The following is a 57,671-nucleotide window of genomic DNA, read 5'->3' as shown; positions in this document are numbered from 1 at the left end:
TACCTGTGTTACAGATTATTCAAAACTATTTTGGTAATACGCTTGCTTTGAGTAGCTTGGTGGTGGCAATCACTGTACCGATTTCAGTTTTACTTGGGGTTTGGTTATCGCTACGTCGTGATAGCAAACTAGACCGAATCATTGTATCTAGCTCGATTGTTTTTAAGGCAGTGCCCGGATTTGTCATTGCTATTTGGCTAATGATGTTGTTTTCAACTTCGATCTTGCATGTATTACCCGCTGCATCATTGCTGATTCCTGGGCAGTCTCCGTTTAGCCAGTTAGAGTTTTTAATTTTACCCATTTTAACGTTAGCTTTATCGCTTATTCCTTATCTCATGCGTCTTGTGCGAGGCTCAATGATCGATGCCTTAGAGTCTGATTATGTCACTTCAGCACGATTACGCGGTATTCCAGAGCGTCGCATTATCTGGAAGCATGTTTTGCCTAATGCTTTAGTGCCCGTGGTACAAGGCACGGCATTGACCATACGGGTTTTACTCAGTGGGGCTTTAATTATCGAGGTTGTATTTAGTTATCCCGGAATTGGCAATGCATTGAATGCAGCAATTGAAATGCGGGATATTCCTACCATTCAAGCGATTGTTTTATTGCTGACCATCTGTGTGGTGGTGGTCAATTTAATTGCAGACTTAATGACCACTTTACTCACACCGAAAATACGCACTGCAAAAAAACATAAAGCCCGTTCACCTGGTTTACGTCAGGCATTGCGTTTATGGAAGTCTGGCCGACCGATTACGGTAAAGCCTGTCGATCGCCGTAATGCCTTGAAGAATATCAATTCAGGAGAGGGGAAATGAGTACACTTCATTGGTATCAACGTAAGTTTTTTAAAGCCTTGATTTCTGAGCGACAAGTCCGTTTTGGTTTTGTGGTGACAAGCTTAGTTTTGATATTTGCGCTTATTGGCCCAGTGCTGGTTCCTTTTGAACCAACTGCATTAGTGGGTATGACCTATGGTGCGCCTGAAGCACAGGCTTTTCTTGGCTATGACTATATTGGGCATGATGTTTGGTCCCGTGTATTAGCGGGTGGTGCTTCAATTATTTGGATGACCCTCGCTGCCAGTCTGGTGGCTTTAATTATTGGTTCCAGTTTAGGCATATTGGCTGCTTTTGCACGAGATAAAGTTGACCAGTTTGTGACTTGGCTTACCGATGTTTTTATGGCATTTCCTGATCTGATTTTAGTGCTATTAATCGTTTCGATGTTAGGGCGTGAGCCATGGCTGATTGTGCTCACTGTTTCGATTGCTTTTATTCCTGGGGTAGTACGTCTTGCACGAAGTGTTGCGCTAAATTTGGTTGAGCAAGAGTATGTAGAGGCCGCCAAAATTTTAGGTTATTCGAAAAGCTATATTTTATTCCGTGAAATCCTACCCAATATGCTGACACCCTTATTAATTCATCTTGGGGTGATGTTGACGTGGGCTGTTGGCATGTTATCTGGTCTGGCTTTTCTTGGTTATGGTATCGCACCTCCTGCAGCCGATTGGGGGCTGATGATTAATGAAAATCGTGCTGGGTTATTGGTTCAACCGTGGGCAGTATTTGCACCGGTGATTTTAATTGCTTTGTTTGCGCTGGGAACCAATGTGTTGGCTGAAGGTGTAGGGCGTGCCGCAGCGCGGATTGAGGAAAAGTAACCATGACAGAGATTTTAAAGAATACGGTACTACAGGTAAAAGACTTAACGGTGGCGTTGGTCAACACAGGCAATCATGTGGTTTCGAATATTTCTTTTCATTTAAACGAGGGCGAAGTCCTTGGATTGGTGGGAGAAAGTGGTTCAGGTAAAACCACATTGTCGAGTGCGTTATTGGGCTATGCACGACATGGTGCCAAAATTATTCAAGGCACAATTGCGCTGGATGGACAAGATATCCTCAGTCTTGACGACCACGCCTTGCGTCAAATTCGAGGTTATAAAATCAGTCACGTTGCCCAAGATCCGGGAACGGCACTAAATCCAGCATTAACAATTGGACAGCATCTACTTGAGTTATTAGAAGTCCATCAATCACGCTTATCCAGTAGTGAAAGAAATCATAGAGTTGCTAAAATTTTAGATGAAGTGGGATTGCCTCAGGATGATGTGTTTTTAAAACGCTATCCTCATCAGCTTTCCGGCGGGCAACAACAACGGATTTTATTAGCATTGGCATTTTTGTTACAGCCTCGCTTAATTGTCTTGGATGAACCGACAACAGCATTGGATGTTACAACCCAAACTTTAGTGCTAAATATTATTCGTAAATTATGTCGCGAATATAATGTTGCAGCAATTTATGTATCACATGATTTGACTGTGGTGAAAGATATTGCAGATCGCGTAATCGTCCTGTATTCAGGCCAGATTGCAGAAGATGCTGCATTAAGCCAGTTATTTGAAACGCCAAAACATCCTTATACTCAAGGTTTACTCAATGCCATTCCCGATGTGTCGATTCGTAAATATTTATCCCCCATCGAAGGACATGCACCCTCACCGAATGACCGTCCAACAGGATGTGCCTTTGCCGCCAGATGTACTTTCGCTAGCGAATTATGTCATCAACAGCAACCGAAATTAACCCTGTTATCTCAAGGAGTTGATCCACATTTTGTTGCTTGTCATCATTGGGATGAAGTGGGTGTGATCAATTTTCAAGAGCTTGATCCGCATCTGATTGAATTAAAAACAGATCAACAGGCACTGCTTAAAGTAGAACATATCAATGCTTGGTATGGCCAGCAACAAGCACTTTTCGATGTTTCTTTTCAAATACAGCGTGGAGAATGTTTGGCCTTAGTCGGGGAGTCTGGTTCAGGTAAAACCACACTATCTAGAGTGATTGCAGGACTGAATGAAAATGCAGAAGGTCAGGTGATTTTAGCAGATGAAGTATTGTCCTTGCAGGGACAAAAACGTCAGTTAACACAACGACATAAACTGCAGTATATCTTTCAAAATCCATATAAAGCCTTGAATCCAGCACATACCATAGGACAGACACTTACTAAAGTGGTTCAGCACTTTTTTGCTACATCTCAGCAAGAAACTCAACAAAAGGTCGTTCAGGTACTTCAACAAGTATCGCTTCCTCCACAGGTTCAAGAACTCTACCCAAGAGATTTATCTGGCGGAGAACGGCAACGTGTAGCGATTGCACGAGCGCTGTTATGTCAGCCTGATGTTTTGATTTGCGACGAAATTACTTCTGCTTTAGATGTGTCAGTACAAGCATCTATTTTAAAACTGTTGCAACAACTGCAAAAGCAAGGCGTAACTTTACTTTTTGTGACCCATAACCTTGGGGTAGTTCGAGCAATTGCTGATCGAGTTGCCGTTTTAAAAAATGGCCATCTGGTGGAATACGGTGAAACCGATCAAGTACTGAGTCATCCGCAACATGCGTATACCAAAACTTTGCTCACACATGCACCCAGCTTATTTAAGACTACAGCACAGCGTATCTGTGCATAAAAAACAAGAGATTTTCCGGAGTTAAAATGAACGATATTCAGCAACACAATTTTTTAGAATTGGGCAGTATAAGACATATTCAAAGTGAACAAGAAGCATTGGATATTGCCGAGGCAGTAGCAAAACAACTGACTGAATTTGCTCAAGATCCTCAATATAACAAAAGTGTTCCTTATGAACAGGCCCGCTTAATTTCAGAAGCAGGTCTGACAGCGATTATTGTTCCTCAACAATTTGGTGGTTTAGGTGCGAGTATTACCACATTGGTCAATGTGGTAAAGATCATTTCATCTGCAGATGGTGGTGTGGGGCAACTTCTACAAATTCATTTCACCATGTTTCGAGGAATTTTAACGGGTTATGAGGATGATATTCGCGATCAATTATTGCGTGATGTATTGAGTGGTAAACGTTTAGGCAATGCACTCGCAGAAGTGGGCGGAAAAGATAAATTTCAGCATAAGACTCGTGTAGAAAGAAATTCACAAGGGCAGTTAATCTTAAATGGCAGTAAATTTTATTCCACAGGCTCTTTATTGGCCGAGTGGATCTCTTTATTTGCAGGCAGTGATGATGGACCTGTTTCGATCTTGATTCATCGTGATACGCATGGGGTAGAACTGCTCGATGATTGGGATGCAATGGGGCAAAACAATAGTGTCAGTGGCACAGTCAATTTTAAAGATGTTGTTGTCGATGAACGCTATGTTGCCAAGCGCAATACTGGTGGTTTAGGGACAGTGCTACGCACAGGTTTAACTTGGCCTCAGATTTTGCATGCAGCTATGGATACAGGTATTGCCAAAGGTGCACTTGAAGGGGGAATTGATTATTTGCAACAGAATGCTCGTCCTTGGGTGGAAAGTGGCGTCGACTCCCCGACACAGGAACCGCATATCATTAAGCAAATTGGTGAGTTTGCAGTTTTGGTCCGTTCAGCAGAAGCACTTTTAGATCGCTCAGCAGCGATTTTTGAGCAACATTTAACCAATCTGGAAGATGAAGCCTTACAAACTGAATTGATTTTATCTGTGGCTGCCACACGGAGTCAGTCAGACCATGCATCTTTGAAAATTTCCAGTGAAATTTTTGGCTTACTTGGAGCAAGCTCTACTTTGTCAAAATGGAATTTAGATCGTTTCTGGCGTAATGCTCGTACACATACCACACATGATCCGATTCGTTGGCGTTTATATCATGTTGGAAATTATTATTTAAATAATATTCCACCTGGTGAATATAACTCTGTGCTTTTAAAGAAACAGGCTGAAAATGTGACCAAATTTAAGTCATAATTTGAGTTCGACAAAAATATGCTATTCGGAAACCTCATCCACAACTGTTTGAGGCAGTACTTAATCGCATATTTTTTTCGGTGAGAAGCAGCGTTTTGTGCGTTGAGAATAGTCAGAAGCTTTTGTATAGGCGATGCCTTAAATTTGGAAGCTGAAAAATAAAAGGTTGTCATCACGACAACCTTTTATTTTTTCGTATTGTTAAGCCACTTGTGCATGAATAGCAATGTCTTGTGCTAGCCATTCACGAACATTGATTTGAGCTGGAATAAACTTCCAGCGATAGAGAAAGTCACTAAGGTCTTGTAAGGCAATAATCGATGTTTCATCAAAATTGGTATTCAGCTTGAGATGTGCATCTGCGCCATAAGCTGCATGGACCCATTGTTCACTGCTATTACATTCTTTAGCCAGATAGCGGTGAGTTTCATCTGCATGCACATGCGCCCATTGTTCAGCTTGTAAAACCGCATCGACGATGGATTGAGCTTGTTGTGGATATTGCGATAGAAAATCTTCATCCACAGTTAGTGTTCGAGGGGTACCATTATTTGAACGTAGGATAGGGTCGGGATGTGAACCAATATCAATAATGGTATGCAGGGCAAAATCATGGGCAATTTGTGCTGCATGTGCGCCTTTTAAAAAGATGGCATCGACATCCCCTTTGATTAAAGCCACAATCTCTGCACTTGCGCTCAGTTTATTACGATTGCTAAAGAAACTCGCATCATTTTCTTCGGTATGATTTTGCTGTTGCGCCACTAATATATCAGCACGCAGACAATCCACCAGTTCCAGATCACTGACCTTAAGATTTACTGTTTTTAATGCATTTTCTAAACCGCGAATGGCTTGAGCACGAGAGAAATCGATGATGGCATCTTGATTCAGTGGGAGTCCAAAGCGTTTACCTTTTAGATCCTCAACCGTCTTAATTTGGGAATCATATCGAGTCAGCAGTAATTGAACTTCATCTGCCCAAGATAAACCGATGACTTTAGTTTTTTGTCCAGAAGCATATGCCCAAATTGCAGGAATACTGCCACCATGCCGAACTGAATTGGCAAGGGTATGGTTAAAATGTGAGTTACGAACCTCTTTTGAGTTCGATTCACGAATTGATTTAATTTCAATTTGTTGCTCAATAAATTTTTCTTTTAGCCAGCCTTTTTGAATCGAGATTCCAAGCCCTGTAGGAACTGGACAGCGTGTATACCAAAGTGTATTCAATGGTTGCGTTTGAAGTGTTGTCATTGTGACATCCTGTTGTGATTTGAATGCTTTAAAGCAATATTGATGCCATTGTTTAACTTGTTGATATTTAAAATATATTTTTAATATCTATTTTTATGATGTTGATATATCAAATATTGTTGCAATAACAACAGATAACAAGTGCGGATGTTTTAAATCAAACATCTCATCAAACATGTTTTTTAAAAAAATAATATAAAACAGTGGATTAAAATATTTATGCCTTTGAAAAATTTGGCATAGATCTCGCAGTGAGCTATAGATCTTTAGTTGTTGTTTTATTTTTATGTTTAAAAATTATCCACTGTTGCGAAGTTTGGCCTTATATCGTTTTATGCCATTTCGCTTTGTATTGACGGCAACATTATTTGTCCTTGCCAATTTTGGCTTAGCACTACAGCAATATTCAATCGGACATGCGATTGATACGCTAAAACACAGCCAAACTGAAAGTTTATTTCAGCATGCTTTTACAGATCCGTTAAATCCGTGGTTTTGGTTTATTCTACTGACGAGTATCGCTTTACTTCGTGCCATTATTCAATATTTAGCGGGTTTAAGTGCCTTGACGATTGGACAGCAATTGTTAAGTATTTTAAGAGAAAGAATCTTTAGTCAGGTCCAGCATTTAGATGTTTCATGGCACTGGAAACACGGATTAGGTGAAGTTTTATCAAGAACCACCCGAGATTCAGATAAATTAAAAGAAGCTTTAATTAATTTTTGGCGACAAGTGTTTGAATCCAGTCTAGTGGTCGCCGCAACAGTCGGATTGTTGTGTTGGTATCATCCTTGGTTGGGGATCGTCCCGCTTATTTTTATTTTTCTAGGCCTAGCAGTGCTGTTTAAACTGACCAATCAGTTGGTGGTGCTGGATCATCAAGTTGCCTATGCCTATGAAAAAGTCAGTGATACTTTGGCTGAAAGCGTCAATGGCATTCGAGTGGTCAAAGCCTTTCAACTTGAGGAAAAGCTCTTACAACGTTTTGATGCTGCAGTTGATAGCTTTATTCGTCATTCCATTCAAACCATTCGCACCAGTGCACAACGCTTACCGATTCCTCAAATGATTATTGCCTGTTCTTACTTATGGGTGATTGGGTTTGGTGGTTACTTAATTGGACAAAATCAATTACAGATTGGGCAATTTGTGGCTGCTGTACTTATGGCAAATTTATTGGTGTTTCGTATTGAAAGTATTGGACAGGTCTTACATATTTTTGCAGATGCACGTTCATCGGCAACTCGAATATGGCAAATGCTAGATGAGAAATCGGCAATTGTAGATGCTGCACATGCTTTGCCACTACAAGTGGATGCTGATGGGGATGAAGGTTTAAATATTCGACTGGAAAATGTCAGTTTTCAGGATCGAAACACAGAAAAGTATATTTTAAAACAGTGTAATGTTGAATTCCGAGCAGGTGAAATCGTCACCATTGTAGGGAAAACTGGAGCGGGTAAAACCACACTGATGAACTTGCTCAATCGTTTTATCGATCCAACCGCAGGGCAGGTCTGGATTGGTTCAGATCAACGCGGTTGGCTCAATCTTAAAGATCTTAGTTTGGTTAACTTACGTCATATGGTTCAGATTATTCCGCAAGATAATTTCTTTTTCTCAGGAACCTTGGCGGATAACTTAAAAATAGCCAAACAGGATGCGACTGAACAGGAGATGCGAGATGCGTTGCATTTGGCTTCAGCATCTGAACTATTACAGCGACTCGATGCTGGTCTGGAGACACGAATAGGGGACAAGGGAGTCACCTTATCTGGAGGGCAAAAACAACGGATTGCACTGGCACGGTCAATTTTAAAAAACTCGCCAATCTTGGCGCTTGATGATTCAACCAGTGCTTTAGATTCCACTACAGAAAAACAGGTGTTACAGCGTTTATCAGGCTTGGCTGACAATAAAAATCAGCTCAAAAGAACCATCCTGATCAATTCAAATAAACAGACCACGATTTCTTTATCAGATCGCATTATCGTATTAGATCAGGGACAAATTCTTGCTCAAGGGAGCCACACAGAATTGCTCCAGCATTGCGGATTTTATCGGGAGTTGATGGGATTTCAGAAAGCGCAACAGGAGATTCAAGCATGAATACCACGGTTAAAAATTTCCGACCGCTGACGAAAATCTCTGATCTGCAGATCGAAGAAAACTTAGCAAAAACCGCGCTACATCGCGGAATGTTAAAAAAACTCATTCCTTTGCTTTATCCGATTCGTTATTTAATTCTAGCCATGATCTCAGTAGAGATCTTACAAGTGCTGAGCATCTTTGTACGTCCATGGGCAGTCAAGTACATTTTAGATTCTGGATTTCAGCAAGTGGCAGGGAAACTGGTGTTGTATCAGCCAGTACTTTTTATAGCAATTGCTATTCTGGCATTCAGCTGGGTGTGTCGTTTTGGATTAGCGGGTATATCAAAATACTTGTCTGGAAAAGCGGCTTTAAGCGTCATTAATGATCTAAGACGTTCATTATTTCAACATATTCAAGCTTTAAATATTGGTTATTTTGATCGAACTAAAGCCGGCCGAATTATTTCACGAGCGGATCGTGATGTCGATACTTTAGAACCAGTATTGATACAAGGACCACCTGAACTACTTTCTGCGATTTTACGTTGCGGATTAGCATCTTTGCTTTTGTGGCATATCTATCCCCCATTTTTCTGGTGTTCATTTGCAACTTTGCCGATTTTATTGACAATGACTGCAATATTTAAAAAGTCATCACAACGGCATTGGGGACGGGTTGCCGAAGAACGCAGTCGATTTACTGCACATTTGGTTGAAACGGTAAATGGCGCCAAAATTATTCAGCAATTGAATTATAGTGAAACCAATCAACAGCGCTATCAGCAGCTCTTAAAAGATTTTAATGATTCTATTATTTATGGAAGTAAGCGGACCAGCTGGTTTGCCCCATTTACTGGATTGCTTTCGACAGTGGCAACCGCGGTTTTTATTGTGATTGGAAGTTATGCTTATAGTGAAGGTGTCATCAGTATTGGACAGTTTGCCGAAAGTATTTTTTATGTGTTTTTATTCTTGGCACCTTTACAGGAATTGACCGACTTATTTGAGCGTTATGCCAATGGTGCAGCGTGTGCACAACGGATATTTCTACTTTTAGATACCCAATCTAGCATTCAAGATGCACCACATGCTTTGAAATTAGGGCAACTTAACGGGCATATTCGTTTTCAGTCTGTAGATTTTGCTTATACCACCAAAGCTGTTTTACAAAATTTTGATTTAGAGATCGACGCTGGAACGGTGGTTGCGATCGTAGGGCCTACAGGTCATGGTAAAAGTACGATCGTTCAGTTACTGACACGGTTTTATGAGCCTCAGCAGGGGGGGATTTTCTTAGACCGTTATCCGATACAGGATATCCATCTGGACAGTTTAAGACAAAATGTCAGTATTGTTTTACAGGACAATGTCTTGTTTAGCGGCACAATTTTAGACAATTTACGTTTAATTCAACCCGAAGCTACAGATCAACAACTGATTCAGGCGATTGAAGAACTTGGTGCAGATGATATTCTAGGACAGCTTCCTCATGGTTATTTTACTGAAGTTGGAACACTCGGAAAAAATTTAAGTCATGGGCAACGCCAACTTGTTTGTCTCGCACGTGCATATTTGGCTGATCCTAAAATTTTAATTTTAGATGAAGCGACCTCTGCGATTGATATTTATACGGAACAGAAAATCCAATATGCCCTTCGACGCTTATGTAAAAATAGAACCTGTATTGTGATCGCACATCGCTTAAGTACCATTCAAGAAGCAGACAAAATTGTGGTGATTGAGAATGGGGCTGTAGTGGAACAAGGTTCTCATGAACAACTGATTCAACAGCAACAATCTTACTATCAGTTGTATCAATCTTATTTACACAATCAACTTGTATAAGCTTATGCGCCATTAGAAAATCTGTGGTTTTATAAACATTTTTTCGAATCATTGTTTAAATATAAACAATGATTTTTTTATTTTTAATGACAAGTTTTTGATATTCAATAATAAAAATTTTGGCATTGGCTTTGCTATATCGGTGCAGATCGTTAAGGAAGCTTATATGCGTACATATTTTTCTCAATTCATTCTTCATTCTTCTGTTTTTGCGTTCAGTACACTTACCGCCTCAATCACTTTGGCAAATGAACAAAGGCCTGTATCAGAAAAAGAGGATGTCGTGACATTGCAATCAGTTGTTGTAACGGGTTCTCGGCGAGCTATCAATAGTGCTTTAGAGGCTCCTGCTCCAGTAGACATTGTGACAGCCAAAGAACTACAAGAAACAGGGGCAGGTGATCTTGCAGCTGCATTAACACGCTTATCGCCGTCAGTGAGTTTACCAACATCACCTGCGGGTGGTTTCGGTGCATCGGTGCCGCCGAGTATTGCATTGCGAGGTTTATCTGCAGATCAAACCTTAATTTTGATCAATGGTAAACGTCGCCATACAGCGGCTTACTTCACTCGACAAGCGTATGCTGGGGGGAGAGGTGCTGCGGTAACAGATTTAAGCCTAATCCCGATTAGTGCCATTGAACGTATAGAGATTTTACGAGATGGTGCCGCAGCTCAATATGGTTCTGACGCGATCGCGGGCGTGGTTAACATTATATTGAAATCACGTGATCATGGTGGTGGCGTGAGTTATCAAACTGGAGGCTATACACAAGGGGATGGTGAACAGCATAAAATCAATCTTTGGAAAGGCTTTGAATTACCCAATGATGGTGCTTTAACTGTTGCCGTAGATTTAGGAAAGCGTGAAGCTGCAAGTAATACTGCACCAGATACGCGAACATTTTATGATGGTTCAACCCAAGCCCAATATACCGAGCAGAACACACCATTTAGAACTTGGAAATTTGGTTCTCCTGAACAAAAAGACCAAATCAATATCACTGCGAATTTAGATTTACCTTTAACTGATGAAATTGCCTTGTATGGTTTTAGTAGTTATGGGCATCGTAAGACCATCGGGGAAAATTTTTATGAACCTCCAACCACCAAAACAGTACTGAATCAATCCATTTATTTTAAGCAACGTTATCCTGATGGACGCTCACCTTTGAGTTTAGTCAGTGTGGATGATTTTGCGACCACGTTTGGGGTTAAACAAGGCAACCAGACTTCAGGAAAATATGACCTGTATGCCACTTATGGACAAAACAAAGTCAGCACTGAACAAGGCAATGGCATTAACCCAAGTTATGGTGCAGATTCACCCTCTCATTATGATTTAGGGGAAAACATTTTTGCCCAACTCAATACAGGACTGGACTATAGTCGTGATTTTGCAATTGATGGTTTAGCCAGTCCATTGACTGTTTCGACGGGAGCGCTATACCGTTGGGAACAATATAAACAAAATGCAGGCGACCCCATTGCTTATACCCGTGGACCCTATTTTAATCCAAGTACGGCTTTAGGTACGGGTATCCCAGGTATATACGCGGGTATTACAGATCAAGACCAACGCAAAATTAGTCGAGATGTGTACGGCATTTATTTGGATCTCGAAGCCGATATTGTAAAAGATTTAAATGTTGGTGCTGCTATTCGAACAGAAAAATATTCAGACTTTGGTTCGACAACCAACGGCAAACTCTTTGCCAAATATGATATCTCTCCGCAGTTGACTCTTCGTGGATCTGTCAATACAGGTTATCGCGCACCGTCATTAGCCCAGCAAGGATACTCCGCTTATAGTGTACAAACGGTGCAAACTCCGACAGGTTGGCAAGATGTACAGCAAAGGACTTTAGTTGCGGGAAGTGAAGCGGCTTTACTGATTGGTGGAACTTCACTTAAGCCTGAGAAATCGACCAATTATTCTTTAGGTTTGGTACTCAAACCATTTATCAATACCTCTGCAACTTTAGATCTTTATCAAATCGATATTCGAAATCGTATTTTACTTTCTGACAATATTACTGGCAGCGTGATCAATAATGCTTTTGCAAATACGCCGTATGCAAATATTGCCAATGTGGCGTTTTTTAATAATTTATTAGATACGCAAACACGTGGTTTGGAGTTCGCATTAAAACATGATCTTGATCTTGAACAATATGGCAAGTTAAAGCTGAATTTAGGTTTGGCTTATCATAAAAATAAAATCACTGACAGCCGAGACTCAATCACTGCAAAAGGTGAGCGAATTCCAGTCTCCAGTATTGCTGGTCGAAATACCCAAAGCCTAATTGAATCTACAGCGCCAAAAACCAAATTAGCATTGGGGGCACTTTGGTCAAATCAAGCGTGGAGTATCAATGCCGCAGTCCGTCGTTATGATAAATGGACTACTTTAAATAATACCAATACTTCATTGGATCAGACCTTTGATCCGCAATGGATTGCTGATTTGGACTTTGGCTACAAAGCAGATGCGTGGGTAAAAGGGCTAAAATTCAATCTGGGCGCAAATAATTTATTTAACAGTTACCCAGACAAAGCCAAAGACTCATCTGTAGGGAACATCGTCAAATACAGTTTTAATGCGCCAGAAGGTGCCTTTGGAACGTATTTATATGGCCGTGTAAGTTACGACTTTTAAATTAAAAAATAAATTTTTTAAAACAGTTTTTAAATAGGTTTCAAGGTCATGAAAATGCAAAATACTTTTATATCTAATGTGGTTAAATCCGTTTTTGTCGCAAGCATACTAACGTCTGCTGGAATGGCAAATGCCCAGCAAGCCCCTCAGCCTGAAGATCGTTATGGGGATGGACGTGTTTCAGCATTTTATACATGGAAAGCTGCGATTCCAGAACAAGCTGGAAAACTCTTAAAGACAGAGGACATCAGCAACCCTTATATCCGTTTGGACAATGATAGTACGGCTATTCGTATTTTATATAGTTCAACAAGTGGACGGGATAGTAAGACCCCCATTGTGGTTTCTGGGACAGTACATCTTCCTAAAGGTACGCCACCGAAAGAAGGTTGGCCTGTTGTGTTATGGGCACATGGTACGGTTGGTCTAGCAGATGCCTGCGCACCTTCTTGGAATGGACGATCTTATCGAGATGTACAATATTTAAACCGATGGTTAAAAGAAGGATTCGCTGTAGTAGCAACTGACTATGAAGGACTTGGTGTGGCTGGCCCGCACTTGCTGATCAATAATCCAATGCTTGCTTATAGTATTTTAGACAGCGGTCGAGCTGCGCTTAAAACGAAATTACCTCTAGCAAATCGTTTTGTTATTGTGGGGCAATCTCAAGGTGGGGCGGGGGCTGTTTCAGCTTCAGCTTATTCAGCAACCTATGCACCAGAGTTAAATATTAAAGGATCTATTGGCACAGGAGTGATTTATCAGGACCCAGAGGCAACAGCTGAAAAGAATCAGTTAAAGTTAAATCCTTATGAAGTCAGTCCATCCTTAGCATATGGTATTTATAGTTTTTTAGTGACGCAAAGCTTATTTCCTGAAATCAAAACTGAAGATATTTTTACCGCTGAAGCAGTGCCTTTGGTGGAACAAGCAAGAAATGCCTGTTTGACCAGTTTTATGGGAGATATTCAAACAGCAGGACTTTCACCTGCGCAAGCCTATAAGGCGAATCCACCATCGATCTATAAAAAATTACAGGAAAAACAATCCAATGATTATGGCTATTACCCGACCTTAAAAATCAATCATCCATTATTTATTGGCACTGGGGCAAATGATCGTACACCAGATGCACGTAATCAAATGAAGTTGGTGGCGGATGCATGTAAGGCAGATACAGTCGTTGAAGGGCATTTGTATCATGGATTGGGACATAGTGAGACAGTGAATGCTTCCCTACAAGATTCTATTCCATTTGCCAAACAGGTGATTGCAGGGGAGAAGATTCAGTCCATTTGCAAACCAGATTTACAATAGAAAATCAGAAGAAAATAACCATCCCTCATAATGATGCTCATGGTTATGACAAGACCTTAAATTAGCAAGCAATAAAAACCGCTCATTCAATCCGATTAAATGAGCGGTTTTTATTTAGCTTGAGGACTTAGGCAATCTGTTTGTTTCGCTTGGCCGCCTCAGCTCGTACCGCAGGAATAATATAACGACCATAGTCCACAGTATCGTAAATTGGATCATAACCACGATTTAAAAAGGTGGTGACGCCCAGATCTACATAATCAAGTAATGCGGCAATAATCGTATCAGGCGTTCCGACAAGGGCGGTGGTATCACCATAGGCCCCAACTGCGCTTGCAGTTGGCATCCATAAGGCTCGGTCATGGCGATCACCTTGTTGTGCTGCTGCCAGTAACCGTTGTGAACCTACGCCTTTAATTTTATGTCCCGAAAGTGAGCCATTATTTTGGAACGTTGGATTTTGCTGAATATCAGCTAAAATTTGTTGTGCTCGTTGCCATGCGAGTTGTTCTGTTGGCCCAATAATAAGACGTACTGATAAACTGACCTGCGGCTGGGGTTTATTGGCTGCTTCTGCTGCCTTTTTAAGTTTATTTATCTGCTCTTTCACGCCCGCTAAGGGCTCACCCCAAAGCGAATAAAGATCTGCATGACGCACTGCGATATCGTAGGCAATATCCGAAGAACCACCGAATGAAATCGGAATAGAAGTTCCATTGACCGGTTTTAAAGGGCAGAAAGCATTTTCCAGTTTAAAGTATTTGCCTTCATAGTGAATCGGTTGCTCACTTTTCCAAAGCTTTTGGATGATATCTAGATATTCACCCGTGCGTTCATAACGTTGAATTTTATCAACAATATAATCACCTTCTTGCGGTTCAGCGGTAATTCCCGTAATGGCATGTAAACGAATGCGTCCTCCGCCAGTGGTATGGTCCAGTGTGGCAAAGGAACGTGCAGCCAGATTAGGCGTCATCAGCGCAGGGCGATGTGCAATCATAAATCCAAGTCGTTCAGTCTGTTGTGCCAGATAAGCTGCGATTTGGGTACTATCAGGGCTACTTGGTCCATTGGCGATTAAAACTTTATCAAAACCTGCATATTCATGTGCACGAGCATGATAACGTAAATATTCGAGATCAATTTTATGACCAATTCGGGTTCCTTTGGTTTCAGACCATTGATTTGGAAAAACCATACCCACAAACTCTATGCTCATCATTTAACCTATGCTGTAAATTTTAAATAAAAGAGCAAAATAGGTGCCAAATAGTGAGGGGAGATAAAATATATAATTTTTTCAAAAATATTATTGTAAGCTGTTTATATATGATCAATTGACAGACATATTGTTTAAAAAGCAACATTGCATAAAAATAGAAATACATTGATTATAAATGCATAAGCAAAAACGCCTATTAAATCATTCAATATATAAATTTAGGATTAAATATCTGTAATTATTATTTATCAGCTTTGTAATAGAATTGTACTATTCTATTTTAATATCCTCCTCAGCTATTTAAAGGGTTAATTATGAAATCCTATTTGGATAATGATTATAAAGTAATTACCTTGCCTGATAATGGTGTGCCAATTAAGCCAATAAGAGCAAAAGCGATTATATTTTCTGATCAAAACTCTCGTAAGCTATTAAGCCAAGTTGAAACCATTGCACCAAGTTCTGCCAGTGTGATCATCCAAGGTGAATCAGGTACAGGTAAAGAATTAATCGCACGTGAAATTCATTTGAAAAGTGATCGCCAAAATAAGCCGTTTCTTGCTGTCAATTGTGGTGCTTTAGTTGAAACACTTGCAGAATCTGAATTGTTTGGTTATGAAGCAGGCGCATTTACGGGTGCGCATAAGACACGCCCAGGTATTTTTGAAACAGCCGACGGCGGAACTTTGTTCTTGGATGAAGTGGGTGAGTTGCCGTTGTCTTTGCAAGTAAAACTGTTACGTGTATTGCAAGAAAAGGAAGTTGTTCGGGTCGGTGGACGTAAACCGATCCCGATTAATGTACGCATCTTGTCTGGTACACATGTTGATTTGCGTAAAGCTGTCGCGGAAAATAAATTCCGTTTAGATTTATACTATCGCCTAAATGTGGTTGTGCTAAATATTTTACCATTGCGAGAGCGTAAGGGTGACATTTTGCCTTTGGTGGATTTTTTCTTAAACTCCTATTCGCAAAAGATGATTACGCCGAAACCCAACATCAGTGATCGCGCCAGAAATGCACTACTCAACTATAGTTGGCCGGGAAATATCCGTGAGCTTGAAAATAATATCCATTATGCACTGCTCATCAGTGGTGGCAAAACCATTGATATTGAACATTTAAGGTTTTCAGAGGAGGGTGGTTCAAGCGTTTTACCAGATAATGATTTGATTCAAGAGTTTGAGGATGTACTCAAGCGTTTATTTCAAGAATATGATGGTGAAGCATGGCACATCATTGAAGATAAAATCGTCAATACCGCTTTTTCAAGTTGCTGGAATAATCAGGTTAAGACTGCAAAAATGTTAGGACTGTCGCGCAATGTTTTACGTAATTTGTTATCAAGATATAATTTATTACCAAATAAAAATGAAATTGTTTAATTGGGCTGTGCAATAGAAACATCCATTTTACCCATGGATGTTTTATTTTGGGCTGGTCATTTTTGTGATCCATAAACCAAGTTCAAACAAAAGCCACATTGGTACTGCTAGTGCAAGCATGCTAAAAATATCAGGGGGTGTAATAAACATTGCGATAAAGAAAAACAAAACAATGATGTGTTTACGGTAATGTTCCAATTGTTGAATAGAAAGAATACCAATAAAAATAAGAATATAGGTGAGTACAGGGATTTGAAAGGCGATACCAAAAGCCAGAAAAAGCTTGAGACAGAAATCAAGATAACTGTTGATATCAGTCATCGGTAAAACATTATCTGGTGAAGCTAAGACAAAGAAGTTTAACGCCAAAGGCAGAATCAAATAATAGGCAAATAATAGGCCAAGATAAAATAAACCGATGCTGGAGAGTACAAGCGCCACGCCAAATTTTCTTTCACTTTGATATAGAGCAGGTGCAATAAAGCGCCAGAATTGATAAAGAATAAAGGGAATCGCCAATAAAATTGCAAAATAAATATTGAGTTTAAAGGGCGCTAAAAATGTACTCATCACATCTGTAGCTATCATGGTTGAATTTTTAGGCAATCGGGATATTAAGGGTTGAGCCAAAAAATGATAATTGTGTTGTGCAAGGGGCAATAATAGTAAAAAAATAGTTAAGACTGTAGCAATGCTATAGATCAAACGCTTTCTAAGCTCTTTTAAATGTTCGCTATATTTCATTTCAGTGAGTGTTTCACTGAGTATTTGTTCGGTCATGCAGCTTGATCCTCACGCAAGATATTGGATGATGTTGTGTAAATTAAAAAGGGTACTTTTAATTCACGCGCAGAGATTTGATAAACATAATCATGTGTGGGATAAGGAGGCGCTTGATGTGCTATAGCAACAGCACTATGTACACTTTGGATTTCGTGTTGCATTTGTGCAAGCTGCTGTTTGAGCAGCTCTTCGTTTTGTTTTATTTTGAGCAGCTCTTCTTGCATGATCCTTTTTAGTTCAAGCAATTCCAGTTCATTTTCTAACTCTAGCTGGATTTTGTTAAGATTATTTTTAAGGGCTCTATATTTAAGTAATCCCACCCTGAATGTTTGAGGAAGCTTTTCAGGTCCCAATATAATCAGTGCAATAACAGCAAAAGCCAAGAGTTCACCAAAACTGATATTGAACATAATGATTTAGTACTCACCCGTTAGTGTTTTTTTCTTTATTTAAATCGAGATGATGAATTTCTTTAGGCTGATTTGTTTCAGACAGTTTTTGATCATCAGAATGAACCGAGTCTTTAAAATCTTTAATTGCACCACCTAAATCCTTACCTAAGTTTTTAAGTTTTGATGTACCAAATAATAAAATAACGATCACGGCAAATAATAATATATGCCAAATTGATAAACCCATTTCATATTTCCTTAATAATTTAAAACTAGTTGGTATAAATATCATGCTTGAATATATTTTCTAAATAATATTTATATCGATGAATATTCGATTTCATTATGCGCTATGGTCCAGCATATTGAGTGCTTGATTACGATAGTTAAATAATAATTCGCTGTCTTTATGTCTTGGATGGGTCAAAGGAACTTGAATGATTTCTTTAATTTTTCCTGGTCGAGCAGACATTACGATCACGCGATCACCCAGATAAACCGCTTCTTCTATATCATGTGTAACTAGAATCATGGTGATCTTTTGATCTTGCCAAATACGTTGTAATTCAGTTTGCAGATGGCTACGTGTAATTGCATCTAAAGCACCAAAGGGTTCATCTAAAAGTAAAATATCAGGCTGATTAACCAAGCCTCGTGCAATCGCTACCCGCTGCGCCATACCACCCGATAGCTCATGTGGATAAGCATTTTCAAAACCTTTTAAACCCACCATTGTAAGATGTTCTGCCACACGGGCATTTTTTTCGGCACGGCTTAAGTCGGTTTCTTCGAGCGCTAAATGAATATTTTCGGAAACACTGAGCCAAGGCAATAGACGGTGCTCCTGAAAAATTAAACCTCGTTTTAAATCTGTCCCTTGTATTGGTGTTTGATTCAGTAAAATCTCACCTTGATAGTCTTTATCTAATCCTGCAATTAAGCGCAACAAGGTCGATTTACCACAGCCACTGCTTCCGACAATAGAAATAAATTCTCCTTGCTGAATATCGAGATGAATACCATCTAATACGGTGAAAGTTTGTTGATCTCGATAAAATGATTTATTGAGTTTTTTAATCGAGAGTAAGGAAAAGCTCATATCAATATCCTGATGAGATGGGTGATTCAGTTAAACACGCCATTGCAGTAGTCGTTTAGAAATCAAGTGAATGCAAAGCGTCATGCCAATACCGCTGAGGGTGACCGTAATTGCACACACCAACAAAATATCCATTTCGGCATTGATTTCAGCTTTCATCATTAAATTGCCTAAGCCTGCACCAGCATTGAATAACAGCTCACTGGCAGTTGTGGTAATCCATGTAAAAGGCACCGCTAAATTCAACCCCGTTAAAATATATGGGAGAGCTTGAGGGAAACGGATTTTTTTAAATTCCTGCCAAAAAGATAATTTGTAAATACGAGCGACTTCACTGTATTTCTGGTCATAATGACTTAGCCCTTGAAAGCTGTTAATCACCATCGGGAAAAAAGAAGCAAGCGCAATAATAAAGATTTTTGCCTGCTCACCATTGCCAAACCACAGTGCAATCAATGGGGTTAAACCAAGTAAGGGTACTTGGCGAATGCTATTAAATAATGGTGAAACCAAGGCATTTAAAATTTTTGAATAGGCAAGTAAGGCACCGAGTAGTAGCCCTGTTGTCGAGCCAAGTAAAAACCCCAGTCCAGCTTTTTTAAGACTTCCCCATGTGTTTAACCATAATTCACCTGTTTCAAGCAGCTGAATAAAAGCAAAATACACCTTCTGTAAAGGCACAAATGCATAGGCATGACTGGCGCCTAAACTTGAATTGTATTGCCATAAAGCCAGTAAAAGGAGCGGTAGCAGCAGACCTTTGATCAAGATCAGTGGTTGCGCAAAAGCACTTTTTAAGTTCAGTGGATGCTGTGACATTATTTCCCCCTTGAACTCAATGCAGGTGATACAAGATATTGTTCGAGCTGACGTAAAGTTTTATCTAAAGCAAAACCAATGATTCCTGTAATAAAAACTCCGACCATGACAACGTCTAAACGTAACATTTGTCGTCCGAGCTCCATCATTTGACCAATGCCAGTGCCTGCAGCAAGTAATTCAACGGCCACCAAAATCAACCAAGCACGACCTAGAGCAATCCGCAGTCCACCGATTAATGGTGGGAGGATGCAAGGGATGATGATGTATCTCAACCATGCTGGAGTTTTTAATTTGTAGATCTGGCCCAATTCAATATATTTTTTAGGAATATTTCTAACAGCATCAGCTGTTGTGAGTGCGATTGGAAAAAAACAGGCTTTAATAATCAGTAAAATTTTAAATAGTTCACCAATGCCAAAAACCAAAATAAAAATAGGAATAAGCACAAAGATTGGAATTTGATAAAGGATATTGAACAAAATATAGGTGTAATTTCGGAAAGAGGTGAGAGATGCATAGGCAATGCCAAACAAAATCGCACAGGTGGCCGCAATTGAAAAACCCATCAGCAGTCGAGAAAGGCTATCTTTTAAATGCAGTTGTAGTTCACCACTTTGCAACAAGGCAAGAAATGTCTGCCATACCGTTATAGGTGGTACTAAAATTTGGGTTGGAAAAATCTGTAAATAGCTAATCAATTGCCAAACCAGTAACGCCAAAATGGGTGAAAGGAATGAGAGCAAGCGATAGACCTGCTCAGAAGACAGTCGCCTCCATAATGGTGCTTTGATCGCCACGATTTTTTTTTCGATAAGCGGATTTACGAGGATTTTCATGACCTAGTTTCCTTGCTTATGTTGAATATCAAGTGGTTGTAAATTTTGAATGGCTTGACTGGTAAACTGAGCATTGAGCAACTCTTCAGCTTTGATTGGCGTTTGAATCAATTGGTTTTTTACAGCATGGTCGATGACTTTTGCATAATGCTGTTTAAGAAAATCCACTTGGTACTCAGGTGACCAATCTTGTTGCCAGTTACTGCTGGTATTTTGACTTTCGCGTTGAATCACACTTAGAGGCTGACCAAATTTGGTTTGACTTTGTTGGAATTCATCTTGATGCTGTGAAATCCACTGCATTGCCCGTACTGTCGCATCAGCAAGTAGTTGGGTTGTGTCTGGATGTTGATCCAGATAAGTCTTGCGTCCCCATAGTTCAGCACGCATTTTCCAGTCAGCGGGTAGACTTTGCGATGACCAAATAATTTTGCCAAGATGGCGATCTTGTAAAGTGAGCGCATCACTTAAGGTAAAAAATGCATCGACGCTTTTAGCGGATAAAGCAGCAGCTCCCGCCTGTGGATTGAGATTGATGATTTGAAAATCTTTAAGCTTTAAACCTTTGCTCTGTATCAATTGAGCAAAATTAATTTCCCAAGGACGACCACGATGTAAGGCAATCTTTTTACCTTTGAGGTCCTCAATGGTTTTGATGGGTGAATCCGCTGGAACCACCAAATAAACATTATTACCGACTCCGCCAGGGACGACAATTTGTGTTCTAACACCAGTGGCATTGAGTACTACAGCAGGAAGATTGCCATAAAAAGCAAAATCAATTTTATTGTTGATAAAGCTTTCATTGACTAAGGTGGCCACAGCCGCAGTGGTTACAGGTTCCCACTTTAATTCAATATTTTTCTGCTTTATTGCTTTTAGAAAAATGGGGTCCTGTGCGATAAGTTGTGGTACACCAATAAAGTCCAGACCGCCAGAAGTTCCATTGGCCACAACCGCAATACGAAGCTGTTGTTGACTGGTTTTACTTTGGTTTGGATCTTCGGTTTTTTGTACGCCACAAGCAACCAATCCTAAAAGACTAAAACTTAAAAAAAGACCAGAAAAAATACGCATATCATCATAAAAATCTAGAAATATAAGGGGATAGAGCAAGAACCAAGCCAAAATAATTATTTTATATAAATCAGTTTGTTATGTTTTTATGATTGGTGTTATTTGAATGGATCAAACAGGTTATGTTGTGAAACCGACAGTATTGGATGGATAAGTGTTGAAATTTCAACACCTTGTTTAGCTGGGTTTTTATAATATTTAGATAAAACAACAATATAGATGAATTCAATATTGAATAAAAAACGGCATAGTTTCTGCTCATGAGTTGTATCACTCACGATAGCGTGTAAAACCTTTAAATTATTGAGAAGTATTATGTCTGTTGAATTTTTATGGAGAATCCCTGTGCATGGGGATGGTCGTCGAGCACATCAGTTACATACACGAGGTGAATGGAACCAGTTGGGCCCAGCAGTACAATCCCCTCAACGTGTGGCACCTCAACATCAAGATGAATTGTTTGCCTACTATGATTATGTACAACAGGTAGCAAAAGCCGCAGATATCGTGGGTTTTCACGGCGCATTGATTCCTGCTTTTCCACATACTGAAGAACCGTGGGTGCTGGCATCGGCATTGGCAAGAGAAACCAAAAGACTCCGATTATTGATTGCGATTCAACCTTGGTTTATCCATCCTGCATACGCAAGCCAAATGGCAGCAAGTTTGCAGCGTCTCAGTCAGGGACGGGTTGAATGGAACGTGATTTCAGGTGGCGGTGGGGCACAGCAACGTGCCTATGGTGATTTTATTGAACATGATCAGCGCTATGCGCGAACCAATGAATTTTTAGAGTTTGTAAAAGGGTATTCGCATCAGGCACCTTTTGACTATGATGGAAAGTTTTTCCACGTTGAACAAGGTGGTTTGAAATACCCAATGAATCAATATGACGTTCCTCGTTTGTGGTTAGCGGGAGCAAGTCCAGCGGCACTGCAAGTTGCAGGTCGGCATGCCGATATCCACTTAACCTGGGGGGAACCTGTTGAACAGCAGAAAAAAGTGATTGAACAGGCGCGATCCTTCCTTGCACATAATACCCCAGACCATAAGGTAAAGTTTGGTATGCGTATTGATATTTTGGCACGCCCTACACAGGAACAAGCGTTTCAAGAGCTTAAACAGATGTATGAAACCATCGCTATTGATGGCAATGCATTTGAACGTAAAGATACTGAGTCAGTTGGTGCAAAACGTCAGCAGGCCTTAGCACAAGGCAATCGTTTTGAAGACTTATTTGTCAGTCCAAATGTTTGGGCTGGTATGTCAAATGTAAGGGGTGGTCCAAACTGTATTTTAGTGGGGAGCTATGAACAAGTGGCACAGCGCTTACAAGAATATATCGACATTGGTGTTGGGCATTTTATTCTCGCCAGTAACCCACATTTGGAAGAAGCATATCGGGTTGCTGAAGAAGTCTTACCCTTGGTTGGATATAAATTAAAATAATAAGTTTAGATCCCTTTGAGATATCAGAGGGATCTTGTTGTTTCAACAGCATAGAACTGTCTTAAAACCAACAGCTTTGCTGACAAATCGAAGAGTGTTTTTAATTAAATTTATAAAAATTAGTAGCTTATATTGTTGGCATGACTTGTGCAATTTTCAATACAGTATTTTATTTTTTAGTTTAAATTGCCATGAGTGAACGAATATTTAATCCCCATCAGCGGGCGTTGCTATTTGGGCAATATGCATCTGCTTCAACTGCAACTGGCATATCAGACCCATTTACACGACATCATTTGGATGTGAGTCAATCACCTCCAGCAAAATTGAATAAATTGTGGATCGCGATCATTGCGGTTGCTGCAGCACATTTGGGTATTTGGTATATCGCAAAACAATTACCGACACCAGCTTTGGACATTGCAAAGCCAGAACCCGTGGTGATTGAAATTGTCAAACCAGTGGAACCACCTAAAGTCATTGAACCTAAAATTCCACCAGTGACGCAAAAACCCAAAATTCCGCCTGTGGTCGAAAAATCAAAACCGATTGCGAAACCTATCGAACAGCCGAAACCTGTTCAAAAAACTGTGGAGCAAGCCAAACCGATTGTAAAACCCATTGCGCAAGACACAGTTCAAAAAACTGAGGAACCTGTTGTAAGCAAAAAACTGAGCGCTGAACCTGCTCCAAAAACAGCAGAACCAGTGAAGCCTACTGATGACAATTTACCTGTGACAGAAGCCAAGGGTTATGCAGGTTATCTAAGCAACCCCGCAGCAGAGTACCCAGAACAGGCCTTAGAACGTGGTTGGGAAGGCTCGGTAATTTTAAGGGTCAAAGTATTGCCAAACGGTAGCCCAGATAGCGTAACGGTTAAACAAAGTAGCGGCAAAAAACTTTTAGACAGCGCGGCTGTAAGAACAGTAAAGCAATGGAAATTTTCACCGGCCTTAAAAGGTAAAACACCTGTCGAAGGTTGGGTTGATGTTCCAATTCATTATCAATTACCGAAATAACCTATTTTAAATTAAGAGGATATCTACATGACAGACATAAATTCATTGATCCATGACGGCACAATCTGGTTATTGGTTGCTTTCTCCATCGTCACATGGGTGTTGATCGTGGTTAAAGTGGTACAGACACAGAAAGCCAGCAAGCAAAGTAAGGTCTTTGTCGAAGCCTTTTGGAAAGCCAAAAATTTGCCTGAGGCAGTGACTCAATCACAACAAGGTGAAGGCCCTACAGCCCGTGTTGCAAATGCCGGTTTTCAAACCTTGATTGAGGCAGATGAAAAGACTCATCAAGATTTGCAAAACAGTTGGAGTCGTCAGGATCTATTAGAGCGTCATTTACGCAAGCAAATTTTAACTGAACGTCGTCAATTGGAAAAAGGTTCTGCATTATTGGCTTCGATTGGCAATAACGCACCGTTCATTGGACTATTTGGAACAGTGTTTGGGATTATTCATGCTTTACAGGCCATTGCACATTCAGGTAATGCAAGTATGGATGTGGTTGCAGGGCCAATTGGTGAGGCCTTGATTGCTACAGGTATTGGTATTGCTGTGGCGGTACCCGCTGTGTTGGCTTATAACTATTTCATACGTAAAGTTAAAACCATCGGTGCAGACCTCGATGATTTTGCTACTGATTTTGTCAGTTTAAATCAAAAAGCGGGCTTTCGGTTACCTGTCACTAAGCCAAAAAATACCACTGGAAATACTGTAGTCAATCATGATGCATCTAGTAAAGAAGTCAAAGAAAAAGGAGTGTTTGCATAATGGCCGTTTCAACCTCCCAAGAAGATGATGTGGTGAGTGAAATTAACATTACGCCATTGGTTGATGTGATGCTGGTTTTACTCATCGTGTTTATCGTTACAGCGCCCCTATTAACCAATACCGTGAAAGTAAATTTACCCAAGGCTGCACCGACGCAGTCAACGGATCAGAATAAAGCGGTTGTCATTAGTGTTAATCCGCAAGGAGAAATCTTCCTTGACAAGGATAAAGTAACTTTGGCAAGTTTTGAAAAAGAGATCCAGTCACGTAAAAACAGTAACCCTAAATTGGCTTTGAATTTAAATGCCGATGAGACCATTCCTTATGGAACAGTTGCAAAATTACTTGCCAGTATTGAGCGAGTAGGGGTAGAAAAATTATCTGTGATTACTGTACCCAAGTAGTCTTTGGATGCTGAATGAAATAGCTGCTACGGCAGCTTTTTTAGTGCCTAAAAATATGATAGTTAAAATAAAAACAGCGTTCAAATTTTATTGCTTTGTATAAGCATGATTTATATACACTGAATGTGTACAAAATGAATGTGTTATTTACGATTTTGATCAGCAACATTAAGGTCGTTGTGTTGGGCAGTAATAGTCGGGATGCATCATCAGAGCCCCATACTGGATTGACTTTTCGTCCTTGAAAAGTCAGAGGATCGCTGACTACAGCAGATGCTTGCTGGTGTTAAGGCTCTGCAAATTTTATTTTAGGCTTGATTGGTCCATAATTTCTCAAAACGCCACGTTGGGAAAATAGTGTGTTCTGCCGCTAATCCTCCGATCTGTTTCGATGCAGCATCTATGCTATGGCTAAAACCCCAAATCAGCATTCCACCGCGTTCATGTTGAATTTTTTGTGCCTGAGCCAAATACACTTTACGCTTGGCTAAATCGGGTTCAGCCAGTGCTTTATAAAACAGCTCACTATATTCTGGGTCTTTAAAGTTGACACGATTGGTTGTTGAAATTGGCGCATCATTCACTACAGCAGTGGATAAATACGGTGTACCCACGTTGGTTGCATTACTGGAGAATTGCCATTTACTCCGATCAGGTCCATTAAAGGTAGCTAAATCAACTTGTTTGACTCGAATACTGACATTGGCTTTCTTTGCTTGTTCTGCAAATATCAGGGCAGGTTGGGCGTTGCCAACGGGGGTAATCAGTTCAACGCTTAAGCCATTTTTAAAGCCCGCTTGAGCCAATAAATTCTTGGCTTCCGTAATGTTTTGTTGACGTTGTGGCAAATTTAGAAATGCTGGATCCTGTGGCGAATATAAATCATTGGCGATGCGTCCCTGACCGTTTAAACCCTGTTGTATCAGCTCTTGACGATCGGCGATTAAACGAAATGCTTGGCGGACTTTGGGATCATTAAATGGTGCCTGTTGAGTATTAAAGTCAAAACTATTGTGGGTATTGGTTTGAGAACGAACCGTTTGAATATGTTTTGCTTGCTCTAAAATTTTAATGTATTCAGGTGAAATCGCATTTGCAAGATCAATTTGTCCTGCCAATAATGCATTTAGTCGAGAAACTTGATCTTTAAAGTCAATGACTTCAAAACGATCTGCATAAGGCCGATCTGCTTTAAAATAATTTTCAAACCGAGTAAAGACAGAACGTTGACCGGGGATAAATTCTTTGACTTTATAAGGACCTGCACCCACAGGGTTATGAATGGGATCAAAATCAGTGGGGACAATACCGCCAAAATTGACCCAAGTTTCAGGCAGCGCCACAAAGCCAGCAATTGAACTAATAAAAGGGATGCGTACTGTATATTGATCTAATTTTTGGATACGATCACGATCAATCCATTGCACAAGATTCCGAAAAGGTGAGGCAAGCTTTGGATCTGTTAAGCGTTGCAATGAAAAAATGACATCATCTGCGCTGACGGTTTTACCATGATGAAATTCTAAACCTTTACGCAGTCGTATGGTCCATTCGCTGGCATTATGATTAGGTTCTGCAAATTCAGCCAAAGCAAGACGAGGAAGCATGTTTTCGTCCCATTCCCAGAGCTTATTATAAATCGCAAATCCACGGGTAATCCCACTTCCTGATGCTGAAAGGTGAGGGTCAAGGCTACCTGATTGTTGTCCACCAATCAGCCCTAATCGAATTGTTCCACCATGCTTAGGGGTACTGGAAAGTGAACTTTGGGAGTCAGCGCTAGGTTGTGGAGATTGTCCACAAGCAGATAAACCACTGATTAAAGAAACGCCACCGAGCGCAGTAAGACTCTGGGTTAAAAATTTTCGACGTGAGAGTAACAAGGTTTCATGTGTCATTAAAAATACTCAGTTAGAACATATCCAAAGGAGATTGCACAATGAATGCCAATTCTTTTTTATATTTTTCTGATATTTATCAATTAATTATAAGCATTGTGTTTTTTGTCACTGTTGCTTTTTCAGCATTTCTGTTGAAAAAATAAACATGCATAAAAGTTGTATATCAATGAAGGTTATTTAAAAGTAATAAAAATCAATGTTTTATATTTGAGTTTTGCCTATTTAAAGATTGGCATAGGCTTTGCGTAACGCAGTGTAAATTTATTTTACTGAGTGTGATATGAAACAGAACTTTCAATTAAAGCCACTGGTGATTGCGCTAGGGCTATTTGGGGCAATCTTTCCATGCGCTATTTTTGCTGAAGAAACCTCAGAGCAAGCCAAGGATTCTAATGGTGATGTAATTACCTTAGCCGATGTTGTGGTGACAGGAGCACATAAAAAAGCCACCATTCTCCCCAAGCGTAAAGTCACTTCGATTTATGGGACGGATAGTTCTGTATTAGATACCCCACGTGTCGTTTCACAAATATCAGAACAACAGTTTCGTGAAGATGTTATTCGTAGTGCAGATGATTTGGTTAAGTATGCTCCAAGTATCACCAGAGGAGGTGGGCAAAATGCCAATTTCGCGCCACAGATACGTGGGCAAAATTCCGAAGTTTTTCAAGATAGCCAACGAATATACAGTACCCGACATCCGACCAATTTAAATGCCTATGAAGCTGCTGATATTGTTGCAGGACCAACGGGGGTAATTTTTGCACCGACCTCAGGTTCAGGGGGATATATTAATTATCTCACCAAAAAACCGAATTTTAATAAAGCACAAACCACGATTTCGGGATCAGTGGGTTCAATTTATGCAGGGCAAGGTGCTGAGCCTAATTTCTCAGTCAGTATTGATCATACTGCACCTATTTCTAAAGAATTGGCATTTCGTGTCAGTGCAACAGCACAACGAACAGATGACTATTATGACAATGTAAAAAATAATTTTAATGCATTTTATGGTGCTTTGGCTTGGCGTCCAGATGACAGTCTACGGGTTGACTGGAATATCAGTTATGACGATTATTCAGATTTTAATGTGACGCATGGTTGGAACAGAGCGACACAACAATCCGTTGATCAAGGGCTATACTATAAAGGCAGAGCGACCCCGATTATTCAAAACGGTTCAAACTTTTGGTCTCCAGTCTTTGAGTCAGGTGCAGCTCACTCTAAAGTGATTGGTTGGCAAACTCGGCAGAAGAATGATAAAAATCAATATATTGCTGTAGGTCCAGTACAGACTTCTCCTTTGCCAAGTTCCACTGCTGATCAAGCGGGTACAATTCGAGGTTGGGTTTATGATCCATCAATCGCAGGCAATGGCTTAGTCAAATTAGATGATGATGTTTCTGGTCGGAGCGAAGATAAAAACAGTGCAAAGCGCTTTAGTACACAATTTAAACTGGTCAAAGATATCAATGAAAATTGGTCTGTGGCCAATAGTACGCTATATCAAAAGAGTCGTGATTTGGGTGATTCTGTTGGGAGTTTCTTTACCGATTTGGACCATGAATTATTGGATAACCGCTTAGAGTTTTTAGGCGATCATGACTTTGAGCTATTGGGTGTCAAAATCAACAATAAAAGCAGTACAGGTGGCGCTTATCGGCATGAGAAATTTACCTCTCTCGCAGCAAACAATAGTTTTAATATCAATCCTTATGATTTAACCAATGATCCATCACAGAAAAACCCGGGGGATTTATTGGGGTTGGTCAATCATGGCGGTTCGACTGGAAGCTGGATTGGGCAGGCTGGTGTTCCACAGTATTCGCAGTATTTTGGCTATTTAAATCTACCTCGAATGTACCCTGTGGGTCATGGCTTATATGCTGAAAAAGGCGGTTTTCCTCCCAATGGAGGTGGTGCAGTTTATACAGGAACAGGCTTTTGGGACACTTACAGCGTATTTACACAGCAAAATTTTACCTTTAATGATGTTTTTGGGATTAATCTGGGAATTAACCACAGTTCTATAAAAGCAAAATTAGAGAATCCACTGGTTTTAGTCCCTACAGATGTCCGCTCAGATTCCAATAAATATAGTTTGCTCAGCTATCAAGCCAGTACCTTTATTAAACCTACTGAAAAAAGTACCCTATATTTTACTTATGATAAAAGTACAGCTTTGAATACGGGTGTATTTGGTCCATTTTTAATTTGGGGCGCTGGAAATCAGCTAAATCCTTTGGCTTTTGACAGCCAAAGTGAATTAAAAGAAGTGGGAGTGAAATACGAGCCGATCACTGATCAACTTCTGTTAACGCTCAGTGGTTTTGAACAGAAGCGCGATTTATCACCTGATACCAATGGCAATATGGCGCGTTTTGAAATCAAAGGCCTTGAATCATCATTGCGTTGGCAGCTACAAAAAAATATCGCGATCGGGGCAAACTTAACCTATCTCAATGCTGAATATTCTTCCATTATTCCAGCTGGTTTTTCACCTTTTGGTTTCCATGCAGACAATGCGACGGTATGGGGCGATAGCAATGCTTTAAACCAACGCAAAGCAGGACGTTATGATGCAGCAGGCATTCCTAAATATTCTGCAAGTGCTTATGTGGACTATCAACACCAGTCAGGTTTTGGGCTAAACCTATCGGGTTGGTGGACAAGTAACTGGTATACCAATCTAAGTCAGACCGTAAAGGTACCCAATAATTATAATTTAGATTTGGGACTTTATTATCGTCAACCGCAGTGGACAGTGGGCTTAAATATTCTTAATTTGACCAATGAACGTAATTTCGTAAATGGTTTAGCTGGTGCAAATAGCGAGTTTTTACAGCCAATGCGTCCATTGACGGTACAAGGACAATTTAGCTATAAATTCTAAATTAAACAGATTTTTATTTTTTGATTGCATTAGCCATACTTTTGTATGGCTTTTTATAAATTTATTCTTAGTAGATATCATTAAAAATAAAAAACAGCAAAATGTTGAAATAACAACAATACAACAATTAAAAATGTCTATCTATCAGCAAAAATAAATAATTTTTTTATGATTTTTTATATAACACTTTGAAAATATTTAAATAAATGAAATGGCACAAAAGTTGCCAATAACAAGAATAGATTTATTTAAATGGAGTCAGCATGTTTAAGGTTACAAAAATTAGGCAGAGTATTTTAACTGCTATGTGGGGCGTAACGGCGAGTGTTTCAACACTGGCTATTGCAAATGAAGAGATCGAGACTACACCAGCACAACAAGCACAGGTTGAAAAAGCCAAAGATGTCAAAAAATTAAGTGATGTGATCGTCACTGCACAATATCGGGCGCAAAATATTCAAAAAGTTCCAACTGCAATTACTGCTGTTTCGGGTAAGGACTTGGCTGCGAAAGGCTCTACTTTTATTGGGGATGTTTTAACCTATACACCAAATGCTGCAGCTGAAAACCCAGATGGGGATAGTCGTCCACGTTGGTATATTCGTGGTCTAGGTACGGGAGATGTGGCTGCATCGACAGTATTTCCTGTTGGCGTGTATGCAGATGGGGTTTATTTAAATGCGCCAGTTGCAGGTGCAGGTGACTTGTTTGATTTAGAGCGTATAGAAGTTTTACGTGGTCCACAAGGTACGCTCTATGGGAAAAACACCACTGCGGGTGCAGTCAATTATATTTCTAAAAAGCCTAATTTTTCAGATAAACCCAATGGATATGCAACCATTGGTTTAGGGGATCATAACCTACGAACATTTGAAGGCGCAGCAAACGGTAAAATTTCAGAAAATGTTGCGGTTCGTGGGGCTTTTTACTCTGAAGATCGTGACGGATATGCAAAGAATATTGCCAATGGTGAAGATTATGGCAACGTGGATAAAAAATCTTTTCGCTTCCAAGTGCTAGGCAAAATCAATGATGAATGGGATGCCTTGGTCAATCTACACAGCCAAACTTATAATGGTTTAGGCAGTAATGGTTCCTTAAGCGTGGGTAAATACTGGGGTATTTATGAAAGACCTAAAGGACGAGACACCAATTTAGATTTAGATGAAAACAATAAGATTCAGCATGATGGCGCGTCATTAACCTTAACTGGAGATTTGGGGGGCGGATATAGCTTTACTTCGATTACTGCTTTTGATAAGACCACACAAAAGTCGATTTCAGATGGTGATTACACCCCTTATGATGTCGCACGAAGCTATAGTGATAATGAATGGCGTCAATATAGCCAAGAGTTCCGCATCGCTTCTGATGCTGAAAAACGCTTAAGCTGGATTGCAGGATTTCATTATTTCAATGAGGATTTAGATTCCACTGGAGTTAGTGCACGTGTCAATAAAACATTGCCAAATGGCGCTGCTTCTCAAACTACGTCTACGCCAGCATTTAGAGATATAACCTATAACCAAGCCACTCAAAGCTTTGCACTTTTTGGTAACAGTACCTATAAATTTACAGATAAATTTAAAGTGACAGGTGGTTTACGTTGGACCAGTGAAGAAAAAGATATTGATCTCAATCTGACTCAGATCACAACGGGAGACTATACAAAAGGCAGTTGGTGGAAAAAAGATGGCTATAGCAATGCTGTTTATAACCCAACCCCAAATGCAAATGGGTCAACAAGTCGCAATAAAACTTGGAATGAGTTGACCTATGACATCACCCCAGAATATGAAATTAATCCTAATTTAAATACTTACTTTAGATTCGCACGCGGTTTCCGTTCAGGTGGATTTAACACCGGTTTATCCAGCAGCTTAACCCAACTTGCCGACGTGAATCCTGAATACTTAAATAGTTATGAACTTGGTTTAAAGTCTACGTTATTGGACGGAGATTTAATCGCAAATGCCAATATTTTTTATTATGACTATAAAGATATTCAAACCAATTTACTGGTTGCAACAGAGGGACAAGGTGGCGGTGTGACCTCGGTTCTCGCCAATGGACCAAAAGCTGAAGTTAAAGGTGCTGAATTAGAATTAGATTATTCAGTGACTGAAAATCTACGTTTACGTTTTGCTGGTGCTTATCTTGACAGCGAATATACCGATTTCGTCGATAAAAACCCGGTAACCAATGTAGTTAATGCAGATAATACAGGCAACAGTCTAGTCCGTTCGCCAAAATACACCGTCGGTCTGGGTGGAGAATATACCTTTAATCTCAATGATGGTGCTCGTGTTGTTGTAGGTACAGATGCCAGCTACCGTGACCGTGAGTTTTTCCTCGTAAACCGTCAAGACTATTCGTTAGATCCAATCTTAAGCCAAAAAGCATATACCTTATGGAATGCCAATGTTGGCTACCATAGCGCAAATAACAAATACCAAGTCAATGCTTACGTTAAAAATCTATTGAATGAAGAATATCAAGTACATGGCCGTCCAAATGGTCCCGCTGGACAATATGTTTTAACTTATGGAAACCCACGTCAAGTTGGTGTTTCTTTGACTGCTAAATTCTAAGTTATACGGAGAACATCATGGGAATTGAATTTTTTACCCGTCTACCACTGCATGGTGAAGCAGAGTACTTAGCAGGTGATCCACGCAATCGTGGTGATTGGTCACGTGTCGCAGGTGTAGAAAATACTGGTGCAACATCGAATTACCAAGTTGGTGATGACTTTACCTATATCGACTATCTTAGCCAAGTGGCTCGTGCGGCTGAAATCAATGGTTTTGCAGGTGCGCTGATGGTGAATGCACCTACAGGTGAAGAACCGTGGACAGTGTGTTCCTTATTGGCAAGAGAAACCAAGCGTTTAAACTTTGTGACTGCATTCCAGCCTTATCATTTTAGTCCTTATAATGCAGTACAAAGTGCAGCAACGTATCAGCGTGCCACAGGGAATCGGTTGGTTTGGAATATTATCAACGGCGGCTCTGAGGTTATTCAGCGCCAAGTTGGGGATGTTACTCCGCACGATGACCGTTATATCCGTGCGACTGAATTTTTAGATGTGGTGAAAGGGTATTGGTATAATGAATCATTCCATTACCAGGGCAAATATTATTCTGCTGAAGGTGGTGGTTTAAAATATCCTCTGAATAAAGCTGAACTACCGATCATTTGTACGGCAGGATCGTCTGAGGCTGCCCGTGAGTTTGGTGCGAAGCATGCTGATTATTATTTAATGCGTGCTGAAAAACCTAGTGAAATTGCTGAATTGATTGCAGATGTGCGCAAACGTGCTGCGAGATATGGGCGGGATAATATTAAATTCGGCTTATCCATTGATACGATTGCACGCCGTAGTGAACAAGAAGCGTTGGCAGAGGCACAATGTTATTTGGATGAAGCTGCTGAAAAACAACGCTTACATGCGTCTGCTGCACATGCAGGTTTGAGATCGGCACGTGTATTGAGTTTTGAAAAAGAATATAGTGAAAAAGCAGGCAGTAAAAACGTCGATGATTTCTTTATTCATCCCAATGTTTGGTCAGGCTTTGGCTATATTGGTATTCCACCAGGTGTTGCTTTAGTGGGAAGTTATTCGCAGATTATCGAGCGGATTCAAGAATATAACAGTATTGGGATTGATCTGTTTTTCTTGGCGGGCTATCCACATTTAGAAGAAGCTTATCGCCTTGGCGAACATGTTTTACCTTATTTCAAAAAACAGCGTCAGGCATTACAGCGTATTTCTGAAGAGGCAAAATATCGTATCGCCTAACTTCCATTGCAACAGGTTAAAGCCAAGATTTTTAAACCAGTCTTGGCTTTTTTATATCAATAAAAAATACAAAGCGTGGCAGTGTAAACTTGATTTTCATACTCTTCTTTCTATGCAATGATCAAAGTTTGATGCTTGATAAAGCTTAACCACATTTAAAAATCATTCCGAAGCTTAATTTCGTAAGAGCTATACTGATTATAAGTAAATAAGTGAATAATAATGCTTACTTGCATTTTTTACACAGTTTCGTATATTTGATAGTTGTGCTTCATTTTATCAACAACAATAACCTGACAAACAAACATGACCATTGAGCAGGAAAAATGAAAGTAATTAATATCCATAAAAGAGAAATTCAGCAATCAAAGGCTGAAATTGCTAAGTTATTCAGGACTTTGTCAACAGATAATGATTTGATGTTAGCAACAGACAAATGGCCACCCATGAAGTTGGACAATGGATTAAGTGTGGGTTCAAAAGGTGGGCATGGACCAATCAGATATTCTGTGGCAGATTATCAGCCCGAAAAATCAATCACTTTTCAGTTTGACTTAACAGGTTTTAATGGTTTTCACAGATTTAGCATTAATGAATTAGAACCCAACAAAACAGAAATTTCACATATTATTGATATGAAAACAACAGGTTTAGCGACTTTAAAATGGGCTTTAGCAATTCGTTGGTTGCACGATGCCTATATTGAAGACGCATTTGATAAAGTTGAGAATCATTTTACAGCTGACAAGAAAAATAGTGAGTGGAGTTTATGGGTAAAATTATTGCGAAAAATATTGAAACCTAAAAAGAAATAAAAACCAACACCCAACTTCATATTGTCTAAGCCCATTGCAACAGGTTAAAGCCAAGATTTTTAAACCAGTCTTGGCTTTTTATATCCATTTTTATCTTAATAAAAAATAGTGTGGATTGTAATTGAAGCTTTGAACAGAAAACCTGTAATGGTTTAAATCATGTAACGACATAAAGCGTCAACAATCCTATATAAAAAAAAAGCTGTTTTCTTTCAATAATAAATCCTGATATTTGTGTATTTTTATTTTTTATAGATTTACATTTCTGCTATCAGAAAATCACCAAAAGCATTGACCTTAAAGTTAACTTTAACCTTAGTATAGAATGACGGTCCATACGAATCGTATCAAACATTGTAATTTACTGACATAAATGAGAACAGCAATAAGTTATTCAAAGTGTAAATCATACACAGGAGAAATTAACATGGCATATGTTACGACAAAAGATGGTGTTGATATTTTTTATAAAGATTGGGGACCGAAAGATGCCCCAGTATTGTTTTTTCATCATGGATGGCCATTAAGCTCGGATGACTGGGATTCTCAGTTATTGTTCTTTTTAAATGAAGGTTTTCGTGTGGTTGCACATGATCGTCGCGGACATGGACGTTCAAGTCAGGTCTGGGATGGTCATGATATGGACCACTATGCCGATGATGTTGCAGAAGTGGTCAAACACTTGGGCATTAAAAACGCAGTACATATTGGTCACTCCACTGGTGGTGGTGAGGTTGTTCACTACATTGCACGTCATGGCGAGGAAAATGTATCCAAGGCCGTATTGGTCAGTGCTGTACCTCCAATTATGCTGAAAACGGAAAAAAATCCGCAAGGTTTAGCCAAAGAAGTCTTTGATGACTTACAGAATCAGCTTTTTAAAAATCGTGCTCAGTTTTATCATGATCTACCAGCGGGGCCATTCTATGGCTTTAACCGACCAGATGCTCAACCTTCAGAACCCGTCGTATTGAATTGGTGGCGACAGGGGATGATGGGTGGAGCAAAAGCGCATTATGATGGAATTGTTGCATTTTCACAGACTGACTTTACCGAAGATTTGAAAAAAATCTCAGTGCCTGTTTTAGTCATGCATGGGGATGATGATCAAATTGTACCTTATGAAAACTCAGGGGTACTTTCTGCCAAACTGGTTCAAAATGGCCGATTAAAAACCTATAAAGGTTATTCACACGGTATGTTAACCGTCAATGCCGATGTGATTAATCCAGATTTATTGGCGTTTATTCGCGAGTGAATAGTTGTCGTTTGATTTAAAAACAGAATATCAATAGAGGCCTTGCGGCCTCTTTATTTATTAAAGTATCAGATCGTTATTATCTTATTATGATGTAAGTCTTTGAATAAAATTAGTTCTTAAAATAATAAAAATTAAATGCGAAAAAAGGATTGACATTAAAGTGAACTTTAATCTTAAAGTAAGTCCATACTCCATGAGGCTATAAAAATGAACGTCTTTGAAAAATTAGTTTTACCCAATGGTACTCAGATTCCAAATCGTATTGCAAAAGCTGCGATGGAAGAGAATATGGCAGATCTCAATCATGCACCATCAGAAGAGCTCATGCGTTTGTATCAGGCATGGGCAGATGGTGGTGTTGGTTTAATCATTACAGGTAACGTGATGGTGGATCGTCGTGCGATGACAGGACCGGGTGGTGTGGTCTTGGAAGATGAACAGCATTTAGCGCACTTCAAACGTTGGGCGAAAATCGCACGTTCTCAAGGCGCGCAAGCATGGTTGCAGATCAACCATCCGGGCCGCCAAATGCAGTCAAATTTAGGTCAGCCAACGTGGGCACCCTCTGCTGTGGCTTTAGATTTAGGTAAAATGTCAGATCGTTTTAATACTCCAATTGAAATGACTCAAGCCATGATTGACGAAGTGATTCAACGTTTTGCCAATACCGCACATTTAGGTGAAAAGGCGGGATTTACTGGTGTAGAAATTCATGCAGCTCATGGCTATCTACTCAGTCAGTTCCTTTCGCCTTTAAGCAACCAACGTCAAGATCAATGGGGCGGCTCATTGGAAAACCGTGCGCGTATTTTGATTGAGATTGTCAAAGCAGTACGTGCAGTGGTGTCATCAACATTTACAGTTGCTGTTAAACTGAATTCTGCCGATTTCCAACGTGGTGGTTTTAGTGCTGAGGATGCGCAGCAAGTAGTTAAAATGTTAAATGATTTGTCGGTTGATTTGGTTGAGTTGTCAGGGGGGAGTTATGAAGCACCTGCTATGCAAGGCCAAGCCAGAGATGGACGGACTTTGGCGCGTGAAGCTTATTTCTTAGAATTTGCTCAAGAAATTGGCAAGGTTGCCCATATGCCGATTATGGTGACTGGTGGTATTCGTCGCAAACCCATTGCAGAACAAGTCATTGACAGTGGGATCGATATGGTGGGGATTGCAACAGCCTTAGCAATCGACCCTAACTTACCCAATGCATGGAAACAAGGTCAGAATATCGCACCTGAATTGAAACCGATTCACTGGGAAAATAAAACCTTAGCTTCACTTGCCAATATGGCAACAGTCAAATTCCAGTTACAGAAACTTAGTCATGGGAAAAAATCGAATCCTAAGGTTTCACCTTTATGGGCCTTGATATTACAGCAGACAGAAACGACATGCCGCACACGTCAGTATAAAAAACGTATGCGTCAGTATTCACATTCAGCTTAAGTACAGTGCTTTGTTCAGATGTCGGATTAGATCTGACAGACTGTACTGCGGCTGTGGCTCAAAGAGGATTTCCCTAATGCTTAGGTATGATCACTGATTAAAGTAATGATGAGAATACTGATCAAGCAGTTTTGACGACTCCAATGTTTGAGCATCATAGATAATTTATCAATGACTTATGCACAATTCTGAGCTTAAAGTGAGATTTAAGCTCAATCGCTTTTATGATTTTCCGATAACATGGAAATTTTTAACATTTATCATTGGCATAATAAAGATTCAGTAAACGGTTGGCGTTTTCTTCACAGGTGATTTCGTCAGGCTTACTATTGATTGCAGTGATCATGCTGCGTAGGTTTTGCTTACTGATCAACAACTTTTGTTCTAGATCTTCAATGTCTTTGATTTTACTTTCGAGTAGTCCAATCAGAATATCATGATCCCACTTGCCTACATTTGACGGTAGAAAGGCTTTGATTTCAGCCAATGAAAATCCAACTTGTTGCGCTTGCTGAATTAAAAATAATTGTTTGAGGTCATTGTCACTATATTCACGATAACCATTAGATTTACGTTTTGCCTTAGGAAGCAGTTTAATTTGTTCATAATAACGAATCGTTGGGGTACTTAAACCACTTTGTTTGGATAACTCGCTAATGTTCATTTTACTGACTTCCGCTTGACATTAAAGTTAACTTTAGACTTATACTCAAGCAAAAGCAAGATGAAAAATAACGTTAAAGCTGAGGTCAATCAGGTTTAAACGAATATTGGGAGTCCTTTCGATGTAAATTCTCTCATTGAATTAAAATCATGAGAACATTTCACGATAAATGATATTTAAACTTAAAAATGATCCATTTAAATATCAAAGGTTTGGAATAAATTCATGCCATTTATTCGTTACTTGCTATTTTAACGATTAATTTCAAGTTGTTGTCCCTGACAATTCAAAAACAGCTGTTGTTGATGCCAAGCAAGTTGCCCCGAAACAATTGTGGTGCTGACCTCATAAGCAAATGTTTTATGCATAAATGGTGTCCAATTGCATTTCATATAGTTTTTTTGATCTTTCACTGCAATGTGCTGTTGATTTTCTCGAAGGATCACTAAATCAGCCCAGTAACCTTCTCGAATATAACCACGGTCTTTGATCCTAAATAAGTCTGCCACTTGATGTGCAGTTTTTTGAACCAGTGTTTCAATACTCAGTTTACCTGCTGCAACCAGCTCCATCAGTGCAGGTAACGCATGTTGTACTAAAGGCAGGCCAGAAGGGGCATAAAAATATGACTGGTGTTTTTCATCCCAAGTATGTGGGGCGTGGTCAGTACCAATAATATCCAAGCGATTACTATTCGAAAGGGCATTAATCAAAGCATCTTTATCTTGCTGGGTTTTAATGGCGGGATTACATTTAATTAAGTGGCCCAAAGTAGCATAATCAGCATCATCAAAACTGAGATGATGGATACACACTTCTGCTGTGATATGTTTTCGATTTAAAGGCAGATTTTTAAACAAACACAGTTCTTTCGCGGTGGTGATATGTAAAACATGCAACTGTGTGGCATATTTCTCGGCCAAAGATACAGCCAATTTTGAGCTTTCAAAGCAGACATGTTTATTTCTAATCTGCGCATGAATTTCTGCTGGAATATTTTCCCCATATTTTTGAAAATAGAAATTTTCTTCCGCTTTAATGGCAGGGGTAAACTCGCAATGAGTCAATAAAACCGTTGGAACATTTGCAAATAAGCGTTCCAAAACTTTAGGGTCATCGACGAGCATATCACCCGTAGAAGCGCCCATGAAAACTTTAACACCGCTGATTGATTTGGGATCAAGCTGTTCAATAATATCTAAATTATGCGCACTGACTCCAAAATGGAAAGCATAATTGGCCCGACTATGTTGTTTTGCAATCTGCTTTTTCTGGGTCAAAGCGTCTAGAGTTAAGGTGGCTGGATTGGTGTTTGGCATATCCATATAGCTGGTGATTCCACCAATCGTTGCTGCCATTGATTCCGAAGCAATATTGCCTTTATGCGCTGCGCCGGGATCTCGAAAATGAACTTGGTCGTCAATCATGCCAGGAATTAACCACGAACCTTCAGCATCTATATTTTTCGCATGATAAGCCCCTGTAATATTGGGATGAATCTTTTCAATCCGACCATGTCGAATCAGTACATCGGAATAATACTGCTTGCCTTCATTGACAATATTGGCATTACGAATAATAAGATGGGGCGAATTTTTAAAACTCATTGTGCAATGCCTTATAGCCTTGAACCAGTTTAATATTGGTGCTGACAACGCTTTCTGAAAACTCACTGATTGAAATATCAATGGGTGGAAATTGCTTTAAATCGGTTTTGGGATTGATATAACTCATTGCAGGTACATAAAAATGATCGGGTAAATCACGCCCATCAACCACTGCATTGTGACGAATCGCGCTGTGATGACCCACTGTGCAATTAAATAACACACTGTTAAAGCCAACAAAAACATGATGTCCAATTTCACAGGGACCATGAATAATAGAGCGATGCGCGATTGAAGAATTTTCACCAATGATCACTGCTGCCCCTGCTTTGGAATGAATCACCACTCCATCTTGAATATTGGAATTTGCACCAATGATGATGGGTTCCATATCACCCGCGTCATTGGTTTCATCTGCTCTGATCACTGCATAAGGTCCAATAAATACATTGGCATGGATAATGACTTTTCCGCAAATAATCGCTGTTTGGTCAACATAGGCTGATTGATCGATAACAGGGAGATCACCAGATGGGTTTTTTCTAAGCATGACTAGACCATTTTAAATAAGTTAAACAATGAGGGTGGTTAGGATAAGGCATTACCATTGCCAAGCGCCCTGAGCAACTGCGTCATGAGCATGTAAACTTTCCGCATGAATCACTTTAAAGTTAAAGCCTAGAATGCTGGGATGATGGATAAATGTGGCATACAAGCGTCTTAATGCATCTTCACAAAACATCAGGTTTTGACCATTCGCAACAGCAAAGGCTTGTTCATCAATACGTTTTACCGCCGTTTGTACGGGTGTCATCAAGGCTTGTTCAGCCTGATTAATAAATAAAATCAGTGGGATATACTGAATGTTTTGATCTAATTTGAAATTTAACTGAGCAAAACTTCTTTGACTGTGAGGCGTTGCTGCAATTGCATCTGTGCTATTTAGCCAACTGAGGATTTCTTGTGGGTCTAAGTGAATTTCGTGATTTTCCAATGCGGTTGCAAATCTTTGTTGAATAATGTTTCTGGCAAGTGCTGCGGAACAAGGACAAGTAGATGAATAGGGAATTTCGATTTTTAATTCAGCATAAAAATCATCTTTTAAAAGCTGACAGGACAACACAAAAGGATAGCTTTTCCAGCCAGACAATTGGCTGACTAAGGCAGGGCGCTCGATATAAAGTTCACTAGGAATTTCGATTTTGGCATGTGCTGATAAATCTTTATGGCTGGCTAAGAAATCCAATAAAGCGTCTTTAATATCAAGTAGGGCTAAATTTTTGATCGTGCTCAATTTCAAAAGTCGGGTATACAAGCGCGACATATGAATCCCTTTGGCAAACACATCATCCAAACTGACATAAGCATTCACTTGGCTTTGACAAAGACTATTTTCGAGATAAAGCGGAAGCGCGATTTTTTCCATACCGACCCAATCGAGTGGGTAGTAATAGTTTCTTGTGAGTGAGGATTCAGCCGAAACATCTGGAAGAACAAGATTCATAGGGGAATAGCTTAAGTTGAAATACATATTGTTATGTTATAACATAACAATATTAATCAACACTACTCATCTGAGTTAAATTTACGCTATGAGATCATTGCAAATTGAGATGAACAAAAAATATTTGATCGGATTCATACTCTGCCTTTCTGCATGTAGTCAAAACAACTCAAATACAATTCATGCTATGCGTACAGTTCAGCAAGCGTCACCACAAGTGCCATTAAAGGCAGACTTTCCTCAGCAGCAAGGTATTTTAAAACAAGAAAAAAATCTGCCGCCTGCTTATTTAAAATGGCTTAGTGAACCGGAAAATGCTGAAAAAGTTCAGGCTTATCAGCGCTTTTTAAAGCAACAAGGTATTTCTGCTTATATTCCTACTTTTGAATTTTTACAGACAGCCAGAGATTGGCAACAATGTGATGCATCTGAATTTGAAGTTCCGCCACAAGAGCTGTGGGGCAATATTGTGCCAACATTAAAAATTTTAAATCGTCTTGTGGATGAAAAAATTTTAACCCAGTTTAGCGTGACTTCTGTCTATCGAAATTTCAAGCTTAATCAGTGTGCAAAAGGCGCTGCTTCATCCAAACATATTTTTAATGCCGCATTAGATTTTCGTATTGGTGATGAAAATCCGGACTTAAACCAACAGCTGATGATTCAAGAGCGCAAAGCAAAATTATGTCAATTTTGGCTGGATTCTGGTGAGGAACTTCACATGGGCTTAGGCGTCTATGCATCAGGACAGATTCATATTGATAGTGCAGGTTTTCGTACTTGGGGGGCAGACCATCGCTATAGCTCATCACCATGTATCAATAACGCTTTAATTGGCAACAATAAAAAAGTGAGTGAATCGCCATGAAGTCAAATTTCATCCGTGACATCAGACAACTTTTAATACGAGAAATTCAAGCGACACATATGTATCCGCTATTAAACAATCTAAATCCTGATGTTTTTCAATCCTCAGCTTAGATTTATAGCAACTTGATAAACGCTGTAATCATCACCGAATGATTAAAACCGAATCATCAAATTGCAGTGTTGAAAATGTATGTGCAAGCACAGCTAAAATTTAACTCTAAAGCGATCTGTTTGGAGTTATTCAGTCAGTATTTTCATGTCGATCTCGATATGAAAACACAAAAATATAAAGTGAGAATGCCAATGAATACTCTTTTAGCCACTCCGCAAAAACTTCCCGTCACCGTGCTTTCTGGATTCCTAGGGGCTGGAAAAACCACCTTACTCAATCATATCTTAAACAATCGTGAAGGCCGAAAAATTGCAGTGATTGTGAATGATATGTCGGAGGTCAATATTGATGCTGCTTTAGTTCGAGAGGGCGGTGCTGAGCTTTCAAGAACAGATGAAAAGTTAGTTGAAATGAGTAATGGTTGTATCTGCTGTACCTTAAGAGAAGACTTACTGGTTGAAGTGCGTCGTTTAGCACAGGATCAGCGTTTTGATCAATTGGTGATTGAATCTACAGGGATCTCTGAACCACTCCCTGTTGCAGAAACGTTTACCTTTGAAGATGAAAATGGGATTTCTCTCAATGAGTTTGCACGCTTAGATACAATGGTGACTGTGGTCGATGCTTATAATTTTTTAAAAGATTATAGTTCGCTGGATAGCTTACAAGCGCGTGGTGAATCATTAGGTGAACAAGATGAGCGAAATGTTGTTGATCTACTGATTGATCAAATTGAGTTTTGTGACGTGATTGTATTGAATAAAACAGATTTGATTGATCAAGACGAGCAGGAAAAATTATTTGGAATTTTGCAGTCTTTAAACCCAAGAGCAAAAATTGAAGTTTCTGCGTTTGGCAAGGTGAATCTTGATCGGGTGTTAAATACCCAGCTATTTGATTTTAACGAAGCGGCACAAGCTCCGGGTTGGTTAAAGGAATTAAGAGGTGAGCATACGTCTGAAACAGAGCAATATGGAATCAATAATTTTGTTTATCGAGCGCGCAGACCTTTTCACCCACAACGGTTTTTTGATTTTATCAACTCCGAATGGAAAGGCGTAATCCGTTCCAAAGGCTTTTTTTGGTTAGCCTCAAATCCCGAGTTTGCTGGATCTTGGTCTCAAGCAGGGGCGATGGCACGCCATGGTGTTGCTGGATATTGGTGGGCAGCAGTGCCAGATGAACATTGGCCTACAGATCAACAAAGTCGAGATGCAATTCAACAAAGCTGGGATGCTCAAACTGGTGATGCACGACAAGAAATCGTATTGATTGGGATGCAGATGGATCAATCTGAACTTATTCGTCAATTTGATGCTTGTTTATTAAACGATGATGAAATGGCGCTAGGCGCAGAAAAATGGCAAGAGTTTGAAAATCCTTTTAGTGGGTGGACTGATTCTATCATTAGCCATTAATTCATTATGATCCATTCAATTCAGCCAAAGCATTGCTGAGAATACTTGCAAGTATGAGCGCTTTTAATTATACGCTCATGCTTGGCTTTATATTTTATTAAAATTTAGCTCTTAAGGTGAAAGTCACATTACGTGGTTCCCCCCAATAAACACCATTATAGAAACCTACATTTAAATAGTATTTTTCATCAAATAAGTTATTGATATTCACACTTGCAGTCAACTCATCACTTAACTTATAACTGGCAAAAGCATTGGCCAATACATAGGCCTTTTGTGTGACTACACCACCGTTATAGGCATTTGCAGGAGCTCCCCCCCATTTTTGTGAAATTTCACTTTGCCAATTCAATCCACCACCTAATGTTAGCTTTTCTGAACCTGTCCAAAGATTTTCTGGAAGAGTAATACTACTAAATAATTTTACTTGGTTTTGAGGAATATTGCTTAAAGCATTGGCGTTTGCAGAACTTACGCTATTTACATAGGTATAGCCGAAGCTAAGATTCCAATTTTCCTGTAGCTTTCCAATGGCTTCTAACTCAAAGCCATTGACTTTGAGTCCTTTGCCCGATGACATATATGCAGTATCCATCTCATCTACTTTTGGAATAGTGCCATTTTTTACACCATCACGATATTCAACATCTTCTACCGCAAGGTCTTTGACACTTGACCAAAATAGAGCAGCACTGGTCAATAGCTTATCATCCAATAGATCCGCTTTAATCCCTAGCTCAGTGGTGCTTCCCATTTCAGGATCTAGATAATCGCCAAAACGATCTCGTCTAGTGGACGGATTAAATACATTGGTATAGCTGGTGTAGGCTGTATAAGTATCATTAATATCGTACAAAATCCCCGCATAAGGCACCAATTGATCAAAGTTACGTGGCTTTGTAGGAGAAACAGGGGCATTAGGATCCCACTTGTCAACTTTATAGTCATACGAGCTATAACGTGCGCCCAAAATTAACTTAAGCGGGTCAGCTAAATTTAAACGTAAAGTTGAATATACCCCGTAAAGCTCTGTGGTATTGGTATTTCCAGCTCCAGTTTTCTCATAGGTTGGTTTTGGAATATTACCTGTCCAATTACGATAATCAGGTATAGCTGCTGGATACTCGAGATTGCTTTTTACACTCAATGAGGTATTTTCACTTTTAAAACCACTATAGCCAATAATTAAATCATGTTGGCGATTTAACAACTGAAATGGTCCTGTGGCATACAAATCAATATTGAGTTTTTTGCTTTCAGCATAAGGGCTAACACTGGTCCATAGACTCAGCCCTTTTCCTGTGCTTGGGTTTGGAAAGCCACTACCACCATAAGCCACCATCCAACTATTATCCGAGGTACTGTGGGCAATCGCTGCTTTAACCAGCCAGTCATTGGCAAAAGTATGTTCAATATCAGCAAAAACGGTTTTATCAGTATTGGCAATTGAACTCCAGTCCGCAGATAAACTAAAGTTTCGCGGAAAATTTGCTTTGCTTCCATCAGCATTAAAATAAGGCACTGTACCCCACGTTGAGCCTTTAGGATCGTTGTCTTGATATTGAAACCCGACTGAGGCTGTTGTTGTTGGGGTTAAATCTGCACTGATAATCCCCATTGCAGCTGTTGACTTGAGCTTATAACGATCCATATAGGATTCTTTATCGGTATACGCTGCCATGAATCGACTTCGAACACTGCCATCTTGAGTCAGTGGAATGGATACATCGGCTTCTACACGGGTATTGTCCCATGAGCCATAAGTTGAGCTGACATTGCCCTTAAACTCTTTTTCAGGACGCTTACGTACCATATTGATGGTTGCAGAAGGGCTACCTGTTGAACCAGTTAAACCAGAAGCGCCTTTGATCACTTCAACTCGGTCAAAGAAAAAACTATCAAAGCGGGGAGCATTGTCTCCTACAGGCATACCATCAATTTGCCTATTGGTAATTTGAAAACCACGGGAATAGTAGTTAGAACGTTCACTGTCATTTTTAGTCGCGGTAACGCCTGGTGTTGCGGCAAGAACATCATCCAGAATGGTCAGCCCGCGTTGTTCAATTTGTTCACGGGTGACGACGCTTACAGATTGTGGTGTTTCTTTTAAAGATAATTTTAATTTTGATGAGCTTCTTGAAGATTTTGCTTTAAAACTTCCGCTTCCCTCAGTTTTTTCATCCTGAGCATCTGCTTTAACTGTAATGGTTGGGAGTACCGAAGTATTCGCTTCATTACTTTTTTGCTCTTGCGCAAAAGCACTATGGGAAATAGCACTGCAAATAAGAATTGATTTTATTGCAATGTTTAATGCCGTTTGTTTACGTAGATTGTCCATAAGAATAGAAATTGGTAAATAAGAATCGTTATTATTATCAATAAGAATACAAAAAGATACAAATAGAAAATAATTTTTAAACTTTTTATTGGTGATATAAATACAAGATATAGTCGGATTTTTTAATTTAAATATATGATTTTTAAGTGTAAGTTATGAAGTGGTGGGTGTCATTTTTGAGTGTAAATTTACACTAATAAATTGTGAAATAACAAGCTTATATCTTTTTCCATTGTCGGTTTTCTGCTGAGAAATTAACCAGAAACGAAACACCTGATTCATCACTAACAAGATATGAGGATGGGTTTACCATCAGTACCTTTAATAAAGTCCCAGTTTCAATAGTAATTGGTTCTAAATCATCTTTATTTAAGGTAACGGGTTGGAGTAATTCAATGATTTCCACTTTGATACTAACCTATTGTTTGAACATAAAATTCTATAAATAATTATTGCACAGCGCAAAACGCTTTGCTGAGATACAGCGTTAAAAAACGCAACATTGATAGGTCTTTATGTAGCCTAAACATTTTTAAAGTTTCACTGTTGTATAAGGCTAAGTTTTCTCTCAGCGGAAAACTTAGCTTAGACAGTTTTAAATTTTATAAAGTAATCGTTGCACCAAGCGCTTTAACAAATTGGGCTAACCAAGCAGGATGTGCTGGCCATGCTGGCGCTGTTACCAGGTGTCCATCTGTGACTGCTTCAGTGACTGCAATATCTGCATATTGCCCGCCTGCAAGTTTAACTTCTGCGGCACATGCAGGATAAGCGGAACATAAGCGTCCTTTTAATACATCGGCTGCGGCAAGCAGTTGTGCGCCATGGCAAACAGCGGCAATTGGTTTTTTAATCGCATCAAATTCACGAACAATTTCAATTACTCGGTCATTCATACGTAAATATTCAGGTGCACGGCCACCCGGAATCACTAAACCGACATAGTTTTCGCTGTTGACTTGGTTAAAGTCATAGTTAATTGCAAAGTTGTGACCACGCTTTTCACTATAGGTTTGCTCACCTTCAAAATCATGAATCGCCGTTGCGATTGTATCGCCAGCTTTTTTATCAGGGCAGACTGCATGAACACTATAGCCCAATCCAGTGAGGAACTGAAAAGGAACCATGGTTTCATAATCTTCAACATAATCACCCACTAACATTAGAATTTGTTTAGACATTTTTACACCTTTTGTTTAAATTTTATGATTTATTTCATGTAAAATAACATGCTCTAGTTGCAGTTTTAAGTTGAATTTATACGGCTTTAGTCTTAATTTAACAGACTTAACTGTAATAAAAATTGTATTCAGTGATGAATGAGAAAAATATGAAAAAGTATCTATTGGGTTTAGTGATTACGGCGGCTGCCATGAGCAGCCATGCTGCGGTAGAAGAAACAGTGTATAGAGGAATGGGCGAGGCATCTGTACAGTTTCCAAGCTTTAAAAAGATGCAAAAGCAGGGGCTAATCAATAAAAAACCGGATATTTCAAGAAATGACTATAATGATGTATATAAATTAAAAAAACCGCTTCAATTTATGGGGCAAACGGTTGCACTGCTATCAGACGAATATATGACACAGTATGCTGGATGTTGTGTCAGTGAGGGTTGGGGAGCTGTTTTAGCTAAAAAGAGTGATATGAAACTCTTGACTCAATTTGCCAAAACCAATCAGTGTTCATTAAGCAAAGTAGAAGCAGATGCCAGTAATTATTATGGTTTTAAACTGAAAGCATTACCAACAGCAGAATATTATGAGCTTTCTTGCCGAGAACGTGATTTAGAAAACCAGTAGTAAAATAGATAAATTAAGCTCTATAGAACGATCGCGATTTAAATCTCTTATTGCATAGGGTCTGTTGACAATTCGTCTATGTTTGCGACTAAGTGTGTTTTTTAGGCGATACTAGGCGTGAAGTACGAAATTTAGTCATTCTAAATGAGTAGTTCGTAACGACGTAGCGGCAAAAAACACGCTAGTCCCCCGCTGCGCCTTGCGCTGCAAACAAAGCAGTGCTTTGTTCTTGCTCAGGGTTGTGGCTAAAATTATCTCAGCCTTCGTTATGAAACTCGAAAATAGTCTCGCTATTCTCTTCGTTTCATGTCTTGCCTGCTCAATTTTAACCTACAACGCAAGCCATTTATGAAATGTCAACAGACCCAAAGTTTTCTCCCTCTTTGCTTTGTGTGATACATGGCTTAGAGGGAGGGAGATGTCTTGACAGACTCTTTATGAATGAATCTGTTTAGGTGGTCTTGATCAATATCTACAGAATTAAAGCACCTGTACCAGCACCAATCACCATTAACCAAACTGGATGAACATTCTTAAAAAGACTTAGACAAATAGTGATGGCGACGATTACGATCAGTAAAATATTTTGAGCAGAGGCTTGGGCAATAATCCAAGCACTGACTAAAACCAAACCGACTGTAATAGGTTTTAACGCCTTTTCAAATTTCGCCCGAAGTGGATGACTTTTAAAATTATTCCAAAATTTAAGTGCATAAATGGTGATGATTGAAGAAGGACCAAACTTTGCAAAAGACGTCACGATCAATCCCATAGGCCCTGCGACATGCCATCCCACCAAGGGAACAATCATCATGTTTGGACCTGGTGCAGCTTGCGCCATTGCAAACATAGAGCTGAATTGCTCAGCAGTCATCCATTGGTGGATCACAACCACCTGATGTTGCATTTCAGGTAAGATCGCATTCCCGCCACCAAAGGCCAATAAAGACAGTTGAGTAAACACTAAAGTCAGTGCAATGAGAACATACATCTTATTTTACTCCTGAGTCACTTTAGTTTGATTAAATGCTAAAACTGCCATATTCACGGTGATTAAAATCAACAGCGTCAGTGCCAAGGGCAATTTAATCAACAGCATAAAAATAATGGTCAAGATAATGGTGAAATAGGTCAGCTTACTTTTCATAATTGGTTTTAACATCTTAAAACCTGTAGCAAACAGTAGACCCGCAGCAGCGGCAGCTAAACCTTGAATCATGTGTTGCACCATTGGGATATCTTGAAAACTGCTATATAACTGGTACAACGAGATAACAATAATGGTCGGGGCCAGCATAAGACCAAATACCGCACTAATCGCACCTTTTACTCCAGCAAAGTCATAACCAATCGCCACTGCCATATTTACAATATTTCCACCGGGTAAGATTTGGCAGACACCCAACAAGTCGGTAAATTTTTCAGATGTTAACCATTTCTGATCTTCTACAATTAAACGATGTGCGAGAGGAAGTACCCCACCAAATCCCATGAGACCAAGTTTCATAAAGCCTAAAAATAATGCTTTGCAATTCGGTGTGGTCATGGATTGTTCCATTGGGATTGCTTCAGTATTCATTTAGACCTCTTCAATTTGCTGTGATGTACTTGGCTTGAATGTGATTATCTGCTTGTTGAGTCATAAAGAAAAATGCTATTTTTGCTGTTATTCATACCTAAAAAGTATGCTTTAAACGTGAATTAGCACGATAAAAATGAAAAGATCGATATTGAGGCGAAAAGATGATTGATATTCATAAGCTTAATGCGTTTGTGGCTGTGGTTGAGGAAAGTAATATTTCTCGGGCAGCGGTACGTCTGAATATGCAGCAACCGCCTTTAACACGAATTATCAAAAACTTAGAAGATGAGTTAGACACAGATTTATTGAAGCGTTTACCGCGTGGCGTAGAAGCAACTGAAGCGGGTAAGGCCTTATACCAAGAGGCACTTACCATACTTGCGCATGCACAAGCTATTCCCAAACGTGTGCAAAATATTTCTAAAGGTTTGGAAGGGCAAATCAATATTGGTTTTACCAACTCAGTCGGCTTACATTCCTTTTTGCCTGCTTTACTGCGTAATTTTCGTGAAGTATTTTCAGCGGTGTCTATTCATTTGGAAGAAGATGGCAGTAGCTCATTGATTGATTCGATTATCAATGAAAAGAATGACATCGTTTTTTTGCGTAAGCCTGCGCCGATTGGTTTGGGACTCACCAGTTTGCATGTACTTGATGAGCCTTTAATTGTGGCATTGCCCAATAATCACCCCTTAGCTGAACATCCAGATGCCATCCAATTACTTGATTTAGAGCCTTATGATTTTGTACTGTATCGCCGTTTAGCAGGACAAGACTTGTTTGATAATATTTTGGCCAGCTGTTATCAGGCTGGATTTAGTCCAAAGATTGTTCAAGAAGCCCCACGTTTAACGTCGAGTTTAAATTTGATTGCAGCAGGGATTGGTTTGTCGATTGTTCCAGAGGCCATTCGAGATTTTTGGAACAAGCAAATTATTTACAAAGCGCTTAAAGCGGATACGCCGTGTATTGCACCAATTTATGCAGTCTATAAGCAGGATGCTGAAAATATCCGTTTAAAACATATTTTAAATTTGCTCGTTTAATTTATAGGTTGATTTGCTAAAGCTCTAACGAAATAAGTGGATTTATATATTTTGAATGTTTGAGCTGTTTTGGAATAATTTATGCTTTGAAACTCTATCTTTAAAACAAAATCAATGAATCATTGCATTTTTGCTACACATAAAGCCTGAGCTCAAGATTACTATTATTGTTTTAAAATCAAACCTTAGAAATAGAATTGAGGATATCGCTTTGAAACTTGGATTTGTAAAAAGTGTTTTAGCATCTGCAATCATGTTGTCATCTGCACCAGTATGGGCTGAAACAACAGGGCAAATCACTCAAACCACTTCAGCTATTGTGAAAGATCAAAAAAAATCGGGGATTGATCATCAATATTTTGATCAAAATGTAAAAGGAAATGATGATTTTTATCAACATGTAAATGGAGGATGGTTGAAAAATACCGAAATTCCTGCGGATAAATCACGTTGGGGAACTTTTGATATTTTGCATGAAGAATCATTAAAACAATTGCATGATATTGTCGATGAGCTTTCAAAACAGCAATTGGTGGAAGGAAGTTCAGAGCAAAAAGTGGCAAGTCTATATGCCAATTTTATGGATGAAAAAAGTATTGAAGCATTGGGTATTCAGCCGATTCAAGCGGAAATTACCAATGTTGATGCATTGAAAAGCAAAAAAGATATTGCGCAATTGGCCGCACATTTTTCACGTATTGGTGTAACCAGCCCTTTTGATGTGGGTATTGACCAAGACATGAAAAACTCAACTGAAATGGTGGCAATGCTTGGGCAAAGTGGTTTAGGGTTACCTGATCGTGATTATTATTTAAAAAATGATGCCAAATTTAAGAAAATCCGTTCTCAATATTTAAAGTATATTGAAAAAACTTTAAGCCTAGCTGGAGACAAGCAAGCAGTACAGCATGCACAAGGGATTTTAAAATTAGAAACGCAAATCGCCAAGATACAATGGAGTAATGTTCAAAACCGTGATGTAACAAAGCTCTATAATATTTATAAAACACAAGACTTAGCCAAACTTAGTCCAAAAATTGATTGGCAAACTTATCTAGAAAAACAAGAATTGTCCGATAAGATTAAAACCATACAAGTCATTCAACCAAGTTACTTCAAAGGGTTAAGCCCAATTGTTGACAATACCTCACTAGAGGTTTGGAAAGCTTATTTTAAATTTCATTTAGTCAGTGATTTTTCATCATTGCTTAGTCAAGCTTTTGTCGATAACAGCTTTGATTTTTATAGCAAACAGCTCAGAGAAATCAAGGAACAGAAACCACGTTGGAAGCGCGGTGTGCAATTGGTTGAGGGAACTTTAGGTGAAAGTTTGGGCCAGATTTATGTGAAAAAGTATTTTTCTGCTGAGAAAAAACAACGCATGGAAGTCTTGGTGCAAAACTTAATGAAAGCTTACTCACAAAGCATAGACAAACTGGATTGGATGAGCCCAACCACGAAAGTTCAGGCGCAGAAAAAGTTAGCAAGTTTTGCGGTGAAAATTGGTTATCCAAACAAATGGCGTGATTATTCTGCTTTAGAAATCAAAAATAATGACTTGATTGGAAATGTGATCCGTTCACGTGAATTTGAACATCAATATGCCTTGAATAAATTGGGCAAGCCTGTTGATCGTGATGAATGGGGCATGACACCGCAAACCATCAATGCGTATTACAACGCTTCATTAAATGAAATTGTCTTTCCAGCAGCAATTTTACAACCTCCATTCTTTGATATGGATGCCGATGATGCAGTGAACTATGGTGCGATTGGGGCAATTATCGGACATGAGATCAGTCATGGCTTTGATGACCAAGGCAGTCAGTTTGATGAATTGGGCAATATGAAAAATTGGTGGACGGCAGAAGACCATCGAAAATTTAAAGAAAAAACCAATACCTTGGTTGCTCAATATAACGCTTATGAGCCAATCAAAGGTTATCATGTCAATGGTGAGTTAACCTTAGGCGAAAATATTGCTGATAACTCTGGGTTGGCGATTGCTTATAAAGCTTATCAACTGTCTTTAAATGGCAAGGCTGCGCCAGTGTTGGATAATTTAACAGGTGAACAACGCTTTTATATTGGTTGGGCACAAGCATGGCGTTCTAAAATTACTGATGCAATGCAAGTTGAATTCTTAAAAAGAGATCCGCATTCACCTGATAAAGTTCGTGGCAATGCTACCTTGCTAAATCAAGCACCATTTTATGATGCTTTTCATATTCAGCAGGGCGATAAAATGTATTTACCTGCCAATAAACGCGTGACCATTTGGTAATAATCTGACCTAAAAGCCTGCCAAGCCGTATCAACACTTGGCAGGCTTTTTATATTTTTTCACATGTCGTATAAAAAATGGCAGTGGAATAGATGTTTAGATAGAGCTTTTTAAGTTTTAACTTAATTGATTATCTCTAATCATTTTTTATGTGATTCTCTTATCACTTTATTTCGATAAATAGTTAATAAATTCAATGTAATAAGTTTGTTGTTTTGGGCATTTTAAGATATTTTTATGCATAAATATAATTGAGAAATGTCCGGTGAATTTAAAAACATTCTTATTGTTGGGTGGGGGCGGTTTTGTATTGCAGGGTTGTACAACCATGAATACATCAACATCAGATGCTTTTAAACAATATGCTTCTGCTCAAGAACTCATTGATAAGCACAATATTAATGAAAATAATAGCGCATCTAAAGAATATGTTTATGATTGGGGATCAAAACAAAGCGATCAGCAGGTGCAGTCTTTAACACCGAAAAGTTATTTAAGCCGTTATTGTAGCGCCAAAGGTGGTCATTTTTCTCAAGTGCAAAAAAGTACAATGAGTTCGGTTAAGGATATTTGGGCAAAAAAATTATTAAATACTTATAGCAGTGTTAAACAGGGGATCGGTGCATACCAATGTATTGAAAGTAATGGTCAGCAATGGTATGTATCCATCGAACCTTTATCTGAACGTAAACTCGATCAAACTGGAACCCGAGTTGTAAATTTGCAAACCAAAGTTTTATCTTTGGATGAGCTTAATAAATTCTATAACAACAAAAGCAATATGGCGGCAGTTGCCCAAGAAAAGAAATCTAAAAATAGTCATTCAAAAAGCAGTGATGCAAAAAGTACTGATATAAAAACGAATAATTCAAAAAATGCTGCTATCAACAATGTAGCAAAAACTCCCCCTGTTAAAGTCATGGAAGAAAAAAAGCCAGTCACCCCAGTTGCAGAAGAAGTAAAAGAAAAGCCTCAGCCTGAAAAAACAATAACAACACCGCAGTCACAACAGATGCAATTATATATTTCAGCGCGCAAAGAATTAGGACGTGGACAAAATCAGATCAATGCCTGTAACAATGCTGAACGTGCTTATAATTATGGGCGCTTGCATGGAACAAGTGGAATTAATGTCTATGCTGAATCAGGTGTATTGGTAGCAAGATGTTTAACCAATGTGCCAAGTTATAGTCAGCGCTTTTCTAATCCGCAAGATCGAGCCAAACGAATTTTGCAGAATTTGGCGGGTAATCAAAATCATGCAGTTGCTAAACATATGCTAAAGCAGATTAAGTAATGGAATAAGGTGTTTCACCTCAACGAAGTGAAACACCCGAATAAATGAAAAGCGTTATTCATCATTCAACGAACATTCAAAACTACTCGGATTTTCTTTACAACGAACTTTTTTGAGGAAATTCATCATTTGTGGATCATAAATACCTGATTTAGTCAGTGCAATACGAGATTCACGCATCATTTTGATATAGTTCAGTTGTTCATTGGCAGGGATATTCATCCAATATTTTGCAGGAATTTCTTTTTCATATTTGGCTACGATGCTAAATGTTCTACCCAATTGGCTTGCGACCCAAGTTCGAGATTTTTGTCCAAAGCCTTGAGGGAATTTGTCTTTGCGAATAATAAAATTGGCCGAAATTTGAGTCAGTGGGAATTTTACGATGCCGCCTTTTTCTCCTAAGCCCTTATAGAGCTCAAAGGGTTTAAATGCAACAACCGGTGCAGGAAGGATATCAATTTCATGATTGTTAAATTTAGCGCCTGCACTGGTGACATCAACAGAAACAGCTTGTGCACCCACTTGTTGAACCAATTTTGGTTGTGCTTCGTCATAACGGAACACTCCAATTTTTTTACCAGCAGCTTTGGCTAATGTGTTGATATTTTTGTCATTTACAAATAGATATGCTGGTCCAATTGTACCTAATCCTGCAATTTCATAAGGGCCATTGATCATCTTTTCCGCTGCTCGGGGTAAAGATAATAATTTATAGGCTGAAATGGCTGTTTTCATATCCGTTAATGCACCGATCGCATCTAAGGAGCCAATATATTTATTAAATTGGCGACCACGTAAACCACTGATAATGGCACCATCACATTTACCCACTTTTAAGTCTTCTGCAGCGAGCCTTTCGTCAGTAACGGCTCTTAAATCTATATCAGCACCCCAATTTTTTGCTTCAAGTGCATAATCTTTAGCTAGGGCATATGCATCACCTGCTTTACCAACCGGATCAAAAACACATACAACTTGCTTTGCAAAAGCAGGCATCGAAAGTGCGAATAAAGTAGTTATTGTGAGAGTTTGAACCATTTTCATATATATTTCCCTATAAACAGTTATGGCATATCTTATTAAAACGTATGTGCTATTGATGAACTAATGACCATGAGGATTGTTTTTTGTGTCAATAAACCCAACAAATGTAGGTTTTTGGGTGTGGATTATTGATTAAGATTCGAGTCATGAGATTAGATCTTTAATCAGTTTGAGCTAGATGACAGATTAAGCAAGTATTTTAGTTTTAATGTATCAAAGCTATCTATTTTAAATACAACATAATATTGAATCCAGTTTAGCACAGCAAATAAGATTATTTTTAGTATAGGTTGTTTACAGAGTCATAACAGGCGAACAGGTAGCGCTTGTGATACAAAGGATTTAATTTCGAATTGGACTTTGTTTATGTCACGCCAAATTTTCTCCTCAATGCATTCTAAATTTTCCCATATGGGTCGTTCTGTATTTATGGCGACGGCATTAATGGGAACAGCACAATTTGCTGTCGCAGGGCCAACCGTTGATCAACTTAGCGATTGTTTGGTAAAAGCAACTACAGCAACAGATAAAACTACAGTATTACAGTGGACCTTTGCTGCACTATCTACACACCCCGATCTAAAAGCATTGAGTAATGTCAGTGATGCGCAAAGAACACAACTCGATCAAAAGTTTGCTCAGGTTTTACAACGGGTGATTGTAGAACAGTGTGCCGCGCAGACCAAAGCAGTGATTGCAGCTGAAGGTGTGCAAGCAGTAGGTGACAGTTTCCAAGAGCTAGGTCGTACGACAGGTGAAGATATTATTAAAAACCCTGAAGTGAAAAAACAGTTACAGGGTGTATTGCGATATGTCGACTTAAATAAATTGGTGATGACTTTTTTAACCCCTGATATTTGGAATAAGTTGGGTGTGATTCGTCCATAAATCACTTTACCTTTACGGAGCAAGACTTCTTCTCTGTTTAAAGGAGTGGGAATCTTCATGACTCAATTGAAGTCATTATAGAAATCTCAAAGCAGCTCCTCTTACTATTGAAAGGGTTTGGGGAGTGGAATGAATGCATCAAGAAAGCTTGTTTAAAGTTAGATTATTAAAATTAGATTGAGTTTTGGTCTGTAAAAAATTGGTGATTGAAGGTATTTAAAAGATCGGGTTTTTTCAGTGATTGCATGTTATCTTGATGATTTGATTCAAAGAAAGCTTAGGTCAATTTAATGAATTTTGAAAAACTCTTTTTATATAAACAATGGTCAGATCAGCGCTTATTTAAAGCCATAGATCAAATTGATCAAGTGCAATATTTAGAAGATTATAATTTTGCCAAGCAACAATTCAATCATATGATCATTGTCGAAGAGTTATTTAGATCTCGGCTAGAAAACAAAAAAGCGTTGCACAGTCAAACCAATACAGAATTTTTACCATCCTTAGATGAACTTAGACATCGAATTGCTGAATCACATTTATGGTTTATTGAATTTGTACAAAATATTCAATTGGATCAACTTGCAGAAATTATTCATTTTCAATTTATAGATAAAAAAACGGGTAGCCTATCAATAGAAGAGATCCTCTTTCATATCATCAATCATGGAACATACCACAGAGGCAATATTGCGCATGCTTTACATCATGCTCAGGTGGTTCATCCTGCCGATACATATACGGTCTTTATTCATCAGTATGAACCTGAGCGTAGAGTGGGATAAATCATTATCATGATATATGTAAGATGTTGAATTAAAAAATTTAAGTGAATAGATAAATAAACATGGACAAGAAAGCAGTCAAAATTTTACTTAAAACTATTAAAAGCTCGCAGGATCAAAATTTAGAGAGCTGGTTTTATTGGGATACATACATGCAATTCATTACTGAAGATGAGTTTGAATATGCAAAAAGCCATTCCGTTATGTTTGAACAAGAAAAAATAAGTCACAATGAAATCTGTCGAAGAATAAAAACAGCAGTTAATCAAATTGAAAAGCAATCTGTGGTGGATGCATTTATTTACAGTCTAAGTACAAGACGATTGGAGTATCGATCTTTTTTATCAAGTTACTGTATTGGTAAAAGTTTGATTGAACATGACTTTGTTTCCAGTCCAGAACCAAACTCAAATATATGTGCAGTTTGTGGGCTATATACGTATGAGTTTGAAAGACTCATTGAGTTTAATACACTCAATTTCTTTAAATACAAACATGGAAGCTGTACAGACAATTTGATTTCTGTTTTATTTGATTTGGAACAATTTCTTAAATTTCCTGTCGTTGAACCAAGCGATGAAGATTACAGCATTCTAAATGAACTCAAAACGATAATAGAGACAGCTCAACCCAATGACAGAATAGCTCAACTTAAAAAGAGTATTTCTAAAGCACTCAAGTCCAATGACGATGAGCGTTTGGGGCTTTTAGAGATTTTTGGAGTGATTGGTATTTTGCATGATGACAAGCATTTTGGCTATGCAGATAAATATGTGACATATCCAGAAAGAGAGCATCGACCGATTAGAAATGATGATGTGAACTATCCAACACGATGGTGGCAAGGACAGTTTGGAGTTGATCGTGAGAAATGGGATTATTGGTTTAGAAGTAAATGATGAGCAATGAATAAAATACTGCTAAACATTGAGTGAAAAGTATCTAGATAAATAGCTCTCTCATAATTTAATTATACTTTTATTTTTGAGGGAACTTAGGAAATTTTGAAATGATTTTATCCGAATTTTTGGTTTTCAAAGAATGTGATTAAATCTTGATTCGAATTTATTTCATTGTTTTTAATTTTTATTATTATTT

General features: G+C 39.0%; 48 protein-coding genes (2 of these 48 running past the window's edge). 28 read left to right on the top strand and 20 right to left on the bottom strand.

Annotated features, from left to right (window positions below; all coding sequences use genetic code 11):
- The 4 genes in view from F981_RS01400 to F981_RS01385 are tightly spaced (at most 26 nt apart) and all read left to right on the top strand, a layout consistent with a single transcriptional unit that may run on beyond the window.
- Window positions 1–824: the 3' portion of an ABC transporter permease gene (locus F981_RS01400; RefSeq protein ID WP_004717523.1), read on the top strand. Its footprint begins 328 nt before the window's first position; 824 of the gene's 1,152 nt are visible here — the last part of the coding sequence; the start codon falls outside the window, past its left edge; its stop codon occupies window positions 822–824.
- On the top strand, window positions 821–1,669 hold the full coding sequence (locus F981_RS01395; RefSeq protein ID WP_004717521.1) for an ABC transporter permease: 849 nt from the start codon (window positions 821–823) through the stop codon (window positions 1,667–1,669). The genes F981_RS01400 and F981_RS01395 overlap by 4 nt, the downstream gene beginning before the upstream one ends.
- A 2-nt stretch (window positions 1,670–1,671) precedes the next feature.
- Window positions 1,672–3,489, top strand: coding sequence for a dipeptide ABC transporter ATP-binding protein (locus F981_RS01390; protein ID WP_004717519.1), 1,818 nt, complete (start codon window positions 1,672–1,674; stop codon window positions 3,487–3,489).
- Between the two features lie 26 nt (window positions 3,490–3,515).
- The gene (locus F981_RS01385) at window positions 3,516–4,784 is read left to right on the top strand and encodes an acyl-CoA dehydrogenase family protein (protein WP_004717516.1); all 1,269 of its coding nucleotides are present in this window, start codon (window positions 3,516–3,518) and stop codon (window positions 4,782–4,784) included.
- A gap of 201 nt (window positions 4,785–4,985) precedes the next feature.
- Here F981_RS01385 and F981_RS01380 read toward each other — a convergent pair whose 3' ends face one another.
- A complete protein-coding gene (locus F981_RS01380; RefSeq protein WP_004717513.1) occupies window positions 4,986–6,041 on the bottom strand; it encodes an ABC transporter substrate-binding protein in 1,056 nt (351 codons plus the stop codon).
- Window positions 6,042–6,327: 286 nt separating this feature from the next.
- Between F981_RS01380 and F981_RS01375 the strand changes: the two genes are divergently transcribed.
- The 4 genes from F981_RS01375 to F981_RS01360 all read left to right on the top strand — a co-directional run bounded on the left by F981_RS01375 (window position 6,328) and on the right by F981_RS01360 (window position 13,956).
- Window positions 6,328–8,151, top strand: a complete 1,824-nt coding sequence (locus F981_RS01375) for an ABC transporter ATP-binding protein (RefSeq protein ID WP_004717512.1) — start codon at window positions 6,328–6,330, stop codon at window positions 8,149–8,151.
- Entirely contained in the window at window positions 8,148–9,980 is a 1,833-nt protein-coding gene (locus F981_RS01370; protein ID WP_004717509.1) for an ABC transporter ATP-binding protein, read from the top strand. Before F981_RS01375 ends, F981_RS01370 begins: the two co-directional genes overlap by 4 nt.
- Window positions 9,981–10,146: 166 nt before the next feature.
- Window positions 10,147–12,639 carry a TonB-dependent receptor plug domain-containing protein gene (locus F981_RS01365; protein WP_004717507.1) on the top strand — a complete coding sequence of 831 codons (2,493 nt, stop codon included), beginning with the start codon at window positions 10,147–10,149 and terminating at the stop codon, window positions 12,637–12,639.
- A 54-nt stretch (window positions 12,640–12,693) separates the two neighbouring features.
- Complete coding sequence (locus F981_RS01360; protein ID WP_035371999.1) at window positions 12,694–13,956, top strand: lipase family protein; 1,263 nt, start codon at window positions 12,694–12,696, stop codon at window positions 13,954–13,956.
- A 127-nt stretch (window positions 13,957–14,083) separates the two neighbouring features.
- Here F981_RS01360 and F981_RS01355 read toward each other — a convergent pair whose 3' ends face one another.
- Complete coding sequence (locus tag F981_RS01355) at window positions 14,084–15,175, bottom strand: LLM class flavin-dependent oxidoreductase (RefSeq protein WP_004717504.1); 1,092 nt, start codon at window positions 15,173–15,175, stop codon at window positions 14,084–14,086.
- A 317-nt stretch (window positions 15,176–15,492) separates the two neighbouring features.
- Here F981_RS01355 and F981_RS01350 point away from each other — a divergent pair, with 317 nt between their 5' ends.
- Window positions 15,493–16,563: a sigma-54 interaction domain-containing protein gene (locus F981_RS01350; RefSeq protein ID WP_004717502.1), complete on the top strand. Its 1,071-nt coding sequence runs from the start codon at window positions 15,493–15,495 to the stop codon at window positions 16,561–16,563.
- Window positions 16,564–16,605: 42 nt separating this feature from the next.
- Here the strand turns inward: F981_RS01350 and tatC are convergent, their stop codons facing one another.
- From tatC to F981_RS01315, 7 genes are all read right to left on the bottom strand, one after another.
- On the bottom strand, window positions 16,606–17,343 hold the full coding sequence (gene tatC / locus F981_RS01345) for a twin-arginine translocase subunit TatC (RefSeq protein ID WP_004717500.1): 738 nt from the start codon (window positions 17,341–17,343) through the stop codon (window positions 16,606–16,608).
- Window positions 17,340–17,756, bottom strand: a complete 417-nt coding sequence (locus F981_RS01340; RefSeq protein WP_004717498.1) for a twin-arginine translocase TatA/TatE family subunit — start codon at window positions 17,754–17,756, stop codon at window positions 17,340–17,342. Before F981_RS01340 ends, tatC begins: the two co-directional genes overlap by 4 nt.
- Before the next feature lie 13 nt (window positions 17,757–17,769).
- The gene (locus tag F981_RS01335) at window positions 17,770–17,985 is read right to left on the bottom strand and encodes a Sec-independent protein translocase subunit TatA (protein ID WP_004717495.1); all 216 of its coding nucleotides are present in this window, start codon (window positions 17,983–17,985) and stop codon (window positions 17,770–17,772) included.
- A 96-nt stretch (window positions 17,986–18,081) separates the two neighbouring features.
- Window positions 18,082–18,837: an ABC transporter ATP-binding protein gene (locus F981_RS01330; RefSeq protein WP_004717493.1), complete on the bottom strand. Its 756-nt coding sequence runs from the start codon at window positions 18,835–18,837 to the stop codon at window positions 18,082–18,084.
- Window positions 18,838–18,867: 30 nt separating this feature from the next.
- Complete coding sequence (locus F981_RS01325) at window positions 18,868–19,656, bottom strand: ABC transporter permease (RefSeq protein WP_004717492.1); 789 nt, start codon at window positions 19,654–19,656, stop codon at window positions 18,868–18,870.
- Window positions 19,656–20,495, bottom strand: a complete 840-nt coding sequence (locus F981_RS01320) for an ABC transporter permease (protein WP_004717490.1) — start codon at window positions 20,493–20,495, stop codon at window positions 19,656–19,658. The genes F981_RS01325 and F981_RS01320 overlap by 1 nt, the downstream gene beginning before the upstream one ends.
- Window positions 20,496–20,498: 3 nt before the next feature.
- Window positions 20,499–21,572 carry an ABC transporter substrate-binding protein gene (locus tag F981_RS01315; protein ID WP_004717489.1) on the bottom strand — a complete coding sequence of 358 codons (1,074 nt, stop codon included), beginning with the start codon at window positions 21,570–21,572 and terminating at the stop codon, window positions 20,499–20,501.
- 315 nt (window positions 21,573–21,887) lie between these two features.
- Between F981_RS01315 and F981_RS01310 the strand changes: the two genes are divergently transcribed.
- The 4 genes from F981_RS01310 (at window position 21,888) to F981_RS01295 (ending at window position 25,212) form a co-directional block, all read left to right on the top strand.
- The gene (locus tag F981_RS01310; protein WP_004717486.1) at window positions 21,888–23,021 is read left to right on the top strand and encodes an LLM class flavin-dependent oxidoreductase; all 1,134 of its coding nucleotides are present in this window, start codon (window positions 21,888–21,890) and stop codon (window positions 23,019–23,021) included.
- Window positions 23,022–23,212: 191 nt separating this feature from the next.
- Window positions 23,213–24,040 (top strand): energy transducer TonB, encoded by an 828-nt coding sequence (locus F981_RS01305; protein WP_004717485.1) that lies wholly within the window; start codon window positions 23,213–23,215, stop codon window positions 24,038–24,040.
- A 27-nt stretch (window positions 24,041–24,067) separates the two neighbouring features.
- On the top strand, window positions 24,068–24,808 hold the full coding sequence (locus F981_RS01300; protein ID WP_004717482.1) for a MotA/TolQ/ExbB proton channel family protein: 741 nt from the start codon (window positions 24,068–24,070) through the stop codon (window positions 24,806–24,808).
- Window positions 24,808–25,212, top strand: a complete 405-nt coding sequence (locus F981_RS01295) for an ExbD/TolR family protein (protein ID WP_004717481.1) — start codon at window positions 24,808–24,810, stop codon at window positions 25,210–25,212. The genes F981_RS01300 and F981_RS01295 overlap by 1 nt, the downstream gene beginning before the upstream one ends.
- Window positions 25,213–25,520: 308 nt before the next feature.
- On the opposite strand, the gene F981_RS01290 is transcribed toward F981_RS01295, so the two are convergent.
- Entirely contained in the window at window positions 25,521–27,110 is a 1,590-nt protein-coding gene (locus F981_RS01290) for an ABC transporter substrate-binding protein (protein WP_004717479.1), read from the bottom strand.
- A 283-nt stretch (window positions 27,111–27,393) separates the two neighbouring features.
- Here F981_RS01290 and F981_RS01285 point away from each other — a divergent pair, with 283 nt between their 5' ends.
- The 6 genes from F981_RS01285 to F981_RS01260 all read left to right on the top strand — a co-directional run bounded on the left by F981_RS01285 (window position 27,394) and on the right by F981_RS01260 (window position 37,330).
- Complete coding sequence (locus F981_RS01285; protein ID WP_004717475.1) at window positions 27,394–30,006, top strand: TonB-dependent receptor; 2,613 nt, start codon at window positions 27,394–27,396, stop codon at window positions 30,004–30,006.
- Window positions 30,007–30,269: 263 nt separating this feature from the next.
- Window positions 30,270–32,597, top strand: coding sequence for a TonB-dependent receptor (locus F981_RS01280; protein WP_004717473.1), 2,328 nt, complete (start codon window positions 30,270–30,272; stop codon window positions 32,595–32,597).
- Between the two features lie 17 nt (window positions 32,598–32,614).
- Entirely contained in the window at window positions 32,615–33,808 is a 1,194-nt protein-coding gene (locus F981_RS01275) for an LLM class flavin-dependent oxidoreductase (protein ID WP_004717472.1), read from the top strand.
- Between the two features lie 326 nt (window positions 33,809–34,134).
- The gene (locus F981_RS01270) at window positions 34,135–34,623 is read left to right on the top strand and encodes a hypothetical protein (RefSeq protein ID WP_004717470.1); all 489 of its coding nucleotides are present in this window, start codon (window positions 34,135–34,137) and stop codon (window positions 34,621–34,623) included.
- Window positions 34,624–35,050: 427 nt separating this feature from the next.
- On the top strand, window positions 35,051–35,881 hold the full coding sequence (locus F981_RS01265; RefSeq protein WP_004717468.1) for an alpha/beta fold hydrolase: 831 nt from the start codon (window positions 35,051–35,053) through the stop codon (window positions 35,879–35,881).
- A gap of 210 nt (window positions 35,882–36,091) precedes the next feature.
- Window positions 36,092–37,330, top strand: a complete 1,239-nt coding sequence (locus F981_RS01260; RefSeq protein ID WP_004717465.1) for an NADH:flavin oxidoreductase/NADH oxidase family protein — start codon at window positions 36,092–36,094, stop codon at window positions 37,328–37,330.
- Between the two features lie 250 nt (window positions 37,331–37,580).
- Here the strand turns inward: F981_RS01260 and F981_RS01255 are convergent, their stop codons facing one another.
- The 4 genes from F981_RS01255 to folE2 form a co-directional block, all read right to left on the bottom strand.
- Entirely contained in the window at window positions 37,581–37,994 is a 414-nt protein-coding gene (locus F981_RS01255) for a MerR family transcriptional regulator (RefSeq protein WP_004717464.1), read from the bottom strand.
- 251 nt (window positions 37,995–38,245) lie between these two features.
- Complete coding sequence (locus tag F981_RS01250) at window positions 38,246–39,601, bottom strand: dihydroorotase (protein WP_004717462.1); 1,356 nt, start codon at window positions 39,599–39,601, stop codon at window positions 38,246–38,248.
- Window positions 39,591–40,151, bottom strand: coding sequence for a gamma carbonic anhydrase family protein (locus tag F981_RS01245; protein ID WP_004717461.1), 561 nt, complete (start codon window positions 40,149–40,151; stop codon window positions 39,591–39,593). The genes F981_RS01250 and F981_RS01245 overlap by 11 nt, the downstream gene beginning before the upstream one ends.
- A 51-nt stretch (window positions 40,152–40,202) precedes the next feature.
- Window positions 40,203–41,105 carry a GTP cyclohydrolase FolE2 gene (gene folE2, locus F981_RS01240; RefSeq protein ID WP_004717460.1) on the bottom strand — a complete coding sequence of 301 codons (903 nt, stop codon included), beginning with the start codon at window positions 41,103–41,105 and terminating at the stop codon, window positions 40,203–40,205.
- 109 nt (window positions 41,106–41,214) lie between these two features.
- Here folE2 and F981_RS01235 point away from each other — a divergent pair, with 109 nt between their 5' ends.
- Together F981_RS01235 and zigA are read left to right on the top strand one after the other, a co-directional pair.
- Window positions 41,215–41,973 (top strand): D-Ala-D-Ala carboxypeptidase family metallohydrolase, encoded by a 759-nt coding sequence (locus F981_RS01235; protein WP_035371994.1) that lies wholly within the window; start codon window positions 41,215–41,217, stop codon window positions 41,971–41,973.
- Window positions 41,974–42,278: 305 nt separating this feature from the next.
- A complete protein-coding gene (gene zigA, locus F981_RS01230; RefSeq protein WP_035372001.1) occupies window positions 42,279–43,505 on the top strand; it encodes a zinc metallochaperone GTPase ZigA in 1,227 nt (408 codons plus the stop codon).
- A gap of 97 nt (window positions 43,506–43,602) precedes the next feature.
- Here the strand turns inward: zigA and F981_RS01225 are convergent, their stop codons facing one another.
- The gene (locus tag F981_RS01225; RefSeq protein ID WP_004717453.1) at window positions 43,603–45,843 is read right to left on the bottom strand and encodes a TonB-dependent siderophore receptor; all 2,241 of its coding nucleotides are present in this window, start codon (window positions 45,841–45,843) and stop codon (window positions 43,603–43,605) included.
- A 602-nt stretch (window positions 45,844–46,445) separates the two neighbouring features.
- Window positions 46,446–47,024, bottom strand: a complete 579-nt coding sequence (locus tag F981_RS01215; protein WP_004717451.1) for a DJ-1/PfpI family protein — start codon at window positions 47,022–47,024, stop codon at window positions 46,446–46,448.
- Window positions 47,025–47,173: 149 nt separating this feature from the next.
- Here F981_RS01215 and F981_RS01210 point away from each other — a divergent pair, with 149 nt between their 5' ends.
- Window positions 47,174–47,644, top strand: coding sequence for a hypothetical protein (locus tag F981_RS01210; protein ID WP_004717448.1), 471 nt, complete (start codon window positions 47,174–47,176; stop codon window positions 47,642–47,644).
- 472 nt (window positions 47,645–48,116) lie between these two features.
- Here the strand turns inward: F981_RS01210 and F981_RS01205 are convergent, their stop codons facing one another.
- Both F981_RS01205 and F981_RS01200 read right to left on the bottom strand, forming a co-directional pair.
- Window positions 48,117–48,635 carry a chromate transporter gene (locus F981_RS01205; protein ID WP_004717447.1) on the bottom strand — a complete coding sequence of 173 codons (519 nt, stop codon included), beginning with the start codon at window positions 48,633–48,635 and terminating at the stop codon, window positions 48,117–48,119.
- A 6-nt stretch (window positions 48,636–48,641) separates the two neighbouring features.
- Window positions 48,642–49,223, bottom strand: coding sequence for a chromate transporter (locus F981_RS01200; RefSeq protein ID WP_004717445.1), 582 nt, complete (start codon window positions 49,221–49,223; stop codon window positions 48,642–48,644).
- A 164-nt stretch (window positions 49,224–49,387) separates the two neighbouring features.
- Here F981_RS01200 and F981_RS01195 point away from each other — a divergent pair, with 164 nt between their 5' ends.
- The 3 genes from F981_RS01195 to F981_RS01185 all read left to right on the top strand — a co-directional run bounded on the left by F981_RS01195 (window position 49,388) and on the right by F981_RS01185 (window position 53,853).
- Window positions 49,388–50,272 (top strand): LysR family transcriptional regulator, encoded by an 885-nt coding sequence (locus F981_RS01195; protein WP_004717443.1) that lies wholly within the window; start codon window positions 49,388–49,390, stop codon window positions 50,270–50,272.
- A 211-nt stretch (window positions 50,273–50,483) separates the two neighbouring features.
- Entirely contained in the window at window positions 50,484–52,556 is a 2,073-nt protein-coding gene (locus F981_RS01190) for a M13 family metallopeptidase (protein ID WP_004717442.1), read from the top strand.
- 265 nt (window positions 52,557–52,821) lie between these two features.
- On the top strand, window positions 52,822–53,853 hold the full coding sequence (locus F981_RS01185; RefSeq protein WP_004717440.1) for a hypothetical protein: 1,032 nt from the start codon (window positions 52,822–52,824) through the stop codon (window positions 53,851–53,853).
- Between the two features lie 54 nt (window positions 53,854–53,907).
- Here the strand turns inward: F981_RS01185 and F981_RS01180 are convergent, their stop codons facing one another.
- Window positions 53,908–54,900, bottom strand: a complete 993-nt coding sequence (locus tag F981_RS01180) for a putative solute-binding protein (RefSeq protein ID WP_004717439.1) — start codon at window positions 54,898–54,900, stop codon at window positions 53,908–53,910.
- A gap of 366 nt (window positions 54,901–55,266) precedes the next feature.
- Between F981_RS01180 and F981_RS01175 the strand changes: the two genes are divergently transcribed.
- The 3 genes from F981_RS01175 (at window position 55,267) to F981_RS01165 (ending at window position 57,472) form a co-directional block, all read left to right on the top strand.
- The gene (locus F981_RS01175; RefSeq protein WP_004717436.1) at window positions 55,267–55,788 is read left to right on the top strand and encodes a hypothetical protein; all 522 of its coding nucleotides are present in this window, start codon (window positions 55,267–55,269) and stop codon (window positions 55,786–55,788) included.
- A 290-nt stretch (window positions 55,789–56,078) separates the two neighbouring features.
- On the top strand, window positions 56,079–56,573 hold the full coding sequence (locus F981_RS01170) for a DinB family protein (protein ID WP_004717434.1): 495 nt from the start codon (window positions 56,079–56,081) through the stop codon (window positions 56,571–56,573).
- Window positions 56,574–56,635: 62 nt separating this feature from the next.
- Entirely contained in the window at window positions 56,636–57,472 is an 837-nt protein-coding gene (locus F981_RS01165; protein ID WP_004717432.1) for a hypothetical protein, read from the top strand.
- Between the two features lie 116 nt (window positions 57,473–57,588).
- Here F981_RS01165 and F981_RS01160 read toward each other — a convergent pair whose 3' ends face one another.
- A protein-coding gene (locus F981_RS01160) for a HEPN domain-containing protein (RefSeq protein ID WP_004717431.1) crosses the window boundary here: on the bottom strand, window positions 57,589–57,671 show its 3' end. 1,219 nt of this gene lie beyond the right edge of the window; the window shows 83 of its 1,302 coding nt (coding positions 1,220–1,302); its start codon lies beyond the right edge, outside the window — the gene reads right to left on this strand; its stop codon occupies window positions 57,589–57,591.

Origin of the sequence: Acinetobacter guillouiae CIP 63.46, assembly GCF_000368145.1 — a bacterium.
GTDB classification, from domain to species: Bacteria; Pseudomonadota; Gammaproteobacteria; order Pseudomonadales; family Moraxellaceae; genus Acinetobacter; species Acinetobacter guillouiae.
Note: the sequence above shows the minus strand (reverse complement) of the source record. Positions and strands in the feature narration are given on the sequence as shown.

Bases quoted from the DNA above. Each gene is read 5' to 3' on its own strand.
- F981_RS01350 (WP_004717502.1), top strand. From the start codon at position 15,493: ATGAAATCCTATTTGGATAATGATTATAAAGTAATTACCTTGCCTGAT.
- F981_RS01395 (WP_004717521.1), top strand. From the start codon at position 821: ATGAGTACACTTCATTGGTATCAACGTAAGTTTTTTAAAGCCTTGATT.
- F981_RS01305 (WP_004717485.1), top strand. From the start codon at position 23,213: ATGAGTGAACGAATATTTAATCCCCATCAGCGGGCGTTGCTATTTGGG.
- F981_RS01205 (WP_004717447.1), bottom strand. From the start codon at position 48,635: ATGTATGTTCTCATTGCACTGACTTTAGTGTTTACTCAACTGTCTTTA.
- folE2 (WP_004717460.1), bottom strand. From the start codon at position 41,105: ATGAATCTTGTTCTTCCAGATGTTTCGGCTGAATCCTCACTCACAAGA.
- F981_RS01290 (WP_004717479.1), bottom strand. From the start codon at position 27,110: ATGACACATGAAACCTTGTTACTCTCACGTCGAAAATTTTTAACCCAG.
- F981_RS01330 (WP_004717493.1), bottom strand. From the start codon at position 18,837: ATGAGCTTTTCCTTACTCTCGATTAAAAAACTCAATAAATCATTTTAT.
- F981_RS01225 (WP_004717453.1), bottom strand. From the start codon at position 45,843: ATGGACAATCTACGTAAACAAACGGCATTAAACATTGCAATAAAATCA.
- zigA (WP_035372001.1), top strand. From the start codon at position 42,279: ATGAATACTCTTTTAGCCACTCCGCAAAAACTTCCCGTCACCGTGCTT.
- F981_RS01385 (WP_004717516.1), top strand. From the start codon at position 3,516: ATGAACGATATTCAGCAACACAATTTTTTAGAATTGGGCAGTATAAGA.
- F981_RS01180 (WP_004717439.1), bottom strand. From the start codon at position 54,900: ATGAAAATGGTTCAAACTCTCACAATAACTACTTTATTCGCACTTTCG.
- F981_RS01280 (WP_004717473.1), top strand. From the start codon at position 30,270: ATGTTTAAGGTTACAAAAATTAGGCAGAGTATTTTAACTGCTATGTGG.
- F981_RS01335 (WP_004717495.1), bottom strand. From the start codon at position 17,985: ATGGGTTTATCAATTTGGCATATATTATTATTTGCCGTGATCGTTATT.
- F981_RS01235 (WP_035371994.1), top strand. From the start codon at position 41,215: ATGAACAAAAAATATTTGATCGGATTCATACTCTGCCTTTCTGCATGT.
- F981_RS01170 (WP_004717434.1), top strand. From the start codon at position 56,079: ATGAATTTTGAAAAACTCTTTTTATATAAACAATGGTCAGATCAGCGC.
- F981_RS01380 (WP_004717513.1), bottom strand. From the start codon at position 6,041: ATGACAACACTTCAAACGCAACCATTGAATACACTTTGGTATACACGC.
- F981_RS01265 (WP_004717468.1), top strand. From the start codon at position 35,051: ATGGCATATGTTACGACAAAAGATGGTGTTGATATTTTTTATAAAGAT.
- F981_RS01295 (WP_004717481.1), top strand. From the start codon at position 24,808: ATGGCCGTTTCAACCTCCCAAGAAGATGATGTGGTGAGTGAAATTAAC.
- F981_RS01390 (WP_004717519.1), top strand. From the start codon at position 1,672: ATGACAGAGATTTTAAAGAATACGGTACTACAGGTAAAAGACTTAACG.
- F981_RS01250 (WP_004717462.1), bottom strand. From the start codon at position 39,601: ATGAGTTTTAAAAATTCGCCCCATCTTATTATTCGTAATGCCAATATT.
- F981_RS01210 (WP_004717448.1), top strand. From the start codon at position 47,174: ATGAAAAAGTATCTATTGGGTTTAGTGATTACGGCGGCTGCCATGAGC.
- F981_RS01300 (WP_004717482.1), top strand. From the start codon at position 24,068: ATGACAGACATAAATTCATTGATCCATGACGGCACAATCTGGTTATTG.
- F981_RS01310 (WP_004717486.1), top strand. From the start codon at position 21,888: ATGTCTGTTGAATTTTTATGGAGAATCCCTGTGCATGGGGATGGTCGT.
- F981_RS01195 (WP_004717443.1), top strand. From the start codon at position 49,388: ATGATTGATATTCATAAGCTTAATGCGTTTGTGGCTGTGGTTGAGGAA.
- F981_RS01260 (WP_004717465.1), top strand. From the start codon at position 36,092: ATGAACGTCTTTGAAAAATTAGTTTTACCCAATGGTACTCAGATTCCA.
- F981_RS01325 (WP_004717492.1), bottom strand. From the start codon at position 19,656: ATGTCACAGCATCCACTGAACTTAAAAAGTGCTTTTGCGCAACCACTG.
- F981_RS01320 (WP_004717490.1), bottom strand. From the start codon at position 20,495: ATGAAAATCCTCGTAAATCCGCTTATCGAAAAAAAAATCGTGGCGATC.
- F981_RS01275 (WP_004717472.1), top strand. From the start codon at position 32,615: ATGGGAATTGAATTTTTTACCCGTCTACCACTGCATGGTGAAGCAGAG.
- F981_RS01255 (WP_004717464.1), bottom strand. From the start codon at position 37,994: ATGAACATTAGCGAGTTATCCAAACAAAGTGGTTTAAGTACCCCAACG.
- F981_RS01370 (WP_004717509.1), top strand. From the start codon at position 8,148: ATGAATACCACGGTTAAAAATTTCCGACCGCTGACGAAAATCTCTGAT.
- F981_RS01270 (WP_004717470.1), top strand. From the start codon at position 34,135: ATGAAAGTAATTAATATCCATAAAAGAGAAATTCAGCAATCAAAGGCT.
- F981_RS01165 (WP_004717432.1), top strand. From the start codon at position 56,636: ATGGACAAGAAAGCAGTCAAAATTTTACTTAAAACTATTAAAAGCTCG.
- F981_RS01285 (WP_004717475.1), top strand. From the start codon at position 27,394: ATGAAACAGAACTTTCAATTAAAGCCACTGGTGATTGCGCTAGGGCTA.
- F981_RS01175 (WP_004717436.1), top strand. From the start codon at position 55,267: ATGTCACGCCAAATTTTCTCCTCAATGCATTCTAAATTTTCCCATATG.
- F981_RS01375 (WP_004717512.1), top strand. From the start codon at position 6,328: ATGTTTAAAAATTATCCACTGTTGCGAAGTTTGGCCTTATATCGTTTT.
- F981_RS01315 (WP_004717489.1), bottom strand. From the start codon at position 21,572: ATGCGTATTTTTTCTGGTCTTTTTTTAAGTTTTAGTCTTTTAGGATTG.
- F981_RS01200 (WP_004717445.1), bottom strand. From the start codon at position 49,223: ATGAATACTGAAGCAATCCCAATGGAACAATCCATGACCACACCGAAT.
- F981_RS01215 (WP_004717451.1), bottom strand. From the start codon at position 47,024: ATGTCTAAACAAATTCTAATGTTAGTGGGTGATTATGTTGAAGATTAT.
- F981_RS01355 (WP_004717504.1), bottom strand. From the start codon at position 15,175: ATGAGCATAGAGTTTGTGGGTATGGTTTTTCCAAATCAATGGTCTGAA.
- F981_RS01340 (WP_004717498.1), bottom strand. From the start codon at position 17,756: ATGTTCAATATCAGTTTTGGTGAACTCTTGGCTTTTGCTGTTATTGCA.
- tatC (WP_004717500.1), bottom strand. From the start codon at position 17,343: ATGACCGAACAAATACTCAGTGAAACACTCACTGAAATGAAATATAGC.
- F981_RS01245 (WP_004717461.1), bottom strand. From the start codon at position 40,151: ATGCTTAGAAAAAACCCATCTGGTGATCTCCCTGTTATCGATCAATCA.
- F981_RS01365 (WP_004717507.1), top strand. From the start codon at position 10,147: ATGCGTACATATTTTTCTCAATTCATTCTTCATTCTTCTGTTTTTGCG.
- F981_RS01360 (WP_035371999.1), top strand. From the start codon at position 12,694: ATGCAAAATACTTTTATATCTAATGTGGTTAAATCCGTTTTTGTCGCA.